The 56904-nt window shown below is 51.5% G+C and carries 53 protein-coding genes and 2 tRNA genes (1 of these 55 only partly in view); 10 read left to right on the top strand and 45 right to left on the bottom strand.

The features are described 5' to 3' along the window. The 8 genes from ACFVYJ_RS05515 to ACFVYJ_RS05480 all read right to left on the bottom strand — a co-directional run bounded on the left by ACFVYJ_RS05515 (position 1) and on the right by ACFVYJ_RS05480 (position 6738). A tRNA-Arg gene (locus ACFVYJ_RS05515) sits at positions 1-77 on the bottom strand. A 10-nt stretch (positions 78-87) separates the two neighbouring features. After that, positions 88-177: transfer RNA gene (locus ACFVYJ_RS05510), tRNA-Ser, on the bottom strand. A gap of 58 nt (positions 178-235) precedes the next feature. Next, a complete protein-coding gene (csrA, locus tag ACFVYJ_RS05505) occupies positions 236-424 on the bottom strand; it encodes a carbon storage regulator CsrA (RefSeq protein WP_419414041.1) in 189 nt (62 codons plus the stop codon). Positions 425-558: 134 nt separating this feature from the next. Next, the gene (locus ACFVYJ_RS05500; protein WP_419414040.1) at positions 559-1794 is read right to left on the bottom strand and encodes an aspartate kinase; all 1236 of its coding nucleotides are present in this window, start codon (positions 1792-1794) and stop codon (positions 559-561) included. 15 nt (positions 1795-1809) lie between these two features. Next, complete coding sequence (gene alaS / locus ACFVYJ_RS05495) at positions 1810-4413, bottom strand: alanine--tRNA ligase (protein ID WP_419414039.1); 2604 nt, start codon at positions 4411-4413, stop codon at positions 1810-1812. Positions 4414-4566: 153 nt separating this feature from the next. Continuing rightward, positions 4567-5022 carry a regulatory protein RecX gene (locus ACFVYJ_RS05490; RefSeq protein ID WP_419414038.1) on the bottom strand — a complete coding sequence of 152 codons (456 nt, stop codon included), beginning with the start codon at positions 5020-5022 and terminating at the stop codon, positions 4567-4569. 59 nt (positions 5023-5081) lie between these two features. After that, a complete protein-coding gene (gene recA, locus ACFVYJ_RS05485) occupies positions 5082-6131 on the bottom strand; it encodes a recombinase RecA (protein WP_419414037.1) in 1050 nt (349 codons plus the stop codon). Between the two features lie 130 nt (positions 6132-6261). Next, positions 6262-6738: a CinA family protein gene (locus tag ACFVYJ_RS05480; protein ID WP_419414036.1), complete on the bottom strand. Its 477-nt coding sequence runs from the start codon at positions 6736-6738 to the stop codon at positions 6262-6264. A gap of 127 nt (positions 6739-6865) precedes the next feature. Here ACFVYJ_RS05480 and mutS point away from each other — a divergent pair, with 127 nt between their 5' ends. Next, the gene (gene mutS / locus ACFVYJ_RS05475) at positions 6866-9400 is read left to right on the top strand and encodes a DNA mismatch repair protein MutS (protein ID WP_419414035.1); all 2535 of its coding nucleotides are present in this window, start codon (positions 6866-6868) and stop codon (positions 9398-9400) included. A 17-nt stretch (positions 9401-9417) separates the two neighbouring features. On the opposite strand, the gene ACFVYJ_RS05470 is transcribed toward mutS, so the two are convergent. The 27 genes from ACFVYJ_RS05470 to rpsB form a co-directional block, all read right to left on the bottom strand. Next, on the bottom strand, positions 9418-9768 hold the full coding sequence (locus ACFVYJ_RS05470; RefSeq protein WP_419414034.1) for a hypothetical protein: 351 nt from the start codon (positions 9766-9768) through the stop codon (positions 9418-9420). Between the two features lie 236 nt (positions 9769-10004). Then, complete coding sequence (gene rpoS, locus ACFVYJ_RS05465) at positions 10005-11033, bottom strand: RNA polymerase sigma factor RpoS (protein ID WP_419414033.1); 1029 nt, start codon at positions 11031-11033, stop codon at positions 10005-10007. A 40-nt stretch (positions 11034-11073) separates the two neighbouring features. Continuing rightward, positions 11074-11883: a peptidoglycan DD-metalloendopeptidase family protein gene (locus ACFVYJ_RS05460; RefSeq protein ID WP_419414032.1), complete on the bottom strand. Its 810-nt coding sequence runs from the start codon at positions 11881-11883 to the stop codon at positions 11074-11076. 9 nt (positions 11884-11892) lie between these two features. Beyond that, the gene (locus ACFVYJ_RS05455) at positions 11893-12834 is read right to left on the bottom strand and encodes a polyprenyl-phosphate transporter (protein ID WP_419414031.1); all 942 of its coding nucleotides are present in this window, start codon (positions 12832-12834) and stop codon (positions 11893-11895) included. 10 nt (positions 12835-12844) lie between these two features. Next, positions 12845-13483, bottom strand: coding sequence for a protein-L-isoaspartate(D-aspartate) O-methyltransferase (locus ACFVYJ_RS05450; RefSeq protein WP_419414118.1), 639 nt, complete (start codon positions 13481-13483; stop codon positions 12845-12847). Positions 13484-13509: 26 nt separating this feature from the next. Further along, entirely contained in the window at positions 13510-14259 is a 750-nt protein-coding gene (gene surE / locus ACFVYJ_RS05445; RefSeq protein WP_419414030.1) for a 5'/3'-nucleotidase SurE, read from the bottom strand. A gap of 1 nt (position 14260) precedes the next feature. Further along, positions 14261-15316, bottom strand: a complete 1056-nt coding sequence (gene truD / locus ACFVYJ_RS05440; RefSeq protein ID WP_419414029.1) for a tRNA pseudouridine(13) synthase TruD — start codon at positions 15314-15316, stop codon at positions 14261-14263. Continuing rightward, the gene (gene ftsB, locus ACFVYJ_RS05435) at positions 15313-15609 is read right to left on the bottom strand and encodes a cell division protein FtsB (protein ID WP_419414028.1); all 297 of its coding nucleotides are present in this window, start codon (positions 15607-15609) and stop codon (positions 15313-15315) included. The genes truD and ftsB overlap by 4 nt, the downstream gene beginning before the upstream one ends. 176 nt (positions 15610-15785) lie before the next feature. Then, complete coding sequence (gene eno, locus ACFVYJ_RS05430; RefSeq protein WP_419414027.1) at positions 15786-17081, bottom strand: phosphopyruvate hydratase; 1296 nt, start codon at positions 17079-17081, stop codon at positions 15786-15788. Positions 17082-17137: 56 nt separating this feature from the next. Then, positions 17138-18772: a CTP synthase gene (locus tag ACFVYJ_RS05425; RefSeq protein ID WP_419414026.1), complete on the bottom strand. Its 1635-nt coding sequence runs from the start codon at positions 18770-18772 to the stop codon at positions 17138-17140. Between the two features lie 69 nt (positions 18773-18841). Continuing rightward, the gene (tilS, locus tag ACFVYJ_RS05420; RefSeq protein ID WP_419414025.1) at positions 18842-20176 is read right to left on the bottom strand and encodes a tRNA lysidine(34) synthetase TilS; all 1335 of its coding nucleotides are present in this window, start codon (positions 20174-20176) and stop codon (positions 18842-18844) included. Continuing rightward, a complete protein-coding gene (locus tag ACFVYJ_RS05415; protein WP_419414024.1) occupies positions 20166-21128 on the bottom strand; it encodes an acetyl-CoA carboxylase carboxyltransferase subunit alpha in 963 nt (320 codons plus the stop codon). The genes tilS and ACFVYJ_RS05415 overlap by 11 nt, the downstream gene beginning before the upstream one ends. 81 nt (positions 21129-21209) lie before the next feature. After that, positions 21210-24707: a DNA polymerase III subunit alpha gene (gene dnaE / locus ACFVYJ_RS05410; protein ID WP_419414023.1), complete on the bottom strand. Its 3498-nt coding sequence runs from the start codon at positions 24705-24707 to the stop codon at positions 21210-21212. Between the two features lie 14 nt (positions 24708-24721). Next, positions 24722-25318, bottom strand: a complete 597-nt coding sequence (gene rnhB, locus ACFVYJ_RS05405) for a ribonuclease HII (protein ID WP_419414022.1) — start codon at positions 25316-25318, stop codon at positions 24722-24724. Further along, positions 25308-26474, bottom strand: a complete 1167-nt coding sequence (gene lpxB / locus ACFVYJ_RS05400) for a lipid-A-disaccharide synthase (protein WP_419414021.1) — start codon at positions 26472-26474, stop codon at positions 25308-25310. The genes rnhB and lpxB overlap by 11 nt, the downstream gene beginning before the upstream one ends. Before the next feature lie 9 nt (positions 26475-26483). Beyond that, a complete protein-coding gene (gene lpxA / locus ACFVYJ_RS05395; protein ID WP_463255016.1) occupies positions 26484-27254 on the bottom strand; it encodes an acyl-ACP--UDP-N-acetylglucosamine O-acyltransferase in 771 nt (256 codons plus the stop codon). A gap of 2 nt (positions 27255-27256) precedes the next feature. Continuing rightward, positions 27257-27694, bottom strand: a complete 438-nt coding sequence (gene fabZ / locus ACFVYJ_RS05390; protein WP_419414020.1) for a 3-hydroxyacyl-ACP dehydratase FabZ — start codon at positions 27692-27694, stop codon at positions 27257-27259. Between the two features lie 3 nt (positions 27695-27697). Continuing rightward, entirely contained in the window at positions 27698-28738 is a 1041-nt protein-coding gene (gene lpxD, locus ACFVYJ_RS05385; protein WP_419414019.1) for a UDP-3-O-(3-hydroxymyristoyl)glucosamine N-acyltransferase, read from the bottom strand. Positions 28739-28746: 8 nt separating this feature from the next. Further along, positions 28747-29247, bottom strand: a complete 501-nt coding sequence (locus tag ACFVYJ_RS05380; protein WP_419414018.1) for an OmpH/Skp family outer membrane protein — start codon at positions 29245-29247, stop codon at positions 28747-28749. 9 nt (positions 29248-29256) lie between these two features. Then, positions 29257-31566 (bottom strand): outer membrane protein assembly factor BamA, encoded by a 2310-nt coding sequence (bamA, locus tag ACFVYJ_RS05375; RefSeq protein WP_419414017.1) that lies wholly within the window; start codon positions 31564-31566, stop codon positions 29257-29259. Positions 31567-31618: 52 nt separating this feature from the next. Next, on the bottom strand, positions 31619-32971 hold the full coding sequence (gene rseP, locus ACFVYJ_RS05370; protein WP_419414016.1) for a sigma E protease regulator RseP: 1353 nt from the start codon (positions 32969-32971) through the stop codon (positions 31619-31621). Positions 32972-32979: 8 nt separating this feature from the next. Continuing rightward, complete coding sequence (locus ACFVYJ_RS05365; protein ID WP_419414015.1) at positions 32980-33792, bottom strand: phosphatidate cytidylyltransferase; 813 nt, start codon at positions 33790-33792, stop codon at positions 32980-32982. Beyond that, the gene (uppS, locus tag ACFVYJ_RS05360; protein ID WP_419414014.1) at positions 33785-34546 is read right to left on the bottom strand and encodes a polyprenyl diphosphate synthase; all 762 of its coding nucleotides are present in this window, start codon (positions 34544-34546) and stop codon (positions 33785-33787) included. The genes ACFVYJ_RS05365 and uppS overlap by 8 nt, the downstream gene beginning before the upstream one ends. A 39-nt stretch (positions 34547-34585) precedes the next feature. After that, positions 34586-35143 (bottom strand): ribosome recycling factor, encoded by a 558-nt coding sequence (gene frr, locus ACFVYJ_RS05355; protein WP_419414013.1) that lies wholly within the window; start codon positions 35141-35143, stop codon positions 34586-34588. Then, positions 35133-35891 carry a UMP kinase gene (gene pyrH / locus ACFVYJ_RS05350; protein WP_419414012.1) on the bottom strand — a complete coding sequence of 253 codons (759 nt, stop codon included), beginning with the start codon at positions 35889-35891 and terminating at the stop codon, positions 35133-35135. Before pyrH ends, frr begins: the two co-directional genes overlap by 11 nt. 100 nt (positions 35892-35991) lie before the next feature. Beyond that, positions 35992-36852 carry a translation elongation factor Ts gene (tsf, locus tag ACFVYJ_RS05345; RefSeq protein ID WP_419414011.1) on the bottom strand — a complete coding sequence of 287 codons (861 nt, stop codon included), beginning with the start codon at positions 36850-36852 and terminating at the stop codon, positions 35992-35994. 107 nt (positions 36853-36959) lie between these two features. Continuing rightward, entirely contained in the window at positions 36960-37700 is a 741-nt protein-coding gene (gene rpsB / locus ACFVYJ_RS05340) for a 30S ribosomal protein S2 (protein ID WP_419414010.1), read from the bottom strand. Between the two features lie 257 nt (positions 37701-37957). On the opposite strand from rpsB, the gene map reads away from it, so the two are divergent. From map to ACFVYJ_RS05325, 3 genes are read left to right on the top strand one after another with little or no spacing between them, the layout of a single operon-like run. Next, a complete protein-coding gene (map, locus tag ACFVYJ_RS05335; RefSeq protein WP_419414009.1) occupies positions 37958-38728 on the top strand; it encodes a type I methionyl aminopeptidase in 771 nt (256 codons plus the stop codon). A 28-nt stretch (positions 38729-38756) separates the two neighbouring features. Continuing rightward, positions 38757-41453, top strand: a complete 2697-nt coding sequence (locus ACFVYJ_RS05330; protein ID WP_419414008.1) for a [protein-PII] uridylyltransferase — start codon at positions 38757-38759, stop codon at positions 41451-41453. 12 nt (positions 41454-41465) lie between these two features. Further along, positions 41466-41759, top strand: a complete 294-nt coding sequence (locus ACFVYJ_RS05325) for a DUF1244 domain-containing protein (protein WP_419414007.1) — start codon at positions 41466-41468, stop codon at positions 41757-41759. Between the two features lie 9 nt (positions 41760-41768). On the opposite strand, the gene ACFVYJ_RS05320 is transcribed toward ACFVYJ_RS05325, so the two are convergent. Further along, a complete protein-coding gene (locus tag ACFVYJ_RS05320; RefSeq protein ID WP_419414006.1) occupies positions 41769-42263 on the bottom strand; it encodes an LPP20 family lipoprotein in 495 nt (164 codons plus the stop codon). Beyond that, a complete protein-coding gene (locus ACFVYJ_RS05315) occupies positions 42260-42949 on the bottom strand; it encodes a FlgO family outer membrane protein (protein ID WP_419414005.1) in 690 nt (229 codons plus the stop codon). Before ACFVYJ_RS05315 ends, ACFVYJ_RS05320 begins: the two co-directional genes overlap by 4 nt. Before the next feature lie 146 nt (positions 42950-43095). Here ACFVYJ_RS05315 and ACFVYJ_RS05310 point away from each other — a divergent pair, with 146 nt between their 5' ends. After that, the gene (locus tag ACFVYJ_RS05310; RefSeq protein WP_419414004.1) at positions 43096-44307 is read left to right on the top strand and encodes a flagellar assembly protein T N-terminal domain-containing protein; all 1212 of its coding nucleotides are present in this window, start codon (positions 43096-43098) and stop codon (positions 44305-44307) included. 19 nt (positions 44308-44326) lie between these two features. Then, complete coding sequence (locus ACFVYJ_RS05305) at positions 44327-44785, top strand: hypothetical protein (protein ID WP_419414003.1); 459 nt, start codon at positions 44327-44329, stop codon at positions 44783-44785. A gap of 71 nt (positions 44786-44856) precedes the next feature. On the opposite strand, the gene ACFVYJ_RS05300 is transcribed toward ACFVYJ_RS05305, so the two are convergent. Continuing rightward, the gene (locus ACFVYJ_RS05300; protein WP_419414002.1) at positions 44857-45513 is read right to left on the bottom strand and encodes a YiaD family glycine zipper/OmpA-like lipoprotein; all 657 of its coding nucleotides are present in this window, start codon (positions 45511-45513) and stop codon (positions 44857-44859) included. Between the two features lie 254 nt (positions 45514-45767). On the opposite strand from ACFVYJ_RS05300, the gene ACFVYJ_RS05295 reads away from it, so the two are divergent. After that, positions 45768-47633, top strand: coding sequence for a beta-ketoacyl synthase (locus tag ACFVYJ_RS05295; RefSeq protein ID WP_419414001.1), 1866 nt, complete (start codon positions 45768-45770; stop codon positions 47631-47633). A 33-nt stretch (positions 47634-47666) separates the two neighbouring features. Next, on the top strand, positions 47667-48071 hold the full coding sequence (locus tag ACFVYJ_RS05290; RefSeq protein ID WP_419414000.1) for a hypothetical protein: 405 nt from the start codon (positions 47667-47669) through the stop codon (positions 48069-48071). A gap of 8 nt (positions 48072-48079) precedes the next feature. Here ACFVYJ_RS05290 and ACFVYJ_RS05285 read toward each other — a convergent pair whose 3' ends face one another. From ACFVYJ_RS05285 to ACFVYJ_RS05275, 3 genes are all read right to left on the bottom strand, one after another. Continuing rightward, the gene (locus tag ACFVYJ_RS05285) at positions 48080-48856 is read right to left on the bottom strand and encodes a TatD family hydrolase (protein WP_419413999.1); all 777 of its coding nucleotides are present in this window, start codon (positions 48854-48856) and stop codon (positions 48080-48082) included. 75 nt (positions 48857-48931) lie between these two features. Next, the gene (locus ACFVYJ_RS05280) at positions 48932-50512 is read right to left on the bottom strand and encodes a peptide chain release factor 3 (RefSeq protein ID WP_419413998.1); all 1581 of its coding nucleotides are present in this window, start codon (positions 50510-50512) and stop codon (positions 48932-48934) included. Between the two features lie 203 nt (positions 50513-50715). Continuing rightward, positions 50716-51888, bottom strand: a complete 1173-nt coding sequence (locus ACFVYJ_RS05275) for a vWA domain-containing protein (protein ID WP_419413997.1) — start codon at positions 51886-51888, stop codon at positions 50716-50718. 327 nt (positions 51889-52215) lie between these two features. Here ACFVYJ_RS05275 and ACFVYJ_RS05270 point away from each other — a divergent pair, with 327 nt between their 5' ends. Both ACFVYJ_RS05270 and ACFVYJ_RS05265 read left to right on the top strand, forming a co-directional pair. Further along, positions 52216-53469, top strand: coding sequence for a sensor histidine kinase (locus ACFVYJ_RS05270; RefSeq protein ID WP_419413996.1), 1254 nt, complete (start codon positions 52216-52218; stop codon positions 53467-53469). Next, positions 53462-53992, top strand: coding sequence for a response regulator transcription factor (locus tag ACFVYJ_RS05265; protein WP_419413995.1), 531 nt, complete (start codon positions 53462-53464; stop codon positions 53990-53992). The genes ACFVYJ_RS05270 and ACFVYJ_RS05265 overlap by 8 nt, the downstream gene beginning before the upstream one ends. A 3-nt stretch (positions 53993-53995) precedes the next feature. Here the strand turns inward: ACFVYJ_RS05265 and ACFVYJ_RS05260 are convergent, their stop codons facing one another. The 4 genes from ACFVYJ_RS05260 to ACFVYJ_RS05245 all read right to left on the bottom strand — a co-directional run. Beyond that, on the bottom strand, positions 53996-54664 hold the full coding sequence (locus tag ACFVYJ_RS05260; RefSeq protein ID WP_419413994.1) for an energy-coupling factor ABC transporter permease: 669 nt from the start codon (positions 54662-54664) through the stop codon (positions 53996-53998). 87 nt (positions 54665-54751) lie between these two features. Continuing rightward, on the bottom strand, positions 54752-55207 hold the full coding sequence (gene rimI, locus ACFVYJ_RS05255) for a ribosomal protein S18-alanine N-acetyltransferase (protein WP_419413993.1): 456 nt from the start codon (positions 55205-55207) through the stop codon (positions 54752-54754). After that, positions 55200-56015: a hypothetical protein gene (locus tag ACFVYJ_RS05250; RefSeq protein WP_419413992.1), complete on the bottom strand. Its 816-nt coding sequence runs from the start codon at positions 56013-56015 to the stop codon at positions 55200-55202. Before ACFVYJ_RS05250 ends, rimI begins: the two co-directional genes overlap by 8 nt. A gap of 11 nt (positions 56016-56026) precedes the next feature. Beyond that, a protein-coding gene (locus ACFVYJ_RS05245) for a 2-isopropylmalate synthase (RefSeq protein ID WP_419413991.1) crosses the window boundary here: on the bottom strand, positions 56027-56904 show its 3' portion. The gene runs 664 nt beyond the window's last position; only the last 878 of its 1542 coding nucleotides appear in the window; the start codon falls outside the window, past its right edge — the gene reads right to left on this strand; the stop codon is at positions 56027-56029.

Below are 56904 nucleotides of genomic sequence, written 5' to 3'. Positions count from 1 at the left end.
TGGCGCGCCCGGCACGATTCGAACGTGCGACCGCCTGGTTCGTAGCCAGGTACTCTATCCAGCTGAGCTACGGGCGCAACTTCAAAATGGCGGTGAGCGAGGGATTCGAACCCTCGATAGGGGTAAACCTATACGCCCTTAGCAGGGGCGCGCCTTCAGCCACTCGGCCAGCTCACCAGCAACGGCGCGTACTATACAAAATTGATTTTAAAAAAGAAAGGAAAGAATTGGAAAATTAGCTTTCATTACCTTCTTCATTTTTTTCGCGCTGAATCCGCTGATAAATTTCTTCGCGGTGCACAGAGACGTCCTTGGGCGCATTCACACCAATACGGACCTGATTACCTTTAACACCAAGAACAGTGACAGTGACATCGTCACCAACCATGAGGGTTTCGCCAACACGACGGGTCAAAATGAGCATGGGGGATCTCCTTTAAATCTCCAGGTATCGGCTTTTCACCCGATTGCATGTCGGCACGCATCCAAATCCTTGCCGTATCATGCCCTGATTCGATATACACCTGTCTAACTATAGACAAGCATTACAACATAAAGCTATTCGCTAACGGTTTCATTTGCATCGAGATTAAACGCAGTATGCAATGCCCTAACGGCTAACTCTAAGTATTTTTCAGCAATAATCACAGAAACCTTTATCTCTGAGGTGGAAATCATCAGGATATTGATATTCTCTGCTGCCAACGCATCAAACATTTTACTGGCAACACCTGCATGTGATCGCATACCCACGCCAACAATCGAAATCTTAGCGATTTTATTATCACCAGCGACCTCTCGAGCACCCAGTTCTTGCGCAGTTTGCTCCAGAATCTGACGCGTGGCATCAAAGTCATTACGATGCACAGTGAAAGTAAAATCCGTGGTCTGGTCTGCTGCCACATTCTGTACAATCACATCAATTTCGATATTAGCCTTGCTTACCGGGCCCAGAATCCGCGATGCCACTCCAGGTACATCAGGCACGCCACGAATGGTTAACTTGGCTTCATCGCGGTTAAAGGCAATGCCTGAAATTACAGGTTTTTCCACAGTATCATCTTCCTCAACGCTGATCAGCGTGCCCGGGCCATCGACAAAACTCGACAGCACACGCAGGGGCACCTTGTACTTGCCAGCAAATTCGACCGAACGAATCTGCAGCACCTTAGAACCAAGGCTGGCCATTTCCAGCATCTCTTCAAAGGTAATGCGATCAAGCCGACGCGCGGTTTCCACCACTCGAGGATCTGTAGTGTATACGCCATCGACATCAGTATAGATCTGGCATTCATCTGCTTTTAGGGCCGCCGCCAGCGCCACACCTGTGGTGTCAGACCCCCCTCGGCCCAGGGTGGTGATATTACCTTGCTCATCAACACCCTGAAAACCAGCCACGACAACGATACGGCCAGCCTGCAGGTCGGATTGAATATTGACGACATCGATATCCTGGATACGCGCCTTGGTATGCGCACTATCCGTCAGGATACGTACCTGACCACCCGTATAGGATCGAGCCGCAATACCACGTCTTTCCAGCGCCATACATAACAGCGCCATCGTGACTTGCTCACCGGTCGACACCAGCACATCCATCTCCCGGGGTGCGGGCTGATCCTGAATCGATTTAGCCAAACCGATAAGCCGATTGGTCTCACCACTCATAGCAGAAACCACAACAACTAAATCATGTCCGGCTTGACGGAATGTCTGCAGCTTATCTGCAACTGCCTCAATACGTTCAACGGTACCCACTGAGGTACCACCGTACTTATGGACGAAAAGCGCCATTCAGTATCTCCAAACTTAGAGTACAGACTGCAGTCGCTCAGGGACCGACTCAAGCACTGCTGACAATCCGGCCACATCGGTACCACCGCCCTGAGCAAAATCAGGACGGCCACCGCCCTTACCACCCAAGCTGGCAGTGAGTTCTCGGATCAGATCGCCTGCTTTAGCACGCGAGGTAAGGTCCTGAGTCACACCGGCGGCCAGCGCCACTTTGTCATCACTCACGGTAGCCAACACCACTACACCACTACCGAGTTTATTTTTCAGCTGATCGATTGTGTCTCGCAACGCTTTCGGCTCTACGCCCTCAAGTCTGGCCGCCAGTACTTTTACGCCATTAATCTCAACTGCCTGTGAGAGCAGGTCCGAACCTGCAGCAGATGCCAGCTTAGCCTTCAACTGTTCCAACTGCTTTTCCAGCGAACGGTTGCGTTCAGCTAGACCCTGCACTTTATCCAGTACCGTCTCGCGTGAGCCTTTCACTAGGTTGCCGATACTCTGTAAGGTTTCATCCAGCTGACCAATCCAAGCTAGGGCGGTCAGCCCAGTCACGGCCTCAATACGCCGTACGCCTGCAGCAACACCACCTTCCGAAATAATTTTACACAGGCCAATATCACCGGTTCGCTCAGCATGGGTACCACCGCAGAGCTCCATAGAGAAGCCTTTGCCCATGGTCAGTACCCGCACATCAGCATCATATTTTTCACCGAACAGTGCTGCTGCACCTTTGGTTTTTGCCTGTTCCAACGGCATCACTTCAGTTTCAACCGCAGAATTAAGACGAATCTGGTCATTCACCAGGCGCTCTACTTCAGCGACCTGCTCAGCTGTCATCGCTTCGAAGTGTGAAAAATCAAAGCGCAACCGGTCAGCATCATTTAATGACCCTTTCTGCTGAACGTGGTCGCCTAGAACCGTCTTCAGAGCGGCATGCAGCAGGTGAGTCGCAGAGTGGTTAAGTTTAATCGCCTGGCGACGCTCAGCGTCTACTTTTGGCATCACCCGATCAGACACATTCAGCGCACCCGATTCAAGCACCCCGTGATGCAGGTGATTACGCCCCTCTTTAGTACAGTCGAAGACAGTATATTCACCGCCAGAAAATGCCAGCACACCGCTATCACCCACTTGGCCACCGGATTCGGCATAAAACGGAGTCTGATTCAGAACCACAACACCCCGCTGACCAGCGTTCATCTGTTCAACTGGCTGACCTTCGACAAATAAAGCGACCACCTCAGCACTGCCTTCGAGTTCAGTGTAGCCGGTGAAGTCAGTCTCACCATCGACACGAATCGCCTCGTTATAGTCGATATCAAACTTACCCGCCGCACGGGCACGTTGACGCTGCACTTCCATCTCACGCTCAAAACCGACCATATCTACCGTCAGCTCTTGCTCGCGCGCCACATCAGCCGTGAGGTCTACGGGGAAACCATAGGTGTCGTACAGTTTAAACACGGTATCACCCGGAATCTCCTGCCCGTCAAGCGAGCCGATCACGTCCTGCAGCAATCGCATACCGTGATCCAGCGTCTTGGCAAACTGCTCTTCTTCCTTCAGCAATACACGCTCAACCTGAGCCTGCTTTTCAGCCAGCTCAGGATAGGCTGCGCCCATTTCCTGTACCAGCGCGGCTACCAGCTGATTAAAGAAAGGGCCTGTTGCTCCCAGCTTGTTGCCATGACGAACTGCGCGACGAATGATCCGACGTAAAACATAACCGGCACCTTCATTGGATGGCAGCACACCATCAGCAATCAAAAATGAACAGGAGCGGATGTGGTCTGCAATCACCCTAAGGGATTTGTTGTCGAGATCGGCACAGCCGACTGCTGCTGCTGTCGCTTTTAGCAGGTTCTGAAACAGGTCAATCTCGTAATTTGAATGCACGTTCTGCATAACAGCAGCAATACGTTCCAACCCCATACCCGTATCAACAGAAGGCTTAGGCAGCGGAGTCATTTCACCATCGGCGCTGCGGTTGTACTGCATGAACACCACATTCCAGATTTCGATATAGCGATCGCCATCTTCTTCCGGGCTGCCCGGAGGGCCACCCCAGACATCTGCACCGTGATCAAAGAAAATTTCGGTACAAGGACCGCATGGGCCAGTATCACCCATCGCCCAGAAGTTATCTTCATCCAGTTTAGAGAAGCGTTCAGGATCAACCCCTATCTCATCTTTCCAGATACGCTCGGCTTCGGTGTCAGAATGATGCACCGTAACCCAGAGACGCTCTTTCGGCAGCCCCATCACCTCGGTCAGAAAGATCCATGCAAAACGGATAGCATCCTGTTTGAAATAGTCACCAAAGCTAAAGTTACCGAGCATTTCGAAAAAGGTATGGTGGCGCGCGGTATAACCAACATTTTCCAGGTCATTGTGCTTGCCGCCGGCACGCACGCAACGCTGCGATGAAGTCGCCCGACTGTAGTTACGTTTATCACCACCCAAGAAAACATCCTTGAACTGCACCATACCTGCATTGGTAAACATCAGGGTGGGATCGTTCGCCGGAATCAGTGAACTGCTGGCCACAATCTCATGGCCCTGGGCTTTAAAATAATCGAGAAAAGCCTGGCGAATTTCAGCACTTGTCATGTATTTCATGGGATGAACCGTATGCTATCCATATCTGTATTCTGGGAATCCCCGCCTACTCAGGCCCGAGCAAGCGGATCTCTTTAAAAAGGCGCAACAGTATATATCGTGATCGATTTTGGTACGAACTTTTTTGCCACGCAACATACCATTACCTTAGCTTTAGACTTCGGCTTCACAGGCATGGCGAATGGCATAATTCGCCTCCTCATGACTAAAGCCTTTTTGCATTAGGTAACGCATTTGGCGTGCATACCCTTTACGGTCCTGTCGCTCCGGAGGCTGTTTAAACCGCTTCGCCCAGGCGTCGCACGCCAAGGCTTTCCAATCAACATCCAGGGTGTCATAAACGCCTTGCCGCAACTCTGCACCAATGCCTTTTGACTTTAAATCATAGCTGATACGCTGCCAGCCATGATATTGCATAAGCCTTTGTCGCATAAAGCTTTCTGCAAACCTGGCATCACTCAGATAACGGCTTTCTGTTAACTCATCTAACACTGATTCCACGACATCCTCAGCGGTATCCTTACTGTAACGCTGCATCAGTTCATAGCGACTATATTCACGCCGAGCCAATAATCTCAGGATCGAGTTTCTTAGTTCTGTGCGATCCAAATTTACGCTCCTGCTAATACAAAAAAAGGCCCTAAAGGGCCTTTTAAATGCGGTATTTATTACGATAGGTCAAGCTGCGCGCTAGATGATTTTTCCTCATCTTTCGCTTTTTCTGGCAGGCTAACATTCAGTAGCCGACTGCGAATTTCAGATTCAATCTCCGTAGCCACCTGCGGATTATCTTCCAGATATTTCGCTGCATTAGCTTTACCCTGGCCGATCTTATCGCCGTTGTAGGCATACCAAGCGCCCGATTTGTCTACCAGACCCTCTTTAACACCCAGATCAATCACTTCGCCCATATGGTAGATACCCTGACCATACATAATCTGGAATTCAGCCTGCCGGAATGGTGGCGACACTTTGTTTTTCACGACTTTGACACGGGTTTCATTACCCACAACTTCATCACCCTGCTTAACCGCGCCGGTGCGACGGATATCCAGACGAACAGAAGCGTAAAACTTCAACGCATTACCACCGGTAGTGGTTTCAGGATTACCAAACATAACCCCAATTTTCATACGAATCTGATTAATAAATACCAGCAAGCAATTTGAGCTTTTCACATTACCGGTCAGCTTACGCAGTGCCTGGGACATCAAGCGCGCCTGTAGGCCAACATGCGAATCACCCATCTCGCCTTCAATTTCAGCTCGCGGTACCAGTGCTGCTACCGAGTCAACGATAATCACATCCACCGCATTGGAGCGTACCAGCATGTCGGTGATCTCTAATGCCTGCTCACCTGTATCGGGTTGAGACACCAGCAGGTTCTCAACATCCACACCCAATTTCTCAGCATAAATTGGGTCCAGTGCGTGTTCAGCATCAACAAACGCACAGGTTTTGCCGAGTTTCTGCGCCTCTGCAATTACCTGCAATGTCAGTGTGGTTTTACCAGAAGATTCAGGACCGTAAATCTCTACCACGCGGCCAAATGGCAAACCGCCAATACCCAGCGCGATATCCAGACCCAGTGAACCCGTTGATACCGAAGGAATCGCTTCACGCGGCTGATCCCCCATGCGCATCACAGCGCCTTTACCAAACTGTCGTTCAATCTGACTCAGTGCTGCATCGAGTGCTTTTTTACGATTCGCGTCCATTTTCAACCCTGTCTGTAAGATTTATCGTACGCCGAAAATACTGTATGTATGGACAGTATTATTTCACAAGATTGAGGAATTGCAAGTCTGTCTTGCGGGAATAATGTAAACCATTAATCTATCTGGTCTTTTAACTCGGAAGATAAGCAATAACCCCTTCCAGTGCCTGCTCTACCGCTTGCTGCTGAACCGCATTTCGCTCACCACTAAAGAAACACAAACTGGTGACTGTAGGCCGATCAAGCACAGCCCAGGCAAACCAGACCGTACCCACGGGTTTGTCCTGACTGCCACCATCCGGCCCAGCAATGCCGCTAATGGCCACAGCAATAGTCGCTTCACTTCGCGCCAACGCACCTTCTGCCATCTCAGTCACCACTGCTTCAGAAACCGCGCCATGCTCGGACAACGTCTCTGTGGCAACCCCCAACATACGTGTCTTGGCCAGGTTAGAATAGGTCACAAAACCACAATCAAACCAAGCCGAGCTACCCGCAACCGAAGTAATGGCGGCTGCCACGCCGCCGCCGGTACAAGATTCAGCCGTTGCCAAATAAGCACCCGCTTGTTGCAAAGCCCAACCAGCTTTTTCCGCTAATACATTCATAAGCCCACCCTACTGGCAGCAACACGCAATTCACGTACAATGCGCAACATACTCTTACCTAATAACAGATTCAATTCATCAGTTTGCCAATACCTAGATGAACAAAAACGCCCCTACACATACCCCCATGATGCAACAGTACTTGCGGATCAAAGCGGAACATCCGGATCAGCTACTGTTTTATCGCATGGGTGATTTTTACGAATTGTTCTTCGACGATGCGAAAAAGGCTTCCCGCCTGCTGGATATATCGCTGACTGCCCGCGGCAAGTCTGCTGGACAACCCATTCCGATGGCCGGCATTCCATACCATGCTGCAGAAAGTTATATTGGTCGATTAGTAAAGACCGGCGAATCTGTCGTCATCTGTGAGCAGATAGGAGATCCAGCCACCAGTAAAGGTCCGGTTGAGCGCGCAGTAGCCCGTATCATCACCCCTGGCACACTGAGTGATGAAGCGTTTCTTGATGAACGCCGTGACAACCTGCTGGTCGCGCTATGTCAGCATCAGGATCGATTCGGTCTGGCATGTATGGATATCAGTGCGGGACGTTTTTCTATTCAGGAAATAGAGGGTGATAGTGCCCTTAATGCCGAGCTGGAACGACTGCGTCCTGCCGAATTACTGTTTGACGAAGATTCGAATCTCGCCACCCTGGTTGATAGACAGGCAGGCCTGCGCCCCCAGGCTCCCTGGCATTTTGAGATTGACAGTGCCAACCGTCTGCTGTGTCAGCAGTTTGAAGTACAAAGCCTGCAGGCGTTTGGATGCGAACATCTGCAACTGGCCATTCGCGCTGCCGGCTGTTTATTACAATACGCCCGGGACACCCAGCGCAGCGCACTGCCGCATATAAGACGACTACAGGTCGAGCAACAGCAAGAGAGCGTGCTACTGGATGCCGCCACCCGACGCAATCTGGAGATCGACCAGAATTTATCCGGTGGTAGCGACAACACACTGGCCAAGGTCATCGATCAGTGCGCAACACCAATGGGCAGTCGCCTATTACGCCGCTGGTTACACCGGCCATTACGCAACCTGAAGCAATTACAGCAGCGCCAAGCCGCTCTTCACTGGCTACAGGAGGAATACCGATATGAAACTATCGAAACATGCCTCAGAAACGTCGGTGATAGCGAACGTATCCTGAGCCGAGTGGCGCTACGTTCGGCTCGCCCACGAGACTTGGAACGACTGCGTAGTGCACTTACTATTCTGCCTGAGCTGCAAACCCATCTCGCCGCCACCACGGCAACACGTGTTAACCAATTAGCTGGCCAGATCGCTGAGTTTCCTCAGCTCGCGCAACTGTTAAACAAAGCAATCATCGATAATCCACCCGTGATTATCCGTGACGGCGGGGTCATTGCAGAAGGGTTTGATACCGAACTTGATGAGCTACGTAATATCAGTGAAAACGCTGGCGAGTATTTACTCCAGCTGGAAGCAAAAGAGCGTGATCGCACCGGAATTGCCACCCTCAAAGTGGGTTATAACCGGGTACATGGCTATTACATTGAGATCGGCAAAGCACAGGACGCAACGGTCCCCGGTGACTACATCCGGCGCCAGACCCTAAAAAATGCCGAACGTTACATCACCCCTGAATTGAAAGCGTTTGAAGACAAAGCACTCTCAGCCAAGAGCCGGGCCTTGGCGCGAGAAAAAGCCCTGTACGATGAGCTGCTGGAAACCGTCGCCGCACAACTGGTGCCGCTACAGGAATCCTCCAGTGCTATAGCCGAACTGGATGTATTACAAAACCTGGCTGAACGCGCTGTGTCACTGGATTACGTGCCGCCCCACCTGACAGATGAGCCGGTACTTAACATCCAGCGGGGACGCCACCCGGTGGTCGAAGCCGTTCTCGACGAGCCTTTTGTCGCCAACGACCTGGCACTGGATACTGAGCGCCGCATGCTGGTTATCACCGGCCCGAATATGGGCGGTAAATCTACCTATATGCGCCAGGCAGCACTGATTACTCTGCTGGCGCATATTGGCAGCTATGTACCAGCATCTGCAGCCGATATTGGGATTGTTGATCGTATTTTCACCCGGATGGGCTCATCTGATGACCTGGCCGGTGGGCGCTCTACCTTTATGGTAGAAATGACCGAAACCGCCAATATCATGCATAATGCTACCAGCCGTAGCCTGGTACTGATGGATGAGGTTGGCCGTGGCACCAGTACCTTTGACGGCCTGTCTCTAGCCTGGGCCTGCGCTGAACACCTGGCGCGCCACACTGAAGCATTCACCCTGTTTGCCACCCATTATTTTGAACTTACCGCCCTACCAGAGCAGCTAACCAGTGTATTCAACGTGCACCTGACCGCAGTTGAGCACAATGATCTGATTGTATTTTTACACGAAGTGAAAGAAGGGCCCGCAAGTCAGAGCTATGGTCTTCAGGTGGCTCAGTTAGCGGGGGTACCGATTGAAGTGGTGCAACAAGCAAGACAAAAGCTGATACAGCTGGAGCAGGATGTCAGTGTCGGGGCCCAGTTGAACACACCGCCGCCACCTGTGCAGAATGATATGTTCGCCCAACCCGAGCACAAAGCATTAAAAGCCTTACGTCAGATCACACCCGATGACCTGACACCCAAACAAGCACTCGAGCTACTGTACCAACTTAAGGCACAGTGCCAGTAACCATGCCAGCGTGCTGTCTAAACCACAGCGCTGGCCGCTTGTTCGCGGGTAAAAAACACACCGTCGCGGCAAAAACCAGCAATAACAGAGGCTTTGATGGCCATAACCTCTCCTTGCATATTACGCGACACAACCCACTCATCCGGCACACCACACAACAGGTGAACCGGAGCCGGAATACCTTCCGTTAAGCAAGATAGTTCAACTCTGCCTGTTTCCGTGTCACAGAATGCCGGTATAAAACCGCTGGAACGATTATTCTGACTGATTCCTGCAGTGTTTTGGTACTGCAAGTTTTCATTGTTAAGTTTCGCGACTGTCATCAGCATAGACATAGCGTCGATCTCATATTTATTTTTATCGGACACTAAATACACAGCAGGTAGTATGCCAACTTGGTCAAATTTCAACCAGACAAGTAAAGCTATTAGTTATCAATCATTTACAAAAAACACTACATTTTATCGCGAATAATCCGCATGCGACAGATTGACCAAAATGAGAAAACCCTGTTCGATTTCCGGCATATTCGACAATTTTCGTCATTAAATAAACCAAAAAGCCACCCGCAGGTGACTTTTTCAAAAACGCTACTTCAGTGGCTTTATTGTTGCAGCAGATCTTCGCCGGTCAAACCATTTTTCTCAACAATCTCGCGTAACTTACGCAGTGCTTCCACCTGAATCTGACGCACACGTTCACGAGTAAGGCCAATCTCCTGCCCCACTTCTTCCAATGTGCTCATCTCATAGCCGCGTAAACCAAACCGCCGGGACAAGACTTCTGCGTGCTTCTCAGGCAGCATGTCCAGCCATTTATTCAGGTTGCCACTGATATTCGAACCCTGCAACAGGGTTTCAGGGTCGGAGGAGTCCAGGTCTGGAATGGTATCCAGTAAAGACTTATCTGAATCCTTGCCCACCGGGGTATCTACCGAACCAACCCGCTCATTCAGGCCAAGCATTCTTTCAACATTTTCTACCGGCTTATCAACCAGCTCTGCAATCTCTTCCGCAGATGGCTCATGATCAAGCTTTTGCGCCAACTCACGGGCGGCACGCAAATAGACATTGAGCTCTTTGACAACATGAATCGGCAATCGAATGGTACGCGTCTGATTCATAATGGCGCGTTCTATGGTCTGGCGAATCCACCAAGTGGCATAAGTCGAAAACCGAAAACCGCGCTCTGGATCGAATTTTTCTACCGCCCGAATTAAGCCCAGATTACCTTCTTCAATCAGGTCCAGCAGTGTTAATCCACGATTGATATACCGCCGGGCAATTTTCACCACCAGGCGCAGGTTACTTTCAATCATGCGCTTACGCGCCGCATCATCACCTTTCAATGCAAGGCGGGAGAAATAAACTTCCTCTTCCGCACTCAGCAGTGGTGAAAAGCCAATTTCATTTAAATAAAGCTGGGTCGCATCCAGATGTTTGGCATTAAGCAGATCTTTATGGGCCATACTGCCCCGACCGCGGCCACTGTTAAGAAACTCAGGTTCACCTTCCGCCTCTTCAGCTTCTTCAGCTTCTTCAGCCTCATCCTCTGATTCTTCCCTATCCAGATCATCAGCCTCCACTGCCATTTCCTGTACATCCGTATTACTGTCTTTATCTAGATTTACCATGCGTCTATCCAACTCCAGAGGAATTAAAAGGCTATGCGTTTTAACGTTTCGGCAAAAACTTCAATGGATTTAATGGCTGTCCGTCGCGGCGGATCTCAAAATGCAACATCACCCGATCGGTACCGGTGTTACCAAATTCTGCAATTTTTTGCCCGGCTTTCACGGTATCATTCTCTTGTACCATAATACGACTGTTATGTGCATATGCACTAAGGTATTGCTGATTGTGATCAACGATCACCAAATTGCCATAGCCTAAAAGTCCATTACCCGCATAAACAACCCTACCTGACGCGGCGGCAAATACCGGATCACCGCGTTTACCCGCCAAATTAATGCCTTTATTCACCTTACCACTGGTAGAAAAGTGCTGAACCACTGACCCCGGTGCCGGCCACTGCCAACGAACCGGCCCGGTGCTAACGTGTGAAGTTGGTGTTTTAGTTGCAGGACGGGAACGCTGAGTTGACGGTTTTGCACTACTGGTTTTTTTTGTCACGGTGGCTGTTTTTGGGGGGTTAATCACTGGAGTCGTCTGAGTCACGGAAGCATCCCGCACAATTGAACCACCAGTGCGATTTGGCGAGCGGCCGGCTTTCAGCTTAAGCTTTTGGCCCGGATAGATCTGGGAACCGTTGATATTGTTCATACGGGCGAGGTCTTTAAAATCAAGCCCATATTTAAAGGCAATGGCATAGAGTGTGTCACCACGCTGTACCACATAGGTAGAAGGGGCGGGCTGTGGTGCCGTCACTTTGGATTTATCACTGACCGGGACATAAGTACTGCTACCGCACCCCTGTAGCAGCAATATCATTAATCCCAGTAAGGCAATCCAGGCTCTACCCATCACTTCAGATTATTCCCTGTGCCTCCGATCCAGCCACATAAGCAGCATCACCAGCACCGCCCCCAGCAGCATAAGCCCCAGGCATATCAAGGCATAAGCGGGCTGCCCCGTTGTTGCCTGAAACGCTTCTGGCCACATATTCTTTTGTACCAAAGGCAACTGCTCACCGTGCCGGTCGATGGTATAAGCGGTGGTGTACTTCCAAGGCCATAGCTTGTTTAACGATCCCAGCAAAAAGCCCGCCAGCAGGGCCATAGTCGATACCCTGTGGTGGTGTAACAACCAACTAAGCAGATGCGAAAAACTGAGTAGCCCCAATACACACCCCCCGGCAAAAATCCCAAGCACCGCCAAATCCAGTGCCTGTATAGCAGAGATTACCGGGGCATACATGCCCAGCAGCAACAGAATAAAACTGCCGGAAATCCCCGGCAGGATCATAGCGCAGATTGCCAGCATACCTGACAAAAACAGGGTCAATGGCGTCGCTACCAGTACCGCCGGAGTGAGGGTGGTAATAACATACGCCAGCAGTGTGCCAATGATAAACACCCCGGAAGAATGGCTGTTCCAACGAGAAATATCACGCCCAATCAACCAGGTCGATGCCAACACCAGACCGAAAAAAAATGACCACAAGAGCTGCGGCGCATGTTCTAACCAATAAACCACCAGATGCGATACGCTGAACAGACTAACGACAATACCGCTGAACAAGGTAAGTAAAAACGCACCATTGATATACCGCCAGAACGCCACAGGCCCTTGTTTGAATAAGACGGACAGCGCGGCGGGGTTCACCTGTTTAAGGGAATCAATTAGCTCATCGTAAATGCCACTAATGAACGCGATCGTACCGCCAGACACCCCAGGCACCGCATCAGCAGCACCCATCAATACACCTTTAAACGATAACCATAAGTATTCGCGCCAACTTTTTGCCCTGTGCATTACTGCTCCATTAGCGAATCACACCACTCAATAAGGGGACAAATTTCACCCCTTCTAACACCTGAGTAGTGTAAGAATTTTCAGCGTCACGTATAACCAGCTTTAATTGCTGCCCCTGAGTACCCCCAACCGGAATAATCAGACGCCCGCCAATCTGCAACTGCTGCTTCAACTCCTCGGGGACCTGCTCTGGCGCACAAGCAGCCAAAATACCATCAAAAGGGGCTTTGCCCGGCCAGCCCATACCACCATCACTGTGTTTCAATTGCACATTACGAAGTTTAAGCAGCTGCAGGCGTTGCCGAGCCTTTTCCTGGAGCGGCCTAATCCGCTCAACGGAATACACCTGGCCGACTAGGCGCGCCAGAATTGCCGTCTGATACCCGGAGCCGGTGCCCACCTCTAATACTCGCTGTAACGGTCCGCCAGCAAGTAAGTACTCAGTCATTTTCGCGACAATATAGGGCTGAGAAATCGTCTGGTTATAACCGATAGGCAAAGCGGTATCTTCGTATGCCCGGTGTGACAGAGCCTCATCTATAAATATATGCCTCGGCATATCACGCATAACATTCAGCACCGACTCGTTCTCTACACCCTGCTCACGCAGCCGACTGACCAAACGGTCCCGTGTCCGCTGGGATGTCATTCCGATGCCTTTTAACTGCGCCTCTGTCACTGAGTTCTCTCCAACCACTCTGCCACATTATCCATCCCGGAAAACTGGGTCATATCAGCATGTATTGGGGTAATCGAGACACATCCTTCCTCGATTGCGTAAAAGTCGGTGCCAGGATCACGATCAGCAGCGATGCCGGCACCCGCAATCCAGTAATATATATTGCCCCGCGGATCCTCAGCCGGAATCGGTTTATCCGCCATCTCCCGGTTGCCCAAACGAGTCACATGCACTGCACCTAGTTCAGACAACGGCTGATCAGGGATATTCACATTTAGTACGGTCCTGGATGCCACGTTCAGATCCGTAATATCCTGCACCAGCTGCAAAACTACCTGAGCAGCATCGGCCAGATGATGTGGATTAAAACTGGCAGAAGAAACCGCTAACGGAGGATAGGTAAGGTGACGCCCTTCCATCGCCGCAGCCACCGTGCCTGAATAGAGCACATCATCGCCCAGGTTAGGGCCGGCATTAATACCTGACACCACCATGTCGGGGGCAAAATCAAAAATCCCCGAACTACCCAAGTGAACACAATCCGTGGGAGTACCATTCAAAGACAGGAAACCGTTGTCATGGCGCACAATATTGAGGGGACGATCCAGTGTTAAAGAATTACTGGCACCACTGCGATTACGGTCCGGAGCCACCACTAGAACTTCAGCCACGCTAGACAATGCTTCTGCCAGTACAGCCAAGCCCGGTGCGAAGACGCCATCATCGTTAGAAAGTAATATTTTCACCTTATTCGTTATCCTGCATCCCCCGAATGGGTTCATCAATCTGACATAGCTCACGTAACACGCTGGTCGCAAACGCCCCGGAAGGCAAACTAAATTTCAACCAGCACTCATCTTCAGCAACGGGCTCCAGTCTGAGGTCTTGCGGTCTCAGGCAGAGCGCTCTGCGTTCTTTTTTCAGTCCAACCTTTTCTAGCAACTGGGCCACTTCAGCATATTCGGCCACCTGTGACTGCTCCCATGCCCGGGCCTTATCAGTGCACAGGGGTTCTCCCTGCCCCCAGAGTGGCGCAGTCAATGAAACATCACCCGATTCTAACCGTTGCTGTGTCGCACTGTCAGGCTGATCCAGCACAAAACAGCTTTGGCTACCCGCCAGCATTAGCGCCTCTCCGGCAAACAGCTGATGCCAATATCCACCGGCAATACGCTGTGATACCAGACGATTAAATAACCATGAACGTATCGCGGAAATATACAGTCCTTTTTTCTGCCGCTGACGCTCTTTGAATTCACCCCGCAGCAAGGCCAGACCACGATCCAGGTTGCCATTTTCGCGACCGAAGCGTTGCGGGCCAAAATAGTTCGGCACACCCGTTTCACGGATCAACTCAACCCGCTGACGCAATTCGGCCATATCGGTAACCTGACGCAGCCGTAACTGGAAACGATTACCCTGCAAATTACCTAAACGTAATTTTCGCGGATGGCGCACGACCGATAATATCTCAATGGTGTCAGAACCAAATAACTGCCAATTCAGCTCAGCTTTCCCTGGATAGCGTACACAAAACCATTGTTCGGTTACCGCATGTCGATCTTTCTTACCCGCATAACTGACATCGCGGGGAGCTACTTGGCAAAACTGTGCCAACTGGCGAGCGACCCAATCAGTATTCTCTCCGGTTTTACGGATATGCAGGAAGAAATGCTCACCCTCACCCTCCGGGCTATAGCCGAGAATTTCCTGGACCTGAAAATCATCAGGCTGGGTGCGGATAGCAGCACGCCCTTGGGGGGGCTGATGCAGAAATGTAAATTCAGTATTCAGTTCGCTCAAGGCTGTTCCTTGTCTGGCACTGGTTCAACCAGTTGAATAAAGGTTTCGCCTTCGCGAATCATGCCCAGCTCACTGCGGGCGCGCTCTTCAATAGCAGAGAGACCGCGTTTCAGGTCTTGCACTTCTGCTTCTAACTCACTGTTACGCTGTATTAAGCGGGCATTTTCCAGCTCTTGCCGCTCAATTTGTGCCTCGAGCTGCCAGGTTTCGCGCAGGTTCGCTTCACCGAACCACAATCGGTATTGCAGCCCCAAAAATAGCAACAGTATCAGCAACAAGAGCCAGCGAAACATAAGCTCCCCACCTGGGGCGAATAAACCACGATTATCCCTCATCCTGAGGGCACTCCACGACCTGACACCCAAGGTGTCAGCCACAATCCCTGACCACCAAGGTACAGATTCAAAAAAGGGGGCTGTCAGCCCCCTTTTATACCAGATTTAATACTGTGACCTAAGTGGTTTTGAGATTAGCCCTGGCCTTTAATTTCAGACAAGCCGTTATACACCGCTGCGGCGCCCAGTTCTTCTTCGATACGCAATAGACGGTTATATTTAGCAACACGATCAGAACGGCATAAAGAACCGGTTTTGATCTGCCCGGCTGCAGTACCCACTGCCAAGTCAGCAATGGTCGTATCTTCAGTTTCACCGGAGCGATGTGAGATCACCGCAGTAAAGCCAGCATCCTTCGCCATTTTGATGGCATCCAGCGTTTCGGACAGCGAGCCGATCTGGTTAAACTTAATTAGAATTGAATTACCAATGCCTTGCTCAACACCGCGGGACAGAATTTTGGTATTGGTCACAAACAGATCATCACCCACCAACTGTACCCGGTCCCCAATTTTACGGGTCAGGCTAGCCCAGCCGTCCCAGTCAGACTCATCCATACCGTCTTCAATAGACACAATAGGATAGCTTTCTGTCAGTGCCGCCAGGTAGTCGCCAAATCCTTCAGCATCAAACACCTTGCCTTCGCCGGCCAGATCATATTTGCCGTCTTTATAAAACTCAGAGGAGGCACAATCCAGCGCCAACGTCACATCTTTACCCAGCTCGTAACCCGCTTTGGCGATCGCTTCCTTAATCACCACCAGGGCTTCTTCATTAGACGCCAAATTAGGCGCAAAACCACCCTCATCACCGACAGCCGTATTCAGGCCACGCGCTTTCAGTACCGCTTTCAGGGCATGGAAAATTTCGGCACCACAACGCAGGGCATCAGAGAATTTAGTGAAGTTAACCGGCTGTACCATGAACTCCTGAATATCAACATTATTATCCGCATGCTCACCACCGTTGATGATGTTCATCATCGGCACCGGCAGGGAAAACTGCCCAGAGGTGCCATTAATATCTGCGATGTGTGCATACAGCGGGATTCCCTTATCAGCCGCTGCCGCTTTTGCCGCCGCCAGAGATACCGCCAGAATGGCATTAGCACCCAGTTTTTCCTTGTTTTCGGTACCATCCAGTGCCAGCATTTTATCATCTAGAACACGCTGCTCTGCTGCATCCATACCGACCAGAGCTGCACGAATTGGCCCGTTCACCGCCGCCACTGCTTGCAGTACACCCTTACCCAGATAGCGAGACTTATCACCGTCGCGCAGCTCCAGAGCTTCGCGGGAACCGGTAGAAGCACCGGATGGTGCACAGGCAGTTGCAACAACGCCGGAATCCAGTATTACATCAGCTTCAACAGTCGGGTTACCACGCGAATCGAGTACTTCACGCGCTTTGATGTCAGAGATAAGTGCCATGGGTCAAACTCCAGAAAAATGTGTTCCGGCGTGACCTGAGTCACGCCCAAAAAAGTTTACTGTGTAACTTTTGCCTGCTGAGCAATTGCCGCTCGGATAAAGCCGGTAAACAGGCCATGTCCATACCGCGGTGTCGAGGTAAATTCCGGATGGAACTGGCAGGCAACAAACCAGGGATGATCAGGTACTTCGACCACTTCGACCAGCTCACCATCCACGGACCGGCCCGCAATACGCAGACCTGCGGCTTCCAGCTGCTCGACATAATTGTTATTAACTTCATAGCGGTGACGGTGTCGCTCCACCACTTCGGTTTTACCATAAGACTGAGCGGCAGTGGTGCCCTCAGCCAGATGACAAACCTGCGCCCCCAGACGCATGGTGCCACCTAAGTCATCTTCTTCACCACGGGTTTCTACATCCCCTTCCGCAGTCGTCCACTCGGTAATCAGGCCGATCACCGGATGCGCAGCTTTAGGGTCAAATTCCGAAGAGGTTGCATCAGCAATGCCAGCCACATGACGGGCAAATTCAATCACCGCCACCTGCATACCAAGACAGATACCCAGGTACGGAATCTGATTTTCGCGGGCATATTGGACTGCACTGATTTTGCCTTCAACGCCACGCTCACCAAATCCGCCCGGTACCAAAATCGCACTGGCATGCTGCAGGATCTCAACACCTTCACGCTCAACCCGCTCAGAATCGATGCAGTCAATTTTAACTTTTTTGCGCAAGCTGATGCCGGCGTGGGAGATCGCCTCAATCAGAGATTTATAGGCGTCCAGCAGTTCCATGTATTTGCCGACCATGGCAATCGTCACTTCGCCTTCAGGGTGCAGATGAGCATCGGCCACCCGTATCCAATCCGTCAGATCAGCTTTATTGCACTGCAGATTAAAGCGTTCAACGACGATGTCATCCAGACCCTGTTCATGCAGCATGGCCGGAATGTTATAGATAGTATCGGCATCCGGCAGCGACACTACCGCCCGCTCTTCTACGTTGGTAAACAACGACAGTTTACGGCGGGAGGACTCTGGCAACGCGAAGTCGGAGCGACACACCAGGATATCCGGCTGAATGCCGATGGAGCGAAGTTCCTTAACCGAATGCTGCGACGGTTTGGTTTTGATTTCACCCGCAGTGGCAATGTAAGGCACCAACGTCAGGTGCATAAACATCGCCCGGCTTGAGCCCAGCTCAGCTTTCAGCTGACGCACGGCTTCCATAAACGGCAACGACTCAATGTCGCCCACTGTGCCACCGATTTCGACCAGGGCAATATCAGCATCGCCAGCACCCTCAATCACACGACGCTTAATCTCATCGGTGATGTGCGGAATGACCTGTACGGTCCCGCCGAGGTAATCACCACGACGTTCTTTACGCAGCACATGCTGGTAGATGCGACCGGCGGTGAAGTTATTCCGCTTGTTCATGGTACGGCGGATAAACCGCTCGTAGTGACCCAGATCCAAGTCAGTTTCTGCACCATCTTCGGTAACAAAGACTTCACCGTGCTGGAAAGGGCTCATGGTACCTGGATCAACATTAATGTATGGATCCAGCTTCAGCATGGTGACATTAAGACCCCTGGCTTCGAGAATAGCAGCCAATGAGGCGGAAGCGATGCCTTTGCCCAATGAGGACACAACACCGCCTGTGACGAAGATATAGCGCGTCATGCAGAACCTGTATGATCAATTAAATCGGAGAGAATTTTTACGATCGAGATGGCGCTACAGGATAGCAAATCAGACCCCCGCAGACAACGCGAAGCTGCGCCATTTAACTGAAAAACCTGCATCTGGCGCATACCATCCCTCTGCAATACATACTCCAGCAACCGCCACCAGTTCTTCTCCGGCATATAGCAGTGGCCATTGCGGCCGCAGCCAAGGCGGTATTGCCGCTTCCTGCAACAGGCTTTTCACTGTCATACTACAACCCCGCCCTTGAGGGCGGCAGCGCTCACCACCCTGCCGACGGTGCAGCTCCAACCCCTGCAGGGTTTTCAATCCGGCCACGCCAGACTCGATATGCAACGTGCCATCACCCAACGTAAACTGTCCCGGTTGCGACAATGACAAATGCATTACTAGGGCGACCTCGGAATCCTGACACAAATACAACTTTTGACGATAACGACGCAGACTAAACTGGGCTTTGTGGAAAACTGGCTGCGCATCATCTGCAGCATTGACCACTCGATCCTGAATCTCCTGCAACTGAATTTCATTCAACAACAGACCGGTAGACTGCTCCAGCCACCGCCTGATCAGTTGACGCTGCAAGGTTTGCGGCTTGCTTGCCAGCGCGACCAGATCAAGCACATTTCCGGCCGTCAAAACCGCCAAGTCCTCATCCAGATAAGTATTCAGCAAACCGGTATGCTGCGCAGTCAGCTTTGCGGCCCGTCGGATCTGCTCAGAAACCCCCGGCCAATGCCGCTGTAACGCCGGCAACACCTCTTGCCGCAGCAGGTTACGCGCATATCGGGTATCGCTATTACTGGGATCTTCCACCCAGTTGAGCTGATGCGCATGGGCATAGGCTTCCAACGCTGCTCGCGACAGCTCAAGCAACGGCCGGTATAACATCGCAACACCCAACGAACGACTGGCCGGCATGCCGGCAAGACCGTTTGGGCCACTGCCTCTCACCAACCTGAATAGCACAGTTTCAGCTTGATCATCTGCATGCTGAGCCAGCAACAAACATTCACCCGGCTGTAAAAAATCACTGAACGCGTTATAGCGCGCCTCACGGGCGGCATCTTCCGACGCGGAGGTGGGGCGAACATCCATGCAGCCGTGTTCAATGCCCAGCTTTTGCGCCTCAGCTGCAGAAAACTCAGCCCAGTGGAACGACTCAGGCTGTAACTGGTGATTAATATGCAAACAGTAAAGCTGGCGCGTCGGCAGCAGAGCCGAAGCAAGGTGTAGAAGCACCTGGGAATCAAGGCCACCGCTATGGCCAATCACCCAGCGGGTGATGGGGTGAGAAGAAGAGTTGGTGGCATTTTGCAGCGCTGCTGAAAAGTGCTGCTGGCAAAGTGCCACCAGATCGCTGGATGGTTTAGTGTCCACCATCCAAACCGTAGGACATCAAACGCTCGTAGCGACGCTCAAGCAACTCAGTGTCAGGCATGACCTGCAATTTATCGAGCGCTTTTTTCAGCTGTGCTTTTAGATCACCAGCCATTTGCTCTGGATCACGATGTGCGCCGCCGCGTGGTTCAGCAATGACGCGATCCACCAGACCCAACTCATGCAAACGCTCAGACGTAATCCCCATCGCTTTAGCCGCATCTGCAGCCCGCTCAGCGCTTTTCCACAGGATTGAAGCACAACCTTCCGGAGAAATAACGGAATAGGTTGAATAGCCCAGCATCATCAGCTCATCACACACACCAATGGCCAGAGCCCCCCCTGAACCGCCTTCACCGATCACCGTAGCAATGATTGGCGTTTTCAACTGCGACATCTTAGCCAAATTAAATGCAATGGCTTCCGACTGACCACGCTCTTCGGCATCAATACCAGGATAAGCTCCGGGAGTATCAATAAACGTCAGTATCGGCATTTTGAAGCGTTCGGCCATTTCCATCAGGCGTAAGGCCTTGCGGTAACCCTCAGGGCGCGGCATACCAAAATTGCGTTTCTGACGCTCCTGCACACCCCGCCCTTTCTGATGCCCGATCACCATCACCGGCTGCTGGTCAAGATAGGCGATACCACCGACAATGGCCTGATCATCAGAAAAATGACGGTCGCCGTGAATCTCTTCAAACTCGTCAAACATCAGGCGCACATAATCCAGCGTATAAGGACGCTGAGGATGGCGGGAAAGCTGCGAGATCTGCCAAGCGGACAAGTTGGTAAAAATGGATTCGGTCAGACTGCCGATCTTGGCTTCCAGGCGTTCCAGCTCATCGGAAATGTTCAGCTGCGCATTATCATTGCCCACCAGACGTAACTCATCAATTTTCGCCTGAAGTTCAGCAATTGGCTGTTCAAAATCCAGATAGTTTGGGTTCATAGGGAAGATCTATTCTGAAGTGGAAAAATTGTGCTCAAGTGTAACGTCTCAGGCGTTAGAGAACCAGTCCTGAAGTCCTTCTCAGCTGTAACTCAAACGTACAGATTGGTGGCCAAACTGGTCCATAAGCCCCAACATCAGGGCATCACACACCTCAACCTGCCACTGTTCACCCAGAATCAACCCGGCTTCAGCATCGCGGCGACGATAACAAAGGTGTACCGGCAACCCCTGAATCCCCTTATGTTGCTGCAACAGGGTCTGTAAAGCTTTCACCTGCCGTTCGCTTAATTGTTCTTCACTGCAACGCACTTCCAACCGGGTAGCAAAACGGGTGCGTGCCTGAGCGATACTGGCAACATTGTTTACCCTCACCTTCAGGCCGCCAGAGAAGTGATCTTCCTGCACTTCACCTTCCACCACCACGATAGAATCCTTCTGTACCAGCTCACGACACTGGTCATAGGTATCGCCAAACAAAGTCACATCTATCCGCGCAGTGCGATCATCCAGCGTGACAAAGCACAGGGTTTCGCCTTTTTTCGTCTTTCTCAGACGTAAATCCACCACCAGGCCTGCCATCTTCTGACTCTGGCCCCGCACAGGTTGCAGGTCGACAATTTTTTTCGGCACAAAATGTCGCAGTTCTGTTTCATACTCATCAATCGGATGACCCGTCAAGTAGAGACCCAAAGTGTCTTTTTCACCGGTCAAACGCTCTTTATCGGTCCATGGACGCACTCGAGCATAATCCACATAAGGCTGCCGTGGCGCTTCTGCCTCCACTTCACCAAACAGGTCCAGTAACCCGGCGTCTTCATTTTTAGCCGATTGATCCGCCGCCTGCAGCGCATCTGAAATCGCCTGCCACAGCACCGCCCGTTCTGCACCCAGACAGTCCAGCGCACCCGAACGGACTAAGGCTTCCAACACCCGCTTATTGAGCTTTTTAGCGCCGACTCGCTGACAGAAGTCAAACAGATCAAGGAACGGACCACCCGTTTCCCGAGCTGCCACAATGGCTTCAATCGGGCCTTCACCGACACCTTTCACCGCCCCCAGACCATAAACAATCACGCCTTGGTCGTTAACGGTAAACATGTATTCGCCGGTATTTACATCCGGCAAGGCCGGTGGAATACCCATGTGGCGACACTCTTCAATGAAGATCACCACCTTGTCGGTGTTCTGCATATCCGAGGACATCACCGCCGCCATAAAGGGTGCCGGATAATGGGTTTTCAGCCAGGCGGTCTGGTAGGACACCAGCGCATAAGCAGCGGAATGGGATTTGTTAAAACCATAACCGGCAAACTTCTCGACCAAGTCAAAGATATTACCTGCCAGATCCCGGTTAATACTGTTCTGTTCACAACCCTCAAGGAAGATCGCCCGCTGCTTGGCCATCTCTTCCGGTTTTTTCTTACCCATGGCCCGGCGCAGCATATCCGCACCACCCAGGGTATAGCCCGCCATCACCTGGGCGATCTGCATAACCTGTTCCTGATACAGGATAATACCGTAGGTGGGCTCCAGCACCGGTTGCAGCGCATCCAGTTGATAGTCCGGATGCGGCCAGGCCATTTCCGCCCGACCATGCTTACGGTTAATAAAGTCATCCACCATGCCAGATTGCAGCGGCCCGGGGCGGAACAACGCTACCAGCGCGACGATATCTTCAAAGCGAGAAGGCAACAGGCGACGGACAAGATCCTTCATGCCGCTGGACTCAAGCTGAAACACCGCAGTGGTTTCTGACGACTGCAGCAGATCAAAAGTGGCTTTGTCTTCCAGATCGATCAGGGTGATATCCAGTGGCTCCTGATCCTCTTTAGCACGAATACGGTTCACCGTATCCAGCGCCCAATCGATAATGGTTAGAGTACGTAACCCGAGGAAGTCGAACTTAACCAGTCCGGCCTCTTCAACATCGTTTTTATCAAACTGTGTTACCAGGCCTTTGCCTTCTTCATCACAATAAGTGGCTGCGAAGTCGGTTAACTTGGTCGGCGCAATCACCACACCACCGGCATGCTTACCTACTCCACGGGTGACGCCTTCCAGCTTATAGGCCATCTCCATGATTTCTTGTGCTTCAGCACTGGTTTCGACGAAGTCGCGCAGGAGCTGCTCCTGCTCCATGGCTTTGGACAGGGTGATGCCTATTTCGAACGGAATCAGCTTCGAAAGCTTATCCGCCAGACCAAACGGCTTGCCCTGCACCCTTGCCACATCACGCACCACCGCCTTAGCAGCCATGGTGCCAAACGTAACAATCTGCGACACCGCATCCCGGCCATAGGTGCGAGCCACGTAATCAATTACCTTATCCCGATTTTCCATACAGAAATCGATATCGAAGTCAGGCATGGAGACACGTTCTGGGTTAAGAAAACGTTCAAACAGCAAGTCATATTCCAGCGGGTCCAGGTCGGTGATTTTCAGGGCATACGCCACCAAAGAACCAGCACCAGAACCACGCCCCGGACCTACCGGCACACCGTTTTCCTTACCCCATTTGATAAAGTCCATCACGATCAGGAAGTAACCTGGGAAACCCATCTGGATAATGATTTCCAGTTCAAACTCCAGCCGATCGATATACGCCTGACGCTGCTTGGCATACTCCGGATGCTCGCGGTCGAGCAGAATAGTCAAACGTTCTTCCAACCCCTCAAATGAGACCTTGCGGAAGAACTCATCCATCAACATGCCTTCAGGCACCGGATACTTCGGCAAGTAGTATGTACCCAGTTCAATTTCTATATTGCAGCGTTTGGCAATTTCAACACTGTTTTGCAGGGCTGACGGAATATCGCTAAACAGCTCAGTCATCTCTTGCTGACTACGGAAATACTGCTGCTCACTGTATTCTTTAGGTCGCATCGGATCTTCCAGAGTCCTGCTCTGGTTGATGCATACCCTTACTTCATGCGCCTCAAAATCTTCCTCGCGCACGAACATCACTTCGTTAGTGGCCACCAATGGGCACTGACACTGCTGCGCAAGCGCAACACTGCCATGCACAATGGTTTCATCACCATTGCGCCCGGTACGCTGAATTTCCAGATAAAAAGTGTTAGGAAAGACTTGCTGCCAATAGCGAAGTATCTCGGCCGCGAGATCAGGCTGGCCTGACAGTAATGCCTGCCCAACTTCACCCTGCCGGGCACCAGACAGAGCGATGAGTCCCTCTGACTGAGCCACCACCCATTCTGGTTTGAGTATTGCCCGATCATCAAGACGCCCTTGTCCCTCGGCATAGGCACGGGAGATCAGCTCCATCAGATTCAGGTAACCCGTGGCATTCTTCACCAACAGAGTGAGTCGAAACGGAGGGCCGGAGGGATCTTGGGCGTTCTCGATCCAGATATCGGCACCACAAATCGGTTTAACCCCCGCACCTATGGCTGCCTTATAAAATTTAACCAGTGCAAACAAGTTAGTTTCATCGGTCATCGCCACAGCTGGCATACTGGCTTGTTTCGCTGCAGCGACTAACTCTTTGACCCGCACTAAGCCATCTACCAGAGAAAATTCAGTATGTACGCGCAGATGAATAAATTGGGGATCAGACATGGGTAACATCAAATTTATGGAGTTAATAGTTCGCGCACTGGCCGAAAACTCCGGCGGTGCTCGGGCAAGGGGCCAAACTGACGCAAGGCCGCAAAATGTGCCTTAGTGGGATAGCCCTTATGGCTGGCGAAACCATAATCTGGATAGCGTTCATGCAACGCCTGCATTTCACGGTCACGCACCACTTTGGCAAGAATTGACGCCGCACTGATCGCTGGTACTTTGCTATCCCCTTTCACTACCGGCTCTGCCGGATAGGGCAACTCGGGACAGCGATTACCATCCACATAAACATATTCCGGCGCCGGATCCAAAGCCAGCACCGCACGCTGCATTGCCAACATGGTCGCATGCAGAATATTCAGCTCGTCGATCTCCGCCGGACTGGCAGAGGCCACTGACCATGCCAGTGCCTTATCGATTATTTCGCTGTATAAGTACTCGCGTTTTGCCGCTGAAAGCACTTTGGAATCCGCCAGCCCCTCAATCGGCTGTTGTGGATCAAGAATCACCGCGGCGGTGACAACATTACCCACCAACGGCCCCCGTCCCACTTCATCGACGCCGGCACACAACTGGGCACCGCCAAAATCAAACCCCTCAGTCTGCATTAATCACTCCCTGATCCCGTAACAGCTGCACAATCGCATCCGCAGCCAAGTCATCAGAATCCTGCAGTAACTGAGCTTTAATCTGGCTGAACTGATGCTGCAGATGTTGCTTGTAAGACTGATCTTGCAGACTACGCAACAATAGCGGCCCAAGCACCTCTGGCCGCACCTCTGACTGCAAGACTTCAGGCACCAACCGTTCCTGCGCCAACAGATTCGGCAACGCAATATGTGCTGATTTCACCATGCGCGAATAAATACTATAGGTCAGGCCTGCCATACGATAAGCCACCACCATGGGCTTACCCAATAATGTAGCCTCCAGCGTAGCCGTACCGGACGCAATCAAAACGGTATCCGCTGCTGCCATGACCGAGCGGGACTGTTTACGCACCAATCTGAGGTTTACATCGGTATAACCGGTTTTAACCAACTCAGACAGTTGCTGGTAAAGCTTATCTGTCGCGGCAGGCAGTAAAAACACTGCCTCGGGATGCTGTTGTTGCAGCCAACGCGCCGTTTGAAGAAACGGCTCGGCCAGGTATTTAATCTCACTACCACGACTGCCCGGCAACAACGCAACGACAGTTTGCTCAGACGTTAGACCAAAATCTTCCCGGGCATTGAGTAAATGGGTGTCGTTATCGATCTGTCGGGCCAGAGGGTGGCCCACCACTGCCATACGTTGCCGAGTCGCCTGATAATAGCGTGGCTCAAACGGAAACAGCGCCAGTAGCAGGTCAGCACAACGTTTAATTTTGTATATACGCTTGGGCTTCCAGGCCCAAACTGAGGGGCTGACATAATGAACCGTGGCAATACCAGACTGGCGAAGGGCAAGCTCCATATTCAGGGTAAAATCCGGCGCATCAATACCAATAAACAGATTGACTGGCTGCTCGGTTAATTCGCGGATCAGGCGTTTACGTACCTTCAGCAATTCGCATAACCGGCCCAATACTTCGACCAGACCCATGACCGAAAGACGCTCCATCGGATAGCGAACATGCAACCCTTCGGCCTGCATCAACTCGCCGCCAATACCGGTAAACTCAATCTCAGGTAATTTAGTGCGCAGCGCCTGCATCAAGCCAGCGCCAAGGATATCACCAGATGTTTCTCCCGCCACAATGCCTATTAACAGCCGATCGGCCATGGCAAGCTCCTAGCGGATAATGCCGCGGGTAGACGTTTCCAGCGAGTGAATCAGCGGCGCAAGCTCAGGCGTATCGGCTACCAGATCAGCCAACTGATCCAGTGCCTGCGTCAATGTATTGTTCTGACGATAAATGACTTTATAGGCTCGTTTTAGTGCCTGAATAGCATCAGCACTAAAGCCACGGCGCTTCAAACCTTCGGTATTGATGCCATGCGGCTCAGCCGTATTGCCATTCGCCATCACGTAAGCGGGTATATCTTTTAACACCACACTGCAGGTACCGCACATCACATGGGGACCTATTTTGCAGAACTGGTGCACGGCAGTAAAACCACCGAGAATCGCCCAATCGCCAACATGAACATGTCCGGCAATGGCGGTATTGTTGGCCATAATAACGTGATCACCCACTATACAGTCGTGGGCGACATGCACATTAGCCATGAACAGATTATCACTGCCAATAATGGTGGTGCCGCTATCTTGCACTGTGCCACGGTGAATCGTAACACCTTCGCGGATCACGTTATTGTCGCCAATCACCAGCGTGGTCGGTTCGCCAGCATATTTCTTATCCTGACACTCTTCACCCACACTGGAAAACTGGAAAATACGGTTATTCCGTCCGATTGTGGTTGGCCCTTTAATAACAACATGGGGACCAATCACAGTGCCTGCACCAATTTCTACATCGGCACCAATAAATGACCAAGGGCCTACCTCTACATCATCGGCAAGCTTGGCGCTGGGATCGACTATGGCGCGAGAATCAATCAACTTCAGACCTTTCTGTCAGCACACAGGATGGTTGCAGAACTCACCATCTCACCATCTACTGTTGAGGATACGTCAAATTTCCAGATGCCGCGGCGCTCTGAACGCACTTTTGCTTCAAGGCGCAGCTGGTCACCCGGCACCACTGGGCGCTTAAAACGCAGGTTATCGGCACCCACGAAGTAGTAGATACTACCATCCTGAGGTTTTTTGCCCATGGTTTTAAAACCTAAAATACCTGCAGCCTGCGCCATTGCTTCAACAATTAACACGCCCGGCATTACAGGGTAATCGGGGAAGTGGCCGTTGAAGAAGGGTTCGTTCACTGATACATTTTTAATTGCCACTATTGACTGGCCAACCTCAATTTCCAGCACCCGATCAACTAGCAGGAAGGGATAGCGGTGGGGAAGGTACTCCCTTATTTCTTTTACATCCATCATCTATTAGGAACCCTTAATTTCTTTTACCTGTTCTTCAACAGACTTAAGCCGGCGAGCCAGATCATCTAACTGTCGGAAGCGCACTACATTCTTTTTCCATTGGCCACTGGGCATAAGGCCTGTTCCAGAAGAATAAGCCCCTTGCGTGGTAATGGATTTGGTAACAAGTGACATGGCGGTGATATGTACACCATCTGCCAACTCCAGATGCCCGGTAATACCACAGGCTCCGGCGATAGTGCAGCGGTCGCCAATTTTAGTGCTTCCTGCCACTGCGGTACAACCAGCAATCGCGCTATTTTTACCAATCTTGACGTTATGGGCAATCTGAATTTGATTATCCAGGATGACACCATCACCAATCTCAGTGTGTTGTAAGGCGCCACGATCAATGGTGGTACCCGCGCCAACCTCAACCCGGTCACCTATGCGCACCCCACCTAGCTGCGCTATTTTCACCCAACCGTCAGGCGATGGAGCAAAACCAAAACCGTCAGCACCCAGAACCACACCACTGTGTATTAGGCAATCCGCACCGATCCAAACATTGTGGTAACAGGTAACATTGGCGTACAGACGAGTACCTGAACCGATGCGGCAATCATTACCAATCACGGTGTTAGCCGCCAGGACAACGTTTTCGCCAATCTCAGTACCCGCCCCCACAACCACCCCTGGCCCAATTGCAGCAGTCGGATGCACTCGCGCATCAGCTGCGACCACAGCGGAGGAATGTTGCCCTGCTGTTACTGCTGGGATGTCACTGAACATTTGACTGACCCGGGCAAATGCCAGGTAAGGATCGTCAACAACCAATGCATTGCCTGGCACCAGTTGCGCTTCAGACGGTGCCACAATCACAGCACCAGCTTTCGCATCGGGAAGAAGTTTGGCGTAGCGGGCGTTCGCCAGAAATGCCAGATGATCACTGGTAGCTGTTTCCAGCGTGGCAAGACCACGGATGACAAGACCACCATCGCCAATCAACTCAGCCTGCAGATATTCTGCAAGTTGCTGAAGGGTATAGTGGCCAAGTTTTTCCATGCAGTAGGTTATTTCGTCTGGTTCAGCAGCTCGATCACTTTAGGCGTGATGTCGAGCTCTTTACGGGCAAATACGGAAGCTTCTTTAGCCACCACAAGATCATAATTTTCCTGTTCGATCAGGCTACGGATAACCTTATCCAGAACAGGGCGCATGTCCGCCACAAAGCCCTGCTCTTTAGCGGCACGTTTCTGCTGCAGTGCCTGACCCATTTTTTGGTACTGGGTAAAGACTTTCTGAAATTGCAGCTTCATTTTCTGCAGCTCTTCAGCAGACGCCAGATCCTGGTTTTTCTTCAGCTTTTCCTGCAAGGCTTTGGCTTGTTTTTCCAATTCCAAAACCTGCTTTTCATCGCCAGAAAGCTCACTGCGCAGAGATTCACGAAATTTTTCCGCGGCAACAGAACCCAGCAATGCTTCCTGGATACCCAGGACAGCAACTTTTTCAGCATGTGCCATAACACTCAAGCTAAGTGTAAATACAAAAACCAGTAAAGATTTGAATTTCATTTTTAACCTCTAGAAGGATTGGCCCAGAGAGAACTGGAAGAATTCCGTTTCGTCTCCCTCTTTATCATTCAATGGCACCGCCAGCGCAAATGAGAGCGGACCGATCGGCGTCAACCAGCTCAATGCAAAACCGGTGGAGAAGCGCAGTTCATCTAACTGAACACCGTCTTCACACTCAACCGCGGTAGATGAACAACTCGTATCAAATACGTTACCACCATCCAGGAACAACAGCGTCCGCCAGGATGATTTATCACCAACAAATGGCGTCGGGAAGATAAATTCTGCGCCACCGGACACAAAGGCATTACCGCCAAACGGATCATCCTTCGAATCACGTGGCCCCAGTGTATTTTGCTGATAACCGCGAACCGTCTTCAGGCCGCCGGCATAGAAATGCTCGAAGAATGGAAATTCATTACCGCCTGATTCGATACCATAACCGGCACGCGCTTTAAAAGAGGTGATCCATTGCTGATCATCGGTAATGGGTGCGTAATAACGGAAGTTATACAACGCTTTGGCATAGCCCAGGTCACTGCCAGGCAGGCCCAATTCAAGTGATATGCCGTGAGAATACCCCTTGGTCGGGAAGAAGCCACGGTTAAGGTGATTGCTGCTCCAGCTCAGGGTCGCGACCAGATTCAGGTAACTGTCACCCTCTTCTTCGATAAAGTCATAGATCTCATTAGGTGTTTCAACACCGTTGGTATTGATGGTCAGTTTTTTGATATCCAGACCAAAATTCAACCGTTCATTTTCATTAATGGGGTAACCAAACACAACGCCGCCGCCGATCTCATCGGAGCTGTAGGCACTCACATTATCCTCATTAAGATCGCGTTTCCGGTAGTAAAGGTTAAAACCACGGCTCACACCATCCACAGTGTAATAAGGGTCGATAAAGCTATAAGAGTATTCCGTCAGAGTTGCACTGTTAGAAACACCAACGGATACCTTTTTACCCGTACCCAAGAAGTTATCCTGCTGCAACTGCAGCCCCAGGATAATACCGCTGCTCTGGGAGAAGCCAACGCTGGCAGAGAAGGAGCCAGACTGCTGCTCTTCAAGCGTATATTCCAGATCGACCTGATCATCAGTGCCTGGTACCTGACGGGTATCAACGTTGATATTTTTGAAATAACCGGTGCGCTGCAGGCGCTGTTTGGACTGTTCAATCAAGGCGTTGGAAGCCACAGCAGCTTCCATCTGGCTGAGGTGCTGGCGGACCACTTCATCTGCAGTACGGGTATTGCCTTTAATATTAATGCGGCGTACGTATGTCCGCTTACCCGGGCTGACAAAGAATTTGATACTGACCGTATTATCTTCATGCAGCTCCGGCACAGGAGAGACATTGGCGAACATAAACCCGGCATCACCGATGCGTCTTTGCAGGGCTTCCTGCGATGCAGTGATCTGGCGCCGCGAGAAGATATCACCGGCGGTCAGGGTCAATTGGGTTTCAAGTTCGTCCTCGGGCACTACCATTTCACCGACAACATTTACATCACGAATGGTAAAACGCTCACCCTCAGAGACATTCACCGTGATGTAGATATGTTTTTTGTCAGGTGTGATAGATACCTGGGTGGAGTTGATATTAAAATTGATATAACCACTGTCTTGATAGTACGACCGCAGACGCTCCAAATCACCGTTGAGTTTCTCGCGAGCATAGCGGTCATCTTTCTTATAGAACGTCCAGAAGTTGGGCAACTTCAGCGAGAACAGTTCTTTCAGTTCTTCATCGGAATAAACCGTATTACCAACAATGTTAATATGCTGAATAGACGCAACCTGGCCTTCATTAATCATTATGTTCAGCGCTACACGGTTTTCCTGTAGCGGTTCTACTGAGGCTTCTACTGCGGCCCCGTAGCGACCCTGTGCGGCATAGACGCCTACCAAGTCCTGGCGGATCTGTTCCAGAGTAGAGCGTTTCAGCACATCCCCTTCCTGCAGGCCGGTCTGCTTCAGGCCATTCAAAAGGTCTTCATCTTTCAGGACACTATTACCTTCAAGATTGATACGACTGATAGATGGACGTTCAACCAGTTTCAGGATCAGCACATCGCCATCACGAAGTACATCTACGTCATCAAAGTAGCCCGATGCAAACAGTTTCCGGGTTGCATCGGCAAGGTTTCGCGAAGTCGCCTGATCACCAGTCCCCAAAGGAAAGTTACGAAAGACAATACCCGGGCTCACACGCTGCAGACCTTCCAGGCGAATATCCTGAATAGTGAATGCGGTGTTTGCTTGAGCCAGGGATGCCCACAACAGGAGAGAAATGAGAAGTCCAATTCCGCGTTTCATGAAGTTGTTCTTATGTCCCGAATAAAAAACACAAGCCGCCGGAGCACAATGCTCACAGCCGCATAAAATCGTTCAGCAGGGCGATCCCCATCAGCGATATGACAATAGCCATCCCTAAACGCATACCCAGCATCTGGACGCGTTCGCTCACCGGACGTCCGGTAACCACTTCAACCAGATAATAAAGCAGATGCCCCCCGTCCAGAACAGGAATAGGCAACAGGTTAAGAATGCCAAGACTGACACTCAGATATGCCAGAAAACTGACAAAGGATTCAAAACCCGAGGCCGCTGAAGCCCCCGCCACTTTAGCAATCGTTATAGGACCACTCAAGTTTTTTACTGAGATTGCCCCTTCAATCATTTTCCAGATGGCATCCAGCGTCAGCGTAATCATCTGCCACGTCTTAGCCAACGCATGGCCAACCGCCGCAAAAGGCCCCTCTTGCAGAGTCCTGCGTTGTTCCTCTGGCCAGCTAACCGGCTGCACTCCCGCGCCGATATATCCAAACTGCTGCGTTTCAACCTGCTTCTCGGCGGGGGTCAAATCAAGCATCAGTTTTTGCCCATCACGCAGCAACTGGAGCTGTAGCAATTGACCGGGCGCAGCCTGCACATGCGCTACCAGATCATACCAATCAGCCACGGGTTCGCCATCTATCTGCAACACCTGGTCGCCCAATTGCAGGCCTGCCAGTTCAGCCCGCTCTCCCGGCACCAGGGTACCAATCACTGCAGGCACATCAGGCCGCCATGGCTCTAGCCCAATTGCAGTGACGGGAGATTGCTTCTCCAAATCGACCTTCCAGTCATTCAACTGCAGCACTTTTTCAATCTGATAGTCACTGCCCTCAGCCTGCAACCTCATGGATAGCGCGCCGGTTTCCCCAACCCGGGATGCCAGGCGCAAATTGACCTCCTCCCAACTCAGGGTCGGGTTGCCGTCAATCGCAACGACCTCAAACCCTGCCGGAACGCCCGCCTGCGCAGCCGGCGTTTCAGGCAGCACAGCACCAATTTTAGGCGCAACAGTGGTGACACCCACCACGAACATCAGCCAATAGGCAAACACAGCAAACAACAGATTAACCGCTGGTCCCGCCGCTACAATCGCAATGCGTTGCCAGACATTTTTCCTGTTAAACGTCTGCGCCAGCTCATCGGCAGGGACATCCCCCTCCCGCTCATCCAGCATTTTCACATAACCGCCAAGCGGAATTGCCGCCACCACAAACTCAGTATTGTGCCGGTCACGCCAGCTCAACAGGGGCTTGCCGAAGCCGATCGAAAAACGCAGCACCTTAACACCACAGCGGCGCGCAATATAAAAATGCCCCCATTCATGGACTGTAACCAGAATGCCGAGTGTTACCAGGGTTGCAAGCAAGGTATGTAAAAGTGTCATTCAGCCTCTCAGGCGGGAAGTAAGCAATAAAGCCAAAGTACAAAAAAAGGCGCGGCGGCCGTCAGGCTGTCGATGCGATCCAAAATACCACCATGCCCAGGCAGGATACGGCTACTGTCTTTAATACCGCGCTCACGCTTCAGCATACTTTCAAACAGATCACCTAAAACCGACATTAGCCCGGTACAGACCGCCAATAGCATCAATAAGACGCCCGCTTGCAGATCAAGTTCAAGCCAAATTGAAAACCCCACACCCACAGCAAAACAGGTCAACAATCCACCTAGCAGGCCTTCTCTGGTTTTCCCAGGACTGACCTTAGGTGCCAGTTTATTGCGCCCCAGACTTTTACCAGCAATATACGCGCCGACATCAGCACCCCATACCAACAACAGTAAACACAACAACCAAAACTCAGCCTGCGGGTGCGACTTTACCTGCACCAACGCAAACCAGCAGGGCAACAACACTGCAAAGCCAATCAGCGCCCTCTGCCAGGCATGCCGCCAACCACAGGTCGCCGGAAAACGTAACACCCAAACCAAAGCCAGTAACCAAAACAGCAACGCGCTCCCCAGCACCAGGGATAAAGGTAAGTGAGGCTGCAACCAATGTAACCCGCCCAAACCAGCCGCCACCGCCAGCAGATACCCCAGGCGCTGCTGCAGTGTCTGATAACCGGACAAGTTAGCCCACTCCCAGGCAGCCAGAAGTAATACCAGATCCAGTAGCAGTGTAAATGGGAGCAGGGACAAGCCAAATACGGCATAAATTGCCAGCGGGGCCAAGACAATTGAGGTAAGAAAACGGGCTTTAAACATGACCTTCCGCTTCGATCTGTTCACTGGTTTTACCAAACCGGCGTTGGCGGGTGCAGTAACTATAAATGGCTTCCTGCAACTCGTCCTTGCCGAAATCCGGCCAGAAACAGTCAGCGAAATAAAGTTCAGTGTAGGCAAACTGCCAAATGAGGAAATTACTAATACGTTGCTCACCGCCAGTACGAATACACAGGTCCGGATCGGGCAATGCAGCAAGAGATAATCGAGCAGCAAGCTCAGCTTCAGTGACCTGATCAGGGGTCATATCCCCCTTCAGGCATGCCTCAGCTAGTTCACGGGCTGCCGTTGTAATATCCCAACGGCCACCGTAATTAGCAGCAATATTGAGTTGCAACCGAGCGCCCTCGGCGGTCAGCGCTTCAGCCGCACGGATTTTCCGTTGCAATGACGCGCTAAAACCAGTGATATCACCGATAACCCGTAGGCGTATGCCATTTTTTTTCAGGCGTTTGGATTCTCGGTCCAGAGCCAATTTAAACAGCTCCATCAGACCTTTGACCTCCAACGGAGGACGCTTCCAATTCTCAGAACTAAAGGCGAAGAGCGTCAGTGCTTCTACACCCTGCTCTGCACAGCCTTCAATCACCGCACGAACACTATCAACGCCTGCCTTGTGACCGGCAAGGCTAGGCAGCGTGCGCTGCTTGGCCCAGCGATTATTACCATCCATTATGATGGCAATATGTCGAGGCGGAGGATTGCGTCGTATACCTGACTGTTCTTCCCGAGCCATCAGTGTCTATCCAGTGGAGCTTGCAGCTCCGATACAGGATCAGATTTCCATCAGATCCTTTTCTTTTTGTTCCAGCAGCTTGTCCACTTCTGCCACAAACTTATCGGTCAATTTCTGCACCTGATCTTCACCGCTACGCAGCTCATCATCGGTCAGCTCTTTTTCCTTGTTAAGATCTTTCAGGTCAGAATTCGCATCGCGACGTATATTACGAATAGCAACACGACCATTCTCTGTTTCCTGCCGCGCCTGACGAATAAAACCTTTGCGCGTTTCCTCAGTCAGTGCTGGCATAGGCACACGGATCACGTCACCTGCAGTCGAAGGATTCAAACCCAGATCAGAGGTCATAATGGCTTTTTCAATCACGGTTACCATGGGCTTTTCCCATGGCACAATAGACAAGGTACGGCCATCTTCAACAGCGATATTCGCCACCTGACCCAATGGTACATCCGCACCATAGTAATTGACCTGAATGCCGTCCAGAATACTTGGATGGGCACGGCCTGTGCGGATCTTTTTCAGGTTATCTACCAGCGCATCAGTACTTTTCTGCATGCGTTCGCCGGCATCCTGGACGATTTCATTCAGCATATTTTTCTCCAACCGTTTCACGGGAATCGATGAGCGTGCCTTCATCGCCACCCACCACGAGATTTGCCAGCGCACCCGGCTTGTTCATATTGAACACTCGTACTGGCATATTATGATCCCGTGTCAGACAGATGGCAGTGAGATCCATAACAGCCAACTGCTGTTCCAGCACCTCGTCATAGTTCAGGTGCAGATAACGCCGGGCAGTGGGGTCTTTCACCGGGTCTGCGGTGTACACACCATCAACCTTGGTCGCCTTAAGCACTGCCTCAGCTTCGATTTCAATGCCGCGCAAACAGGCGGCCGAGTCTGTCGTAAAAAATGGATTTCCGGTACCGGCCGCAAAGATCACCACATCGCCCTGGTTCAGGTAGCGCATGGCGTTACGCCGGTCATAGTGGTCCACCACCCCGCTCATGGGAATGGCTGACATCACTCGGGTATTGATATTGCTGCGCTCAAGGGCGTCACGCATGGCCAGTGCATTCATCACTGTCGCCAGCATACCCATATGATCACCGGTAACACGGTCCAGACCCGCTGCATTTAATGCTGCACCCCGGAATAGATTGCCACCGCCTATGACCATACCCACCTGAACGCCGATACCGACCAGCTGGCCTATTTCCAACGCCATCCGGTTCAGCACTTTGGGGTCGATGCCGAAGCGCTCCTCTCCCATTAATGCCTCACCGCTTAATTTCAGCAGTATACGGTTGTATTTGGATTGTTTATCAGAGGATGGCATAGGGATCTCCGCAGCTTGGCAAACCAGGTGAGTTTAGCAGCATTCAAGCTGATTGCGCACACTCAAAGTGCACGCAATCGCTTGATTTCATAGCCGGGGATCAACCTTTCAGCTGAGCCGCAACTTCATCAGCAAAGTTAACTTTCTCAACTTCGATACCTTCACCAACCGCGATACGGGTGAAAGCCTGAACGGTTGCGCCAGCATCTTTGGCAAACTGACCCACTTTCTGTTCAGGATTTTTAACAAACGGCTGCTCAACCAGGCTGTTCTCAGCAAGGAACTTGCTGATACGACCCATCACCATTTTCTCAGCGATTTCGGTTGGCTTACCCGCCATATCCGGCTGCGCCAGAATAATTTCTTTCTCTTTGGCAACCACATCAGCAGGCATATCATCTTTGGTGACAACTTGTGGATTCACCGCAGTAACATGCATAGCAACATCACGTGCAACTTCGCTATTACCACCATCCAGAGAAACGATTGCTGCCAATTTATTGTTGCTGTGAACATACGCATCAACCATGCTGCCCTCAACCAGGAACAGACGACGCACGCCAATGTTCTCACCGATTTTCTGGACCAGCGCTTCACGTACATTGCTCAGCTCGCCATCCATCAGCGCAGCAACATCAGTTGCCTTCTCAGCAAAGGCTTTTTCCAGCACGGTATTCACAAAACCCAGAAAACCTTCATCACGAGCTGCGAAGTCAGTCTCGGAGTTAACCTCAACACCTACCGCATAGCTGTTGTCAGCAGCAACTTTAACTGCAACAACGCCTTCAGCAGCAGTACGACCAGCTTTTTTAGCTGCCTTCATACCTGAGGCTTTACGCAATTCTTCAATTGCCTTATCGATGTCACCATCAGCTTCTTTGAGTGCTTTTTTGCACTCCATCATGCCCAGACCAGTGCGATCACGCAGATCTTTAACCATTGCAGCGGAAATATTCGCCATGTCCTGTTACCCCTATAGAGCAGTTCGGGTTAATCAAAAAAATTGAAAAAAGGGGAGCAATGCCCCCCTGATTTAGACAAATCTATCAAGCAATCCTGACAGGCTGATTACTCAGCTGCCGCCTGAGACTCATCTACTTCTACGAATTCGTTTTTATCACCGGCATGCGCAGCAGTGCCTTCAAGGCAAGCGTCAGCGGCAGACTTAACATAGATCTGAATGGCACGCAGTGCATCATCATTACCAGGGATAACAACGTCGATACCGTCAGGGTTGCTGTTGGTATCAACCACACCGATAACAGGAATGCCCAGCTTGTTAGCTTCATTCACTGCAATACGCTCATGATCAACATCGATAACGAACAGTGCATCTGGCAGACCGCCCATCTCTTTGATACCACCGATGGAGCGTTCCAGTTTTTCCATTTCACGCTGACGCATCAGAGCTTCTTTTTTAGTCAGCTTAGTGAAAGTGCCATCTTCACTGGCAGTTTCCAGTTCACGCAGACGACGAATAGACTGACGAATAGTCTTGTAGTTAGTCAGCATGCCCCCCAACCAGCGGTGATTGACGTAAGGCATGCCTGCACGGCTTGCTTCTTCCTTGACGATCTTGCTCGCAGCGCGCTTAGTACCAACAAACAGGATCTTATTCTTGTTGGAAGCCATGTTCTGGATGCTATCTAGAGCACCATTCAGCGCTGGCAGAGTCTGCTCAAGGTTGATGATATGAATTTTGTTACGAGCGCCGAAAATGAATTTAGACATTTTCGGGTTCCAGTAACGGGTCTGGTGACCGAAGTGAACGCCTGCTTTAAGCAGGTCACGCATAGTAATTTTAGCCATGAGTATTCCTAAAAATTTGGGTTAAACCTCCATACACCCCAGCAACCAAACCCATTGGGCACCCTGGACACTGTGTCGGCATATGTGTGTTTTTTATCGATCTGGATAAGCAGCTTTGAGATACCTACCAAATCGAGCGCGGATTTATACCACATCCGCACAATAAATCACAGCCTTTCATCTCCTACCTTTCGCTATGATGGGGTGCGTTGGTACAATCAACTCCTTAACGAATTCTGCCAAGGAAATGCATGCCCATGAGCATCACTATCAAGACCCCAGATGAAATCGAAAAAATGCGCGTTGCCGGGCGGCTGGCAGCAGAAGTCCTGGAGATGATAGCCCCTCATGTTCAGCCTGGCGTGACCACGAATGCGTTAAACCAGATCTGCCACGACTATATTGTCAATGAACAGCAGGCAATCCCTGCGCCACTGAACTACCACGGCTTCCCCAAATCCATCTGCACATCGATTAACCAAGTGGTCTGTCATGGCATTCCCAATGACAAAGCATTGAAAAGTGGCGACATCATCAATATCGATATCACGGTCATCAAGGATGGTTATCACGGCGACACCAGCAAAATGTTCTTTGTCGGCAAAGAACTGCCACACGCGCGTCGTTTGGTTGATGTTACTCTGGAGTGCATGTATCGCGGTATCCGCATGGTAAAACCCGGTGTCAGGTTAGGTGATATTGGCCACGCCATTCAAACCTATGCAGAATCGCACCACTACAGCGTGGTCCGGGAGTACTGCGGTCATGGTATTGGCAAAGAATTTCACGAAGACCCGCAGGTACTGCATTACGGCAAACCCGGCACCGGCGTCGAACTTCAGGAAGGCATGACCTTCACCATCGAACCCATGATCAATGCCGGTAAACGTCAGGTTAAACTGTCAAAACATGATGGCTGGACTGTTGAAACCACCGATCGACGCCTATCTGCCCAGTGGGAACATACGATTCTGGTTACCGCAGACGGCTTTGAAGTATTGACCCGCCGTCCGGACGACACCATTTAATACCCCCCTTTCACTAGCGGATCCTGTTATGTCAACAGTCTTGCACCAGCAGCTGGCCGAATCTCAGATCATTAACCTGCCTGAGTTCGAAGCTGAACTCGCCGCAGCACGCTCCTCCGTCAGCGTATTCAAACGCGCCCTGCAAACCATTGATCAGGAGTTGGACGACCGCTTTCGCAACGGCGAGGATATTCGCAAACTGATTTATGGCCGCGCTTGGGAAATTGACCGTATTATCCGTATTGCCTGGCAGCGCTTTGACTGGCCGGATGACCAGGTTGCCCTAATTGCTGTGGGTGGTTATGGCCGCGGCGAACTGCATCCAAAATCAGACATCGACCTGTTGCTGCTACTCGATAACAATTTGCAGGCAGAATCATTACAGGATGCCATTGGCGGTTTCCTCACTCTGCTCTGGGACATCAATCTGGATGTAGGCTCCAGCGTCCGCACCATGGATGAGTGCTACGAAGAAGCTCGCGCGGATGTCACCATCGCCACGAACCTGATCGAGTCACGCACCCTGATTGGGAATGATCAGCTTCACGAGCAGATCTACAGCCGGGTAACATCGGAAGATGCCTGGAGCGACCGCGAATTCTTTATTGCCAAGCAGAAAGAACAGACCGGACGGCACCGCAAAACCAACAACACCGAATACAATCTGGAACCCAACCTGAAAAACTCACCCGGCGGGCTACGGGATTTGCAGACCATCGGCTGGGTTGCCAAACGTCACTTTGGTGCCACCTTTATTCGCGACCTGGTGGATGACAACTTTGTCACCGAGAACGAGCTGGACATCCTAAACAAAGGTGAGCTCTACCTGTGGAGTGTCCGCTATGCCCTGCATATGCTCAGCGGACGCAAAGAAGACCGCCTGTTATTTGACCACCAGCGTACACTGGCAGAGTTTTTTGGTTACAAGGACACGCAGGGCTCACTGGCAGTCGAGCAGTTCATGAGCAAGTACTATCGTATTGCCATTACGCTATCTGAGTTTAACGACATGCTGTTGCAGCATTTTGACGAAGCCATCCTGCGCGCCGATGAAGAGCAAGTTATCACACCACTTAACAGTCGCTTTCAGATTCATAATGGCTACCTTGAAGTCGCCTATCCCAGTGTCTTTGAGCATCACCCCTTTGCCCTGATGGAAGCCTTTGTGCTGTTAGCACAAAATCCACATATTCAAGGCGTCCGCGCCACCACTATCCGCTTAATTCGCGATAATCGGCACCGGGTAGACGAAGAGTTTCGCAACGACATTCGCAACACCAGTCTGTTCATGGAGTTAATGCGCTCACCCGAAGGAGTTTCGACTGAGGTGCGACGCATGACCCGCTACGGCATCCTGGGACTTTACCTACCCGCCTTTGGCCGCATTATCGGCCAGATGCAGCACGACCTGTTCCATATATACACGGTGGATGCGCATACGCTGAAAGTGATCCAGAAATGCCGCCAACTGCGACACAAAGAGTTCCGTGAAGCCTTTCCTATTGCCCACCGCATCGTCAACCAACTACCCAAAATCGAGCTGCTGTATATTGCTGCGTTATTCCACGACATTGGCAAGGGGCGCGGTGGCGATCACTCCGAACTGGGCGCAGTCGATGCCCATGCCTTCTGCGAAGAGCACCACCTTGGGAAGTGGGACCGACACCTAGTGGCATGGCTGGTACAAAACCACCTGTTAATGTCGATGACAGCGCAACGCAAAGACATCTCTGACCCCGATGTGATTCACACATTCGCCACCCAGGTCCGCGATGTACTGCACCTTGATTACCTCTACGTCCTGACCATTGCTGACATCAACGCTACCAATGAAAGCCTCTGGAACAGCTGGCGCGCCACCCTGATGCGCAAGCTATATACCGATACTAAACGCGCCCTGCGCCGCGGCCTGGAAAATCCGGTGAATAAAGAGGATCGTATCGAACAGATCCAGGATGAGGCGCTGTTTTTACTGAAACGCCTAGGCATCAATTCAGAAAATGTGAAAGACTTCTGGGATACCATCGGCGATGATTATTTCCTGCGTGAGACCGCCCAAAGCATCTCTGAACACACCCAGGCGATTCTGGAACACACCGCAACCGATTTGCCTTTGGTAATGATCCGTCATACGTCCCACAGGCTATATGAGGGTGCCACCGAAATCTTCATCTACAGTCGGGATATTCAAAACCTGTTTGCAGCAACAGTCTCCACCATGGATCAGTTACATCTGAATATCCAGGATGCCCGGATTATCGTCACCGACAACGGCCACGCCCTTAACACCTACACCGTGCTATCTGATGACAACACCCCGCTGTCGGAGAACCCCGACCAACTGAATGAGATCAAGCAACGCCTGATCGATGAGCTGGACGACCCCGAAGACTACCCCGACATCATCCAGCGACGGGTTCCGCGGCAAATGAAACTGTTTGCCACACCCACCAAGGTGTATTTGAGTAATGACCCGGTATCGCAACAAACCGTGATTGAAGTCAACACACCAGACCGTCCGGGCCTGCTGGCACGTATTGGCATGATCTTTTCAACTCACAACCTATCTGTCCGCAAGGCACGTATTTCGAGTGTCGGCGAGCGGGTAGAAGACTTTTTCTTTGTCACCGATGCCGATGACCTGCCGATTGCAGATCCCATGCTCTGCCAGGCGCTGCAACGGGAAATCTGCCAGCAACTGGACGAGCACCTTCAAGACGAATAGGAACATAGTGCCATGACACCCCAAACCCGTACCGAAATAGAAGCCGCCGTTTTCAGGCGCCTGCTGGAACATTTAGATGCACATAAAGAAGTGCAGAATATTGACCTGATGATTTTGGCCAACTTCTGCCGTAACTGCCTGAGTAAGTGGTATCAGGCAGAAGCCGATGCCCGCGGCGAAAGCCTGGAATACGAAGCAGCCCGGGAGCTGATATACGGCGAGCCTTACAATGACTGGAAAGCAAAATATCAGCCGGCAGCGACCCCTGAACAACTGGCCGCATTTGAGGAAAAACAGAAAGGCTGAACTCTGGTATCAGTTAGGCACCACCCAGGCACGCTGCACCTGGTTCAGATCAACTTCAAGTACCGTGGCATAAGTGTCATCCTGTACCGGGTAGGTTTTCACTACCCGGGCACCGCGAACTATACCCGCCACTGCGGTTTTGAATTCATCACTCTGCACCACCATATCCTGCACAGTCGTGGTGCCATACAGATACTGCCCATGCACCACCCCGGCCAGTTCCTGGTAAGCCCTAAGCTTCGAGGCCCGCATCGCCATCAGCATTTTTTGCTGTTGCGTTTGACCTGGCTGCAAACTGATCGGCGCATAGCCGGTCGCCTGCACCCAGTTAGGCTGCAGCGGCTCATGCACTTCAGGCGCCAGGTTCACATCAGGCAGGGCCTCAGCAACATCAACCATTGACTGAGTAATGGTTTCGCAACCGGACAATACCAGTAGCAAACCGCTCAGTACGATACTGTGCGCTAGCCGCCGTTTCCATTGCTGCAAATAAGCCATCTTCATTTATCCGAATACCCCGGTCCGTTTTCGACAATGAAACCCTGTTCCAAGGCTTTGACGGGGTCATAACCCGGCAAACCACCTTCCAGCCGATCATTGCTAATATGGGTTTGCCCGGACGCCAGCACTTGTCGGGTAGTGGTATCCAATAACCGCGCATTTATGACCACGCCATCAGGATGCTGAGCATAAGTTCCGGTAAGCACAAAATAGATTTTGAATTGCTGACGCAAACCCGACAAATTACGTCGTGACAGCGGCTCTTTACTGGTGGTCACTAAGCTGACCGCACGGTAATCCACCAGGTTGTAACCGCGTTGTTGCAACTGATAGACAAAGCTTTCCGCCAAGCGTTCTCCCATTGGGCCAGACTGACTAGGCTGCATGAGCTGAACGAAAGGGATGACGGCCAAAGGCAGGCGCTGGATATGATTTTGATCTAGACCCTGCTCCAGTTGCACCGCCATTTCTGCCACCGCCTGACTAATAAAGTCCTGGGTGCCTGCTGAGCCATCAACATAACTTAAAGCAGTTGCAGCTGTCACAGACTGGGGTTGCTGGCTGAGCTGAGCCGCCGCTGACTCACTGACACTTTCTACATGCACACTGACCGGCTGCTGTTGGCCAGACTGCTGCAAACATCCGCTTAGTGAAAGAAGAGTGATTGATAATAGCAACAGTTTTTTCATAGTTATTCCGGCACCGAGTCTGCTCGCCAATCTAACACAATCAAAAGCCACGTGGGAATCACATCACTGCCGCACGTGTAATAGCATTTACAAAACGCCGTCAATTGCATAGTGTTCTGATTAGTTTTTTCGGCCATTGAGCGCACATGTTGAATTCAACTCGTTATTCCCTTGTATTGCTAATCTGCTGGATCTTCGCCTTACCAGCGTATGCCATTACCCTTGAAGCTGAAGGACAGTCCCCTATTCTTGGTAACGACATCGTTTCAGCAAGACAAGCGGCTATTCAGGATGCCAGTCAGCAGGCTGCTATGCAGGCAGCCGTTTATGTCTCAGGCAACCAAGTCGTCCGCGAAGGCATTCTCGAAATCGACAACATGCAGGTCAGCACCCTAGGCAAAGTCAGCAACGTTGAACTCTTGGATGAAAAAGTTATCGGAACATTGCTTCAGGTACGTATCCGCGCCGAAGTCAATATAGATGAAGGCTGCAGCAATGGCAGCAGTAACCACTATCAGAAAACCATCGCTTTTACCGGTTTCCCTCTGCTGCATCCACGACAAGCAAACCATGGCCAGTTAAATGATATGCCGAAGGCGATACCCGTTCAGCTCAGCCAACTGACTAATCAGCAGGGGAAGTTTCATGCACTGAATGCAACAGACTTTACTCTGCACACCAAACCCGAAGCCGTTTCAGCGCAAGCCCTTAACACCAACCTTTTACCCAGCCTGGCGCATCACTTAAACCAACCGGGCCTCAACTTCATCGCCAGCGGCATCATTCGCGATCTATCCATGCTCGACCCAAGAACCCTGAGTGAAAACAACTTCTTTGTCGAACTCTATAACCGGCTGGATTACAGAAGCCGCAAACACCTGCGGCAATTCCAGCTGGATCTATATATCCATGATGGATACAACGGCCAGCTTGTCTGGCAACAAACACTACAGACCGCAGGACTTTGGAATTTGCCGCCCGAAGCCCGTATCGGCTTTAATAATCAGGGTTTCCTGCAACAGGATTACGGCCAAAAAGTGATGCGGTTATTGGGACAGGCAGCGCAACAGATCAGCGATGTCATTACTTGTCAGCCGTTTAAGACCAGTATCATTGAAGCGGATGGCACTACGCTTTGGCTAGCTGCCGGACAGCGCGCCGGGCTCACTCAGGGCGATCGGCTAACTGTCTACCGCAATGAAACCCACTTTGTCGCGGGCCAGACCCAGCAAAGATTAGTGAACACCCGACAAAGCCTGACGATTAAACAAGTGCAGCCAAATGCAGCCATGGGACAGATCAATGGCGATAGTCGGCAATTCAACATCCGTCCTGGTGATATAGTGATCGCCGATTAACCTAAACGGCGGAGCACGCATGTCTAACTCTTTGGTGTTTCTTACCACACTTATCGTTAACGGTTTGGGCCAGGCAACGCCAAGCCAACTGGATGACTGGTCCCTGATCACAGCCAAAAATGGCGACCGCCTGGCAATTACCCGCCAAAAAGATACCAACCATAATCTGGTGTACCGCTGTTTCCGTGAGGGCCAGCGGGGCTGCGCCTTTATCCTGCAGCCGGAATTACGCTGCAGGCATGGTAAAAGCTACCCCACACTGGTCAGCAACGGTAAACGCAGCCAGTTAATCAACGCCATTTGTGCCCAAAAAGATGCGACGTATAACCTGGTTATGAAAGATTACAAAACCATGCAGCGTCTGATTCTGGACAGTAACCACCTTGGCATTGCCATTCCCCTGGCCCAAGGTCAGTTCCGTACAGTGACTTTTCCCGTAAAGGGCGCCTTGAATGCCTTCAAGTCAGTTGCCCCCTGACCCAACCCTAAATTTACCCAAAAAAAAGACAGCCAACGCTGTCTTTTTCGCGCAACACTCTAACTCAGTACTTAGCGGCGCTGGCCAATAATATTGATCTCTACCCGACGATTCGCCGCGCGACCACTGGCAGTATCATTGGTTGCCACGGGGTAGCGCTCACCATAACCCTGCGCGTTAACTCGCAACTGATCGACGCCCGATGACACCAGATAATCCGCCACCTGAATGGCTCTGCGTTCCGAAAGTTTCTGGTTAAGCTCAAACGAACCACTGCTATCGGTAAACCCATCCACCTTCAGTTCAGTCTGATTAAACTTGACCAGCACTTTCACCACGGAATCCAATACCGGATAGAAGCCCCGGTCAATCTGATCCGAATTCAAGGCAAAGGTAATATTGCCCGGCATAATCAAGCGGATAGTGTCGCCTATGCGCTCTATCTGAACCCCGGTATTCTGCAACTCCTGCCGCAGCAGAGCTTCCTGCTGATCCATGTTATACCCAACACCACCACCAACGGCACCACCGACTAATGCGCCGATCACAGCCCCCTTGCCACGATCTTTTCTACTGGAAACCGCAGCTCCCAGTACAGCACCTGCCGCCGCGCCAATGCCGGCACCTTTGGTGGTATTACTGACTTTTTCTTCACCCGTGTAGGGATCAAGCGTGGTACAGGCGCTCAGTAAGCAGACAGTCGCACCCACGACAATGATCTTTTTCATGTTATTTCTCCTTTGACCTATCCCTTGGATGAGTATGACCCATGAGTATCAATTGCGGTTCATTAAGCGTGACTGAATAAGCCAACATAACCGTTTCAACACACAGTTTGACAAAATATTGCCATATACGCGCTAGTCAGTGCAGGGAAACACCGATAAAATGGCCAGTCTGTTTTTTTGCTAATTGTACAGAGTGAACTGCAGTATAAGACATTGCATTTAGCCACTTCGCTCTACCGCCAAAGGAGATTCCATTGTCCCAGCTTCCTGTCATTGTCGGTTTTGGTGGTATCAATCCCGCAGGACGTGCTTCCTTTCATCAGGCCTATAAACGCCTGATACTGGATACGCTGGACGCCCAGAGTCGTCAGGAGACCCTGTCTGATCTGGCAACATTGATGGGAATGAACTGCAGCCCTGAGCAAATATTAGAACAGCAAACACAGATCTTGAATGGCACCCTGATCCGGCACATTGAGCCTGACTGGTTTGATGTAAATCATGTCATGTTTAACAAACCCGCCAGCGCAGACTTTGGCGCAGAGCCGGTAAGTTTCAGATTGCGCAAGCGCCAGATGCCGCTGCGAATCCCAGCAAACTGGACAGTAACAGAGAACAGCCCCGGCTATTTTGATATTGAAGTACGGGGACAGCTCGACATGATCCTGCCAGACAGTAAACCCGCGCAAGTGCAATCAGCCGGGATGCTACCCACCGGTTTCAAACCCGGCACCCTGTACCAGTCACGCAACCATCCGCGCAATTTGCAGATGACCGTCTATGCCGCGTCTGATGCACTCTACTCCACAGGCCTGACACTGGAACAACTGACCAGCAAGATCAGTCCGGACCAGATAGCCGTCTATGCCAGCAACTCCATCGGCCAGCTCGATGACCTGGGTTTTGGCGGCCTGACTAAGTTTCCGGCCCTGGGTAGACGCACTACGTCTAAACAGATGCCATTAGGTTATGCCCAGATGCCAGCTGATTTTATCAACGCCTATATCCTCGGCAATGTGGGTGCCACTGGCGGTGCACTGGGCGCTTGCGCCACCTTCCTCTACAACCTGAAACACGGGGTTGAAGACATTCGCAATGGCAAACGCAAGCTAGTACTGGTTGGCGGTAGCGACGCACCCGTGACCGAAGAGATTATCGAAGGCTTTCGCGCCATGGGTGCTCTGGCCGAAGATAAAGATCTGCGCAACCTGAATCAGGTCGACGAACTGATGGCAGAACACTACCGCTCTGCCTGTCGCCCATTTGGCAACAACTGCGGCTTCACCATTGGTGAAAGTAGCCAGTTTGTCGTGTTGATGAGTGATGACCTGGCAATCGAACTCGGCGCTGAAGTTTATGGCGCGGTACCTGAGGTATTCGTTAACGCAGATGGCCATAAAAAATCGATTTCAGCTCCCGGCATTGGCAACTACATCACCCTGGGCAAGGCCGCAGGCTTAGTACGGAATATGCTCGGCGACACAGCACTTAAACAGCGCAGTTTTGTGCAAGCACATGGTACCAGCACACCTCAGAACCGGGTAACCGAGTCCCATGTAATCAACGAAACCGCAAAAGCATTCGGCATTGAAAACTGGCCGGTTTCTGCCATCAAGTGCTATATCGGCCACTCTCAGGGCACCGCCGGTGGTGACCAACTGACGTCATCCCTGGGCACCTGGCAGTATGGTTATATCCCGGGCATTATCACCACCCCGGCATTTGCCGATGATGTGCATAAATCTAACTTACTGCTCAGCAACACCCACCTTGAGGTTGGCAATACCGGCATTGATGCCGTGCTACTGAACTCGAAAGGCTTTGGTGGCAACAATGCCTCGGCACCCATCCTGGCACCCCATGTTACCGAACAGTTGCTGGCGCGCCGTTACGACAAAGACCAGCTTGCTGCTTATGCCAAGCGCCGGGAAACCACACGCGCTTCAGCAGCAGAATACAATACAGCAAGCCTGAACGGCGATCGGCGACCCATTTACCGCTATGACTACAACGTTTTACAGGGCGAGGATCTGACGATCACTGACCGGGAGATAAAGCTGCCGGGGTACCCTAACAGCATCAGTCTGGATACGGATAATCCATTCAAGGACCTCTGCTAGTTTGCAGTCAGGATATTAAGCAAGGAGTCTAACGTGCTAAAAGCAATTTCGATGATCATACTGGCCGCAACACTGAGCGGCTGCCTGAGCCTTAGCGAGCTGTCCGCCAATAGCGATGAAAGCTTCTATGCAATCGATCGGGAGAACCGGTTTTTCTGCCGCGGAGCCTCGGCCAACTGCCTGGATATGACCAAAATTGTTTCCGCGCGCAGTATGCTTAGCCCTATCGAACACGCCTACCAGCAGGAGATCACCGGGCCTAACTACCCCGTGAGCCTGATGTTGATTTTGATGAACCCATCTGACGGCGCCTATCAAGCGACACCCGTTGGACGTGATGGCAGATTTTTTCGGGTACCTAAAACAACGCGTACCGACCTGGTGTGGAACACCCTCAGCGATATTATTATTGAGCACACCAACGCTCCGGGGGGATAAAACCCGAATCAAACAGCCAGCTTCAGCACCTGCCGGGCAGTCATTGTAGTGACCTCGGCAACCTCTGCCAGGCTGCACTGCTTTAACCCTGCCAACGCTTCTGCCACCAGCCTGACCCTTGACGGCTCATTCCTCTGGCCCTGATAACCTGCCAGAGGCATATCCGGCGCATCTGTTTCCAGTACAAAACTGCCCAGCGGCAGAGTCTGTACCAGTTTGCGCAGTCGATTGGCACGCAGATAGGTAATACCACCACCCAGCCCTAGCCGGAAGCCAAGCTGCAGATACTGTTCAGCCTGCTGCAGACTGCCAGAAAAGGCATGCACAATCCCCCCACGCGCTAATTGAAGCCGCCGCAACTGCTGCAGCATCTGATCATGCGCTTTGCGCACATGCAGGATAACCGGTAGCTGACGCTGCTTCGCCAACTCGAGTTGTGGGATCAGAAATGATAATTGAGCAGCCAAATCAGCCTGCGGATCAAACAGGTCCAGACCGATCTCGCCTATCGCCACCACCGGGGCCTGAGACACCAGCTCTGACAACAAATGCAGGTCTTCCTGCCTATGTTGATCCAGGAAACAGGGATGCAGACCAAATGCAGGAAACAACGCGCTATGCTGCTGACATAATCGCTGTAAAGCCGGCCAGCCACTGGCCGTTACACCGGGCACAACAATGGCGCCAACCCCCTGCTGTTTTGCAGCAGCAAGTAACGCTGTCCGATCGTCATCAAAACAGGCGAAATCCAGATGGCAATGGCTATCAACTAATTCAGGCATCATGTTATAAGCCTAAAACGGCAACGCCGACGGTACAAATAAAAAAACCGCGCTTCACAGCACGGTTTTTGCGACCTTTTAATGTTCTCGAGTGGCCCTGAACGCCACCTCTGGCCACCGTTCTTGCGCCAGACTGAGATTAACCCGGGTAGGCGCCAGATACGTCAGCAAACCGCTGCCATCAATGGATAAATTATCGTGGTTTTTACGCTGAAACTCGGTCAGCATCTTATTATCATCACACTCAACCCAGCGTGCCGTCTGCACACTAATGGCCTCGTAAAGGCACTCTACCTTGTACTCATCTCTGAGGCGGTAGACCACAACATCAAACTGCAGCTGCCCCACTGCGCCCAGCACTAGATCGTTGTTTTTCAGTGGCTGAAACAACTGCACGGCACCCTCTTCAGACAGTTGCTGCAAACCTTTCTGTAACTGTTTCATTTTCAGTGGATCTGTCGGCCGTACCCGGCGGAACATCTCAGGCGCAAAGTGAGGAATACCGGTGTATTTGAGATCTTCTCCGGCGGTAAAAGTATCGCCAATCTGGATAGTGCCGTGGTTATGCAAGCCAATAATATCGCCTGACCAGGCTTCCTCGACGTTTTCCCGGTCACCGGCAATAAAGGTAACCGCATCAGAAATCTTGATGTCCTTATTGATGCGGGTATGCCGCATTTTCATACCCCGGGAGTATTTCCCCGAACAGATCCGCATGAAGGCGACCCTATCCCGATGTTTCGGGTCCATATTGGCCTGGATCTTAAACACAAAGCCGGAAAACGGTTCCTCTTCAGGCTCGACTTGTCGCGTGAGGGTTGGGCGTGGCAACGGTGCCGGAGCCCACTCCACAAAATCGTCGAGCATTTCACGCACACCAAAGTTTGCCAATGCCGTCCCAAAGTAAACCGGTGTCAGCTCCCCTGCGAGAAACGCATCCCGATCCCATTCATGGGTAGCACCCCGCACCAGTTCGATCTCTTCGACTAAATCTTCATACTCATCACCCAGCAGGCTACGCGCCTCGTCTGTATCGAGGCCATTAATCCGCAGGTCTTCAGGAATGGTATGGCCTTTGCCCGGCTGAAACAGATAGATGGTATCGGTGTAGAGGTTATAAATACCCTTGAATAACTGTCCCATGCCAATCGGCCAAGTGATCGGGGCTGCTGCGATTTTCAGCACCTCCTCAATTTCATCCAGCAACTCAATGGGATCACGGATATCGCGGTCCATCTTGTTCACAAAGGAAAAAATCGGTGTATCACGCAGACGGCAAACATCCATCAGCTTGATGGTACGTTCCTCGACACCTTTGGCACCGTCCACCACCATCAACGCAGAGTCCACTGCCGTCAGGGTGCGATAGGTATCTTCGGAAAAGTCCTCATGCCCCGGCGTATCGAGCAGGTTAACGACCCGTTCATTGTAGGGAAACTGCATGACCGAGGAGGTGATCGAGATGCCGCGCTCCTGCTCCATCGTCATCCAGTCAGATGTGGCATGCCGATCACTTTTTTTGCCCTTTACTGTTCCGGCCTTCTGAATCAGCTGTCCGAACAACAACAACTTTTCAGTAATGGTGGTTTTACCAGCATCCGGGTGGGAAATAATGGCGAAGGTTCGACGTTTGTTCACGTCTTCCTGAAAACGACTCATCTTTATGCTCTACAGTCTGTTCGGGGGCAGTCCCCTGCAAAATAGGCACGCATTGTACATGCTCACCGCGCTGGATGAAAAACAAACCATACAATCCACGCAGCAGAAACTCGCTGAGGCAGCGCGAGCGTTAAGAAAGCGAAATGCAAAGAGAGCTAAAAGATCAGACCCAGAGCAGAGTGCACTGGGTCTGGGGAGAGCATTTATGCTTCGTCAGGCGAAGCTGCTTCACAGTCCGGCGTCAGAATGCGGTTATTATAATCATCCAACACCCCAGCAAGCGCATTAAGATCAGTATCTTTGGTGTGATCACCGCCCAGCAGATCAACATCATCCAGCGCCGCCAGTGCCGCATCCAGTTCTGCGGAGATCACTGAGGGGTCAGCACCATTCTGAATGTTCAGCAAAGCTGCGATGGCCTGATGCGCCAAGATCAGGTAGGCATTACCCTTTTTCGGTGGCGTGTTGAGAATTTCCAGCAGCTCTTCAGCGGTATACTCATCATCCATGTCAACGCCCACGATCAGACTGCCCACCGGCCACAGTTCCTCATGGTTTTTCCAATATCCCTGAGACAACGGGCATTCGTTGGCAGATACACCACAAGTAGAAATAATATCGGTGATAATGCCACTGACATCGCCATCTGCGGATTGTGCAAAGACACCACCGGTTCCGGCTGTGTATTTCATCAGAGATACTTCAGTAGAGGGAGCACCTACACCGGAACCGGTTGAGATGGCAGAGATACGGAAATCATTTGCTGAGGCTACAGCAGTAACGGCATCTACATTGGCATCATCTGCGGCATCATAGATATCATCGCAACCACCGGGGGCCGCATCTGTAGCCAGAATCAGAATTTTATCTGCCGCAGGACGGAACACCCCAGCAAAACCAGCGCCAGAGGGATCACAACTGGCAAAACCAGGATCATTAGAACCCGTCAATAGCGTATTACCATTGATCACCAAATCCAACATCGCATCGGTTGGCTCGGGCAAGCCCGAGCCTCCACTGGCAAAAACAGATACCAGAGCGGTATCAACGGCTACGCCATTGTTCAAACTCAAATCAACATCAACTTCTGGGCGCTCGGGGTTAAACGCAGCAGTATCCTGGGAGACCAAGGCCATCTGATAGTCACCGCCGGAAGCATTATCAATGTCACTGATAAACCCGGCAAAGCTGGCTTTGATGCTATCAAGAACAAGGTCCATACTGCCGCTATCATCAACCAGAAAAACCACATCCATCGGGCCACAGGCACCATACTCAACCGCTGATGCAGTTGAGGTAAAGCCGATGCCTGTGAGCATTGCCGAAGCAACAGCAAGAGGAGCTAACTTGCGGGTCAAACGTGCTGTACTTTTCATCGTTATCGTCCTGTAACGTTAAAAATGTGTGATTCACCGGGTACAGCATGCAAAAGTAGAGAAGGGAACAAACCCAGTCATTAAGTAGCAACTGATACGACATGCTTTCGGGAGTATTGAAGATCCTTTTGCTTTCCCGGCACAGTGTTAAAAGCGACCTGGAAACACGCCGATTGCAGGCATGTCTGAGGGCCAATCCAGTATAGGCAAACATTTATACAACTTAATTAAATTTTACTTAAAAATAACTAAATTAAGGTATTTTCCCGGATACACTGCGGCAATTTGCCTCAGGGTCACAATAAGCAAATCCGGTATAATCGCGACATGGCAAACCATCGCGATTCACTACTTCAGCTCACTTATATCCGCACCGTAACCCTGTTTGGTCAGGGCTTGGCTGTATTGTTTGCGCTATATGGCCTGAAAGCCGACCTGAATGTCTGGTTGATCGGCCTGTCATTACTGTTTCTGGCCCTACTCAATCTGATGACCTATAGCCGGTTACATTCGCCCTGGCCGGTGACAGAACCTGAGTTCTTTTCCCAATTACTGGCAGAAATGGTGTTGTATGCAGCTGTGCTCTATCAGATGGGCGGAGCAACTAATCCATTTATTTTCCTGCTCCTGATTCCATTAATCATCGCTGCTGCGACCCTATCGCGAGTTTACGTCTGGTGTGTGTCTGTAACGGTAGTCGTGATTTATAGTCTGCTACTGTCACATTATCAGCCCCTGGTGGTCTTCAGCGACAACCACCAACACCGCATCATGGCGTTGTTCGATCTGCATGTATTCGGCATGTGGCTGAATTTCCTGTTAACCGTACTGGTGGTGACATATTTTATTGTGCGTATGCGTCTTGCCATGCAAGCTCAGCAACAGGAGCTGGAAATGGAGCGTGAACGCAGAATTCAGGACCAACAACTGCTATCACTTGCCACGATGGCTGCTGGTACCGCCCATGAGTTGGGTACACCTCTGAGCACTATGTCCGTGCTGTTGCAAGAGCTGCAACATGAGCACGCCGCCAACCCTGAGCTACAGGAAGACCTGCAATTACTGCAACAGCAAAGTGAAATCTGCAGCCAGCGTTTGCAGCAACTCACGCAAAGCGTGCAGCAGGAACAGGCCAGCAGTCTGTGTATGCCGGTAACTGACTTGGTATCTGAGGTTCTGGAACAGTGGTCACTGCAACGCCCTGAACTCTCCCATATGCGCTATAGCGTCATTGGCCAAGCCCCGGCACCACAACTGCGTTGCACGGTCTCCCTCAAACAATCGCTGTTAAACCTGCTGAACAATGCCGCAGATGCCAACTCGGAGGGTATTGACGTATCCCTCGACTGGACCGAGCAATACTGCTTATTGCAGATCCACGACCAGGGCAGCGGAATCAGCTTGGAACAGAGTCAGTATCTGGGCAAGCCGTTTATTACAACCAAAGGCAAAGGCCTAGGTATCGGGTTATTTCTAACCGCCACCACCCTGGCCCGCCACGATGGCGATGTGCGGTTGTACAACCATCCCCGGGGGGGTACGCTCACGGAAGTCACTTTACCGGTCAAAGCAGATGCCTGAACGTTTCCTGATTGTGGATGATGATGCGACCTTTACGCGGGTACTCTCCCGGGCGATGACCCGCCGGGGATATGAGGTACAGGTAGCTCGCAGTTGCCAAAGCGCATTACAGTTACTCCCGAGTTTTCTGCCGGACAGAGCCACCGTCGATCTGAAAATGGACGGTGAATCCGGCCTCAGCCTGATCCCCCACCTGCATCAGGCCAACCCCGATATGCGGATTGTGATGCTCACCGGTTATGCCAGCATCGCCACAGCAGTGGAAGCCATCAAACTCGGGGCAACCCAGTATCTGCCTAAACCCGCGAACGCTGAGCAGATTCTAGCTGCCATGGAACAGCAACAAGCCGATCCCGATATTGATATCAGTGACCAGCCAATGTCAGTCAACCGGCTGGAGTGGGAACATATTCAGAAAGTGCTCAAAGAACATGAAGGCAATATTTCTGCCACCGCCCGCGCGTTGGGCATGCACCGACGCACCCTGCAACGCAAGCTGGCGAAAAAACCGGTCCGACGCTAAAAACTATTGTTCATCAATATAGATCCGAGCATCAAAAGTCCGCACCAGATCCGGATGAAATACCAGCAAACCGGTGAGAATAATGCCGTTCATCAGCCCCTCTGGAAACATGATCAGCGGCAGGTAACGAACATATTCCATGACAATTTTATCCAGCTCATAGATACCCGCAGCCACCAGCAAAGCACCGGTTGTCAGCCCAGCAGCAGCCACTGCCAGCGCCGCGCCAAAAAAACCACAGACAAACAGATAGATAAAAAAGTTTTTCGGCAGAAAGCGATCAACCGCTCGAAAGACCAACCAGCTGACAACCACTGGCAAAACCACAGAGCACAACCCATTGAGGAACAACCCATCCCAGCTCTCACGCCCGATCAAGGCCATACCCACCAAGGCAATACTGGCGGCAAGAATAGCCAGATCCCAGCCCAGCATCAGGGTTAACAGGGTAACACCAAGAAAATGGATTCCCAGACCGGGAGAGATACCGGCCCGCATACTCCAGAGCAACATCAGTACCGCTGTGGCACCAAACAGCATGTGCTGTAAAACCCGGTTACCCGCAATGACCCGCCAGGGTGCGCGCCAGGCAGCCAGCATGACCACAACACTGTAGATCAGGGCACTGATCCAGACCCAACCAGCACTAAATAGACCACTGGAAAAGCTCATACTGATAAACACTCCGCAGAATAGCTGTCGCAGAGTCATTATACGCAAATCACTTGATTGTGGACTGATCCAACGCAAGGCAAAGCCTTACTCGGGAAACGACAGACTCATCAACACCGCATCTTCGGCAGGTTGCTGCAGAGTCGCAGCGTAGTACCCCTTGCGAGTACCCTCTGCAACGAAATTCAGGCGATGATAGAGTGCCCGCGCAGGCTGATTTCCGGCCCTCACCTCCAGCAACACCCGACGAATACCTTGTGCTGCCAGCAGCTCAAAACTGTGCTGCAATAACCCAGCAGCCAGACCCTGCTGACGACAGGCCGGATCAACCGCCACCTGCAACAGCTCAGCCTCATCCAACAAAAGAGAAAAACAGGCAAAAGCGATGATACCCGGCTGACGCAGACCCAGCGTAAATCGACGCTCATCACTCAGCTGCACTCTCAATAACGGCTCCGACCAGGCATCATAAGCAAAACAGATTTGTTCGAGCTGCAGCATTTCAGGCAGATCGGACAGCTGCAGTGCAGAAAAATCAGGCATGGGTAGAGAGATGTTTACTTAGCGGCTGCAGCGCCTGCCAGAGCGTTTTCTTAGCACCCGGCACATGCATCAATTCAGACAAACTGGGCCCGGCGATAGCCTTAGCACTGGTGGGTAAGCTGAACAGAATGCCTTGCAGCTCATCGAGTGCATCCTGACGCTGTAATACCATCTGTGCGGCGGCTTCACCGCATAACAACACGGCACGGGTGGGTTGCTGTAGCTCTTTGTGCAGTTTATACGCCACACTCTTTGCTGCCTCAGGCCAACGCTGATCAAGCGTTTTGCTGGCAAACATCGGCCAGGGCATCAGGTCAGGTTCAGATGTTTCGCCCTGCAGTTGAAGGCTGTGCACTATCGCCCGTGCCAGTCGTTGGTAGGTCGCAGAAAATGCCCCGCCCTGCGGTGGTAGGCTATCCACTACCAGACAGTTCCCCACGCGGAAAAAAGCCAGCTTAAAGGTGGGCGTGATATCTTCTGCAACTGGAACAGCAGCCAGGCCTGATTCAGCTTGATCAGGCGATTGCTGCACAGGCGGAGAAACCGATTTCACCTCGACAGCAGCATCCGGCGCGGCACCCAACGCTGCCAGCGCCGCCCTGGCACCACTGGCTGGACGAGGTTCTGCCTGATCCGGCTGTTGTATACCTGATGATGCTGGCGAGGTAAAGGGAATGTCTGGCCCCGGATAACGGAAATCTTTTACCCAGTCGGCAGAGGGCGCGGCACCCGGTAGCTGACAGCGGGGCAACCAACTGGTGACCCCCATCGCTTCCAGATATTGATGTTTAAGCCGCGTCTGCTGCAAAGTAAACTCCGTTATACCTGTGGGTGGGCTTTCTGAATATTGGCATCCAGCATGTTCAGAGCATGAATATAGGCCTTGACCGAAGCAATGATAATATCCGTATCCGCACCTAGGCCATTAACAATACGCCCGCCTTTCTCCAGACGCACGGTGACTTCACCCTGAGAATCAGTCCCCTGGGTCACCGCATTCACCGAATATATCTGCAAACTCGCGCCTGAATGGGCAATGCTTTCAATCGCTTTAAATGCCGCATCCACTGGACCACTGCCCAGGGCTTCGGCATGTTGCTCCTGATCATCCACCCGCATCACAATTTTGGCCAGCGGCGTTTCACCGGTCTGAGAGGTCACTGCCATACTGCTCAGCTTAAACTTTTCACTGCTGGCAGTGGCGCGGGCATCACTGACCAGTGCGATCAGATCCTCATCAAAGATTTCATGCTTCTTATCCGCCAACTCTTTAAAACGCGCAAACGCATTATTGAGTTCAGCATCACTGGAGAACGGCGTCCCCAGCTCCTCCAACCGACTGCGAAAAGCAGCACGCCCAGAGAGCTTACCCAGCACCATACGGTTAGTATTCCAGCCGACATCCTGCGCCGTCATAATCTCATAGGTTTCACGGTGCTTCAGCACGCCATCCTGATGGATACCCGACTCGTGCGCAAAAGCATTGGCCCCGACAATGGCTTTGTTGGGCTGTACCGGGAAACCGGTCACTGTCGAAACCAGGCGTGAGGCTGGCACAATCTGGGTGGTATCTATATTGGTTTCCAGCCCCAGGCTATCCTTGCGGGTACGCAGCGCCATCACAATCTCTTCCAGAGAAGCATTGCCCGCCCGTTCACCCAAACCATTCACAGTACACTCAATCTGGCGGGCACCGG

This window comes from Pontibacter sp. JAM-7 (assembly GCF_048548695.2).
In the GTDB taxonomy this organism is placed as follows: Bacteria; Pseudomonadota; Gammaproteobacteria; order Pseudomonadales; family Balneatricaceae; genus Neptuniibacter.
This window is presented reverse-complemented; position numbering and strand designations above follow the sequence as displayed.

Bases quoted from the DNA above. Each gene is read 5' to 3' on its own strand.
- csrA (WP_419414041.1), bottom strand. From the start codon at position 424: ATGCTCATTTTGACCCGTCGTGTTGGCGAAACCCTCATGGTTGGTGAC.
- ACFVYJ_RS05500 (WP_419414040.1), bottom strand. From the start codon at position 1,794: ATGGCGCTTTTCGTCCATAAGTACGGTGGTACCTCAGTGGGTACCGTT.
- alaS (WP_419414039.1), bottom strand. From the start codon at position 4,413: ATGAAATACATGACAAGTGCTGAAATTCGCCAGGCTTTTCTCGATTAT.
- recA (WP_419414037.1), bottom strand. From the start codon at position 6,131: ATGGACGCGAATCGTAAAAAAGCACTCGATGCAGCACTGAGTCAGATT.
- ACFVYJ_RS05480 (WP_419414036.1), bottom strand. From the start codon at position 6,738: ATGAATGTATTAGCGGAAAAAGCTGGTTGGGCTTTGCAACAAGCGGGT.
- mutS (WP_419414035.1), top strand. From the start codon at position 6,866: ATGATGCAACAGTACTTGCGGATCAAAGCGGAACATCCGGATCAGCTA.
- rpoS (WP_419414033.1), bottom strand. From the start codon at position 11,033: ATGGTAAATCTAGATAAAGACAGTAATACGGATGTACAGGAAATGGCA.
- ACFVYJ_RS05460 (WP_419414032.1), bottom strand. From the start codon at position 11,883: ATGGGTAGAGCCTGGATTGCCTTACTGGGATTAATGATATTGCTGCTA.
- ACFVYJ_RS05455 (WP_419414031.1), bottom strand. From the start codon at position 12,834: ATGCACAGGGCAAAAAGTTGGCGCGAATACTTATGGTTATCGTTTAAA.
- ACFVYJ_RS05450 (WP_419414118.1), bottom strand. From the start codon at position 13,483: ATGACATCCCAGCGGACACGGGACCGTTTGGTCAGTCGGCTGCGTGAG.
- ftsB (WP_419414028.1), bottom strand. From the start codon at position 15,609: ATGTTTCGCTGGCTCTTGTTGCTGATACTGTTGCTATTTTTGGGGCTG.
- eno (WP_419414027.1), bottom strand. From the start codon at position 17,081: ATGGCACTTATCTCTGACATCAAAGCGCGTGAAGTACTCGATTCGCGT.
- ACFVYJ_RS05425 (WP_419414026.1), bottom strand. From the start codon at position 18,772: ATGACGCGCTATATCTTCGTCACAGGCGGTGTTGTGTCCTCATTGGGC.
- ACFVYJ_RS05415 (WP_419414024.1), bottom strand. From the start codon at position 21,128: ATGAACCCAAACTATCTGGATTTTGAACAGCCAATTGCTGAACTTCAG.
- dnaE (WP_419414023.1), bottom strand. From the start codon at position 24,707: ATGTCTGATCCCCAATTTATTCATCTGCGCGTACATACTGAATTTTCT.
- rnhB (WP_419414022.1), bottom strand. From the start codon at position 25,318: ATGCAGACTGAGGGGTTTGATTTTGGCGGTGCCCAGTTGTGTGCCGGC.
- lpxB (WP_419414021.1), bottom strand. From the start codon at position 26,474: ATGGCCGATCGGCTGTTAATAGGCATTGTGGCGGGAGAAACATCTGGT.
- fabZ (WP_419414020.1), bottom strand. From the start codon at position 27,694: ATGATGGATGTAAAAGAAATAAGGGAGTACCTTCCCCACCGCTATCCC.
- lpxD (WP_419414019.1), bottom strand. From the start codon at position 28,738: ATGGAAAAACTTGGCCACTATACCCTTCAGCAACTTGCAGAATATCTG.
- ACFVYJ_RS05380 (WP_419414018.1), bottom strand. From the start codon at position 29,247: ATGAAATTCAAATCTTTACTGGTTTTTGTATTTACACTTAGCTTGAGT.
- bamA (WP_419414017.1), bottom strand. From the start codon at position 31,566: ATGAAACGCGGAATTGGACTTCTCATTTCTCTCCTGTTGTGGGCATCC.
- rseP (WP_419414016.1), bottom strand. From the start codon at position 32,971: ATGACACTTTTACATACCTTGCTTGCAACCCTGGTAACACTCGGCATT.
- ACFVYJ_RS05365 (WP_419414015.1), bottom strand. From the start codon at position 33,792: ATGTTTAAAGCCCGTTTTCTTACCTCAATTGTCTTGGCCCCGCTGGCA.
- uppS (WP_419414014.1), bottom strand. From the start codon at position 34,546: ATGGCTCGGGAAGAACAGTCAGGTATACGACGCAATCCTCCGCCTCGA.
- frr (WP_419414013.1), bottom strand. From the start codon at position 35,143: ATGCTGAATGAAATCGTCCAGGATGCCGGCGAACGCATGCAGAAAAGT.
- pyrH (WP_419414012.1), bottom strand. From the start codon at position 35,891: ATGCCATCCTCTGATAAACAATCCAAATACAACCGTATACTGCTGAAA.
- tsf (WP_419414011.1), bottom strand. From the start codon at position 36,852: ATGGCGAATATTTCCGCTGCAATGGTTAAAGATCTGCGTGATCGCACT.
- rpsB (WP_419414010.1), bottom strand. From the start codon at position 37,700: ATGGCTAAAATTACTATGCGTGACCTGCTTAAAGCAGGCGTTCACTTC.
- map (WP_419414009.1), top strand. From the start codon at position 37,958: ATGAGCATCACTATCAAGACCCCAGATGAAATCGAAAAAATGCGCGTT.
- ACFVYJ_RS05330 (WP_419414008.1), top strand. From the start codon at position 38,757: ATGTCAACAGTCTTGCACCAGCAGCTGGCCGAATCTCAGATCATTAAC.
- ACFVYJ_RS05325 (WP_419414007.1), top strand. From the start codon at position 41,466: ATGACACCCCAAACCCGTACCGAAATAGAAGCCGCCGTTTTCAGGCGC.
- ACFVYJ_RS05320 (WP_419414006.1), bottom strand. From the start codon at position 42,263: ATGAAGATGGCTTATTTGCAGCAATGGAAACGGCGGCTAGCGCACAGT.
- ACFVYJ_RS05315 (WP_419414005.1), bottom strand. From the start codon at position 42,949: ATGAAAAAACTGTTGCTATTATCAATCACTCTTCTTTCACTAAGCGGA.
- ACFVYJ_RS05310 (WP_419414004.1), top strand. From the start codon at position 43,096: ATGTTGAATTCAACTCGTTATTCCCTTGTATTGCTAATCTGCTGGATC.
- ACFVYJ_RS05305 (WP_419414003.1), top strand. From the start codon at position 44,327: ATGTCTAACTCTTTGGTGTTTCTTACCACACTTATCGTTAACGGTTTG.
- ACFVYJ_RS05300 (WP_419414002.1), bottom strand. From the start codon at position 45,513: ATGAAAAAGATCATTGTCGTGGGTGCGACTGTCTGCTTACTGAGCGCC.
- ACFVYJ_RS05285 (WP_419413999.1), bottom strand. From the start codon at position 48,856: ATGATGCCTGAATTAGTTGATAGCCATTGCCATCTGGATTTCGCCTGT.
- ACFVYJ_RS05280 (WP_419413998.1), bottom strand. From the start codon at position 50,512: ATGAGTCGTTTTCAGGAAGACGTGAACAAACGTCGAACCTTCGCCATT.
- ACFVYJ_RS05275 (WP_419413997.1), bottom strand. From the start codon at position 51,888: ATGAAAAGTACAGCACGTTTGACCCGCAAGTTAGCTCCTCTTGCTGTT.
- ACFVYJ_RS05270 (WP_419413996.1), top strand. From the start codon at position 52,216: ATGGCAAACCATCGCGATTCACTACTTCAGCTCACTTATATCCGCACC.
- ACFVYJ_RS05265 (WP_419413995.1), top strand. From the start codon at position 53,462: ATGCCTGAACGTTTCCTGATTGTGGATGATGATGCGACCTTTACGCGG.
- ACFVYJ_RS05260 (WP_419413994.1), bottom strand. From the start codon at position 54,664: ATGAGCTTTTCCAGTGGTCTATTTAGTGCTGGTTGGGTCTGGATCAGT.
- rimI (WP_419413993.1), bottom strand. From the start codon at position 55,207: ATGCCTGATTTTTCTGCACTGCAGCTGTCCGATCTGCCTGAAATGCTG.